Here is a 43,185-nt window from a genome sequence, read left to right as displayed (position 1 = left end):
CGGGATGATTGGGAGCTATCTTTTCCGATAAACTAACCGGAAAAAGTACATTTTGGTTGGATGTTAACTCTTTAAATACTATCTTAGCCATTGCTATAATGTTTGTTTTTTTGCAACGGTAAGATACTACTTTTTACCGAAATAAACAATAGCAAAAGGGGCTGTCACACTTTTTGGACAGCCCCTTGAAGCAAAAGTACTCGCAGACTCATTGAACATGAGTCTGCCAACTTTGTATCGCAAGATTAAGCAATACTCCGATCTGAGCATCCTTGAACTGACGCGCAACATACGACTGAAAAAAGCCGCCGAACTGCTTGCCAGCCAGCAATACTCCGTCCAGGAAGTCGCTGAAATGGTAGGATTCAACGATACAGCCACATTCCGCAAACGCTTTACCGAGCAATACGGGGTTACGCCTTCACAATACGGGATTCCAGCTTAACCGCTGGACATTCCGTCATTTGGGACAATTTGTCACACTGCATTCTTGCCCTGTTCTTGTTTTATAATAGGAATATAAGCGCCATGAAACTGAAAATTTCTCAAAAAAGGGTGCAAATAAATCAAAATGGCGACTTAGAGTTTTACCGATTATTTTTGATAGTCACGCCTCTAACCCCTCTTTACTTTTTCCACCATCTTTGCAGTGTCGAAAGACAAAAGCCCGAGACGATAAGATTGATAAAATGAGGATTGTATGATTCGTAATCGTATAATATAAGAATTAGCCGATGGGAAGGTGAACAACAAAAGCACAACAGTCGTTCCGAACAACTCAGTAAGCTATAGGGTAAGAAAAATAAACAATCATTATAATAAACGAATTTATTAACTTTTTAATTTTTAAGAATATGAAACTAAGAAATTTTATGTATGCGACTATGATCGCATGTGCGTTCGCTTCTTGTTCGAATGACGATGTGATTGAGAATGGTCCGGATGCTAAGGGAGATGCTTCTTTGACGATTGGTCTTGGTGTGAAGTCTACAAAGGCAGATATTGCGGCTGGTACTGAAACTGCCGTAAATGATATTAATATCTTTTTGCTTGAGCAGGAAACAAACACAGTTATTAGTCGTGTTTATCTTACTTCGGAAATTAAGTCGGAATATACTTACACTTTTGACAATCTGGAAGTAGGTCAGAAACTTTATTGTGTAGGTTTTGCTAATTTTAGTAAAGAAATGACAAGCGTGCCAACGAGTGAAGTAATTAATGTTTCTGGCAATATTGAGGGAACAAGCTTACCGATGCACGGTCTTTCTGGAGATGTAACAATTGCAGCAGGTGATAAGAATGAAACAACGTTGACTTTGGTTCGTGACTTGGCTCGTGTAGAGTTGGTTGATCTGACTTTGGATATGAGTCAACAGGGAGATGAAAATGCATTTACTGCCGGTACATTTAAATTTGATTTTATCTCAGCATCTGTAAACATGGCTCCCGAAAGTTCTACGGTTACTTTTGCGAAACGCGGTGAAAATTCTGAAAGATCTTATGCTGTAGGAGATAAATTTGTTGGTGGTTTAACTGGTTGGGAATGGAATTCTCTTAGTAATGATGAACAAAACAATAGTTATATAGTAGCTAATACTACTGAGGATTTTGCTACATATATTATGGGAACAACAACAAGTGCGGTGTCCGTAACAAAACCGAGTTCTATTGTATTCTATGTATTGCCTAATGAAGCAACTAAAGAAGGTGGGGAGTATTCGAATGACAATCCTACCGCTTTTACGCTTAACGGAACAATGGAAGTGGAAGGTGCTGTACGTGACGGTCAGACTATTAAGAATACATATAATAGTTTTTATAACATAGAGATTGGTAAAGATGGTGCGATTACTGGGCAAGACGCTGGTGCTGGTATTCTTCCTAATAAGAACTATAAGATTTCTTTAGCTGTTGCCGGTATTGGTGGTGGTATAGGTGGTCTGAGACCATCTTTGAAAGTCAAAACTGTGGTTGAGGATTGGGATGAAGTTACTCAGGTTACTCCTGTTAAATAACAACTCCCAAAATAACAAAAGAGTGCTTCCCTACCCGGAAGCACTTTTTTGCATTTATACAAGGAGGTTCCTGTTTTACTATAATTAAAGGCAGCTTTACATACTATAACAATAAGCACAGATGCTTTTTTTACAAACCATACTGTCGGAAATGGCAAGAGTAAGCACAATAGATGTGGAACACCCGGATGTTGGCGAAACGTACACCCGGATGTTTGAGGCTGAACATGGGGATGTAGGGATTGCCGACATCCCCATGTTAGCGACATTTGTCGCTTATTAGTGTGATTTTCAGCGGTCTATTGGCTGTTAAAGGCTGCCGGTTCGTGTGCTTTTCACCGGGTGTGACAGTTGTGATAGATGTGTGATAGATGAAATGCGGTTGCTGTCACTCGCTTAGTGGTTGGATATGAGGTGGCTAATACCTCGGAGTGATAGAGTGATAGAGAATTTCGGAAAATAAAACATTGTCGGTGTATATCGCAGGATAAGAGCTAAAACTATCACATTGGCAGTTTGATAGATTCGTCTATAAACAAAGAGAGAACTACCTATCTCTCCTGTTTTATTTATACCTATCTTTGTATTGTGATTATTTTATAAGGTAAAAAAACAAAATAATATTTATATCTATGAAACTGAAAAGTTGCTTTCTTTTAATGCTGATGGTCTGCGCATTCTTTTCATGCTCGGACAATGACGATCCGGTGAATCTGACGATTACGCCTGTCGTGCCGGATGCAACATTGTCATTGGCCGTTCAGACTGATAATAGGGTAAAGACGAAAGGCGGATTTATAGGCGACGACAATGCCGGAACAGAGCTCACTTGGGATTCTGAAGTGAATACGTTGACGGCGGTGATTTTTAATAATGGGGCATACTCTGAAAGTAATGTTCGTGTAGGTAGTATTGCAGCCATTTTCACACAGACCTATAAGAATCCTACAGATGAAACTGTAATTGAGGGAGAAGTGAAATCCGGAAACATTCATTTGTTGCTGATCGCAAACTTGGATCCCAGCGTATTGCAAAAACTGACAAATTCTGTCAATAGTTCGAATCCGCAAGATCGCTTGAAAGTGGAAAATGTGCTTAAACTTGCAACCCCTCTTTCATCGGAAACGAAGGATAATGGACTTACGATGAGTAGTGAAGTGCTGTCCCTTGAACTTGTCGCAGGTATAAATTTTGTGGGATTCGGTGAAAAAGGAAAAACAATAATTGATACTTCTTATGGGACCGGAACAGAAGTTTATGGTGAGAACCCCGTTGTTTTGACCCGTACGGTTGCCGCCATCAAACTAAAGGGCGTTTTATTGCCGGAGATACCGGACTCTGAAAACCCGGAATATAGAAATGTAAGTTTTACATTGGATTCAGTTTTTGTAGCCAATGTGAAGAGCACAGCCGGGATTGGAACTAACAGCGATGTTACAACAATCGAACAGTCACCATTGAAAAATGGAGCTTTAGATCCTACATATTATTTAGCTCCTATAAAATATGCTTCCCATACCGGTACTTATAAAACCGGAGAGGCTAAAGGTGATGACGATATGTTGCGTGTACTGGATCAGCCTCTGATGATTAGCGCTAAGCCAGGGACGAATGAACAAACTACAACGCTTGATTGGACAAACAATATTATTCCTCCCTGCTATGTCTACCCGAACCAAGATGGTGAAACAGATGTAACAGGAAAAAATAATTACACTTTATTAGTCTTGAGAGGTTCTTATACCTATAAGATCGGTGACAGCGCACCGGTTACCGAAAACAATCGTTACTATACGGTTATCATCAATGACAACAGCCAGGGCGGAACGATCTCCGGTGACGAAGGTAAGACGAATGTCCATATCCAGCGCAACACCAAATATAACGTGACCGTGCAGATATTGGGTTCCGGTTCGAATGATCCGTTTACCCCTGCCGCTTTCGCACATGTTGCAGCACAGGTTAAGGTGGCAGACTGGAATGTGATTGAAATTGACCAAGATGTCGATTGATATGAAATAGGGTAATAATCAGATATAAATATAGTATTATGAAACATATAGCATTTATAAAACAGTCTCTTTTACTGGTCGCAGGCGCACTTGCCGTTATGCTGACAAGTTGCATCAAGGACGATCTGGCCGAATGTAGCAAGTTGACCCTGAAGGTCGAAGGGCTTAATGGGGGAGAGATACTCGACATTACCCGGTTAGGGTTGGTGACGGATGCAACCTTGTATATTTTCGATGCAAATAAGAACTTCCTGGAAGCTCGCGAGCTAAGCAAAGATTTTATTCTGGCAAAAGAAGAAATCAAACTGGATAAATATCCGGACAATACGAAGTTGCACATCGTGGCATGGGGAAACCTCAAAGGGGGAAATCAAATAATCACCCAACCGAAAAATATGGATGAGCTGCAATTGCAATTGAAGAGTGCCGAAGGGTATGCTCAATCTCCTGACAGCCTCTATTTCGGGACAAAAGAAGTGACATCACTGGGTAGCGGTCTCGTTGGCGGCGATGGCGAAGTGGTAATCCGCCTCAAAACAGGAACCTATACGATTAAAACACTCGGCTTGCCTAACGCCTTGAAAGCCTATGGCCTGAAGAGCGCATCTGATTTTGATTTCTATATCGACCAGACTCTGGATACATACAATAATGCCGGTGTCCTCAGCGGCGATAGCGTGACGTATAACCCGGAAGGCGAATATGATGCTACGCGTGAATGGCTGACAAAGGGAGTTATCGATAACGAAAGTTTAGGCGGAAAGCAAAATTCGTTTGCCGGCGAAAACTTGGGTATAAAGATCACCAGCAATGACGGGACTGTCAATAGGACTCTATATGAAGATGTCGAAGGCAATCCTTTCGAAATACCGGAAGGCGGCCGCCTGGATGTGCAAATCCTGTTTGGCGAAGACGGTAATATTTCAGCCCGTATGCGTGTCACTCCGTGGGGTGTAGTGGAAGAGGATATAATATTTTAATCTCTAAAGAAGTATAGATATGAAAATAAGAAATATAATAGCAGTCGGTTTGTCGTTGTTCGCTTTGGCGAGCTGTTCGAAAGACAGCCAGCCGGTGAATGTGAAGGATATGAAGGATGCGAAACTGAATATCTCGATGAAAGCTTCTGCTCCGGGTACGAAAGCGGATGGAGATGATAATGCTCTTTCCGGCGAGACAAATATAAACAACGTAACAGTGCTTTCGTTTACTGCCGACGGTTCACAGATCTTGGTCGATCCATATTGGACGAGCGATATGTCTGCTTCCGGTGGAGAAGCGACCGTCCTGAATGTTCCGACAAAAGCGACGAATGCCATAATCGCCATTCTTGCCAATGTCCCGGCGAACGCTTTCAGCGGAGTGGCTTCTTATAGTGATTTCCAGGATCGTCTGGCACAACTGTCTGACCAGTCGCAGACGAACCTTGCCATGAGCGCGCAGGTGATTGTTGCCGACAACCGCTTGGAAGATGGCGACAACTATATCGGATATGCGACGCAGACGAATATCAACAATATCTCTTCCCCATTGGAACTGACCCGTCTGGCTGCCCGCATCGAACTGAAGAGCGCATCGACAAATTTCGATACGAACAGCAGGTTGAGAGGACGTACCGTCCGTATCAACAGCATCTATTTAGCCAACCAGAAAACCGCCTCCCGCTTTGCCAGCACGGCCTATTGGGGTGCAGTGATGGTCGATGGAAACCTGAGTAATAGTGCTGCTGTCACATTGGGACAGAACCTTCCGGTTTCCGGAACGCCTTTCCGCCAGTATGTAATGGAAAATACGGATAGCAGCAATCCGACACAGCTTGTCGTGAATGCCACGATCCTGGCAAATGCCAACTATCAGGCCGAGACAAAAGAGTTTGCCGCCACAATCAATGAGAACGGAGTCGTTTTAAAAGGCGAGTCACATAAGTACGTGAAACGTAATTACATCTACCGCCTGAACATCACTTTCGGCCCGAACAGTTTCGAAGGCATCGATATCGACGACCCGATACCTCCGGTTCCTCCGACACCTTCTACTGGAGATTTGAGCGTAAGCGTTGAAGTTGTAGGATGGGGTCCCGTAAATCAAACTTCAGTAGTCAAATAATATAAGGGTAAAATAAATAAAAGTATAAACGATTAAAAATATAAAGGGATGAATCTACGTAATATTTTATTAGCAGGTTTGGCAGTTTGCACGATGGCAAGCTGCTCAAAGGACGACGATGCGAACAACGGTCCGAAAGCACAAGTGGATGCCTATGTGTCATTTGGTGCAACTGCATTGATACAGACAAAAGCGGAGCCTGGTTCGGCAGCTGATAATTTGGATAATGAGAAATTAATTAAAACATTGGATGCTTATATCTTTAAGGATGATGGTACATTGGCAGGTTCTGCCCGTGAAACAGCCAAAGAAGGGGAGACGATCGATTGCATTAAGCATGTAATTGTAAAGGTTACTCCGGAATCTGATGAAACAGCACCTACAGCGGATAAGTTTATTGCGGTATTGGTTGCCAATGGAGCGCAACAAACTGTTTCGAGCCTTGATGATTTAAAAACGAAAGTTTTGACAGGATCAATTGAAACATATATACCTCAGGAAAGTGCATTGCCGATGGTTAGTTCGGAAATTCACTTTACAGGTTTGAAGCCTTTTGTAAAAGGAGAAGAAGAACATGTAGAGAATTGGGCTAATAATGGAGGTACTTCTTCCAGTCCGGTTACTGTTGCATATACAACTACAGTTGATGCTACTACTCCTACGGGTTATAACAAAGTGATTGTAACACGTATGGTTGCCCGTGTTCAGGTTGAAAAGCTGACAGTTGCTATAGGTGAGAATTATCCGGGAGCAACATTCGAACTGGATACTCTTTCTTTGGTAAATGTTCGTCCGACAGCAAAACTTGGTGGTGGATTCGGTGACTATGTGAAAGGTTATCAATCTCCTGGATATGAAAAGGATCAGGAATGGATTTTTCCGAATGCTGATGTTAAAGAGCAGTTGGCAAAAAAATATGAGTTTGACGCTGTTGCAAATGCAGAGTATGATTTTAACAGTAGTAGTTATAAAGACAGTAAATTTTATGCTTATGCGTTTTCTAATGTACCACAGACTTCGGATAATGGTGTGTATGAAACAGCTTTGTTAATTACAGGTAAGTTTAAGAGAAATTCTGCTGCTGAAGCAGTGACAAAGAATTTCCGAGTTATTTTGAAAGATAATGTTCCAGGTAGTGTTCCTGAAATATTGGCAAATCATATTTATAAACTGACTGTTAAAATAACGGGTGAAGGTTCAGGGAATGAGGATAAGATCGAATTGAACGCCCATGTTGCTGCAACAGTGATGGTTGATCCATGGAACGTGATCGAGCAGAACGAAGAAGATGCGAATTAATTAGCCTACAGGTTTAAAAAGGGAACAGGCAATCCATTCACACGGGTTGCCTGTTTTTTTTGTGTAGCAGATTGAAATAATATCATATTTGGAATATTAAGCACTTTATTATGAAACACTTTAAGGAATTAAGCGTTATATTTGTGAGCATAAAGAAAAAAGCGTATCTTTGTTCCCCAAATTGTAACAGATAAAAAATGACTGACTTTAAATTAAGTATAGAGACTAAAGAACTTCTGCATGAATCTACAGGGTTGGATTATAATGCATTGACCACAAGGCCTATCTCTGATATTATCGGATCCATATCAGCTATAAATAAGAAGAAGTTCAGTCATAAGGGAACAAAACATCTTTCTCCGAGAGGTTCTGTATATCTGTATTTAGGAAGGATTTTGAGTTTGGAGGATGTTAGACGGATCATTAGTAAATATCTGAAGTAGCTTTGATACCTGAAAATGAAATAGAACGCCAGAGAGAAGCACTGTATACATTATATAATAAAGAAATCAAACCGTTAGTAGCTGAAATAGAAGCTCGGTTTGAAGAATTTCCAGAACCCTTGTTGGCGGAAATTTTTTTCTTTAATGATTATATGGCGAATGGGTATCGTGAATCCATTACTGAAAAAGAATATGACGAATCGATAGAGTTGGCTTTGAAGCATCTGACACAGCTCAAATTATATTTGTATGTATATTTGAATGCAGCATTAGTTTTGGTGATAGAACTTTTTGAAGAACAAACCCTGAATGTAGATTTGAATGCTATCAATGACGGCTCTTTCTTCAAGGAATATACAAGGAAGAAGAAATCAGCAGAATCCAAATTGATGTTAGCAAAGGAGAGGGAGAGGTGGCTCTCTGCCACCGAGGCTTTGACTTTATATCAGGATGCTTATCAAGATTATATAAAGTTGGAGGATTTCCTCAATCTTAAAAGTTGCGAAGTGAATCGCGCCGTTTCCATGTATCATTTATCTTTCAAAAGTAAACTTTTTATTTGGATATTTCCTATATTGATATCCGCTGTTGTTTCCTTTTTTTATCCAAGCGAGGTTAAATCTTATCTTTTTTCAATTCTAAATAAATAGGGCTTATGTTGATTTTAGAAAAAAAAGATCGGGAGCGTGTGAAAGGTTTGTACCAAAGCTACAATGAGGTGGTCAAGCCGCTGCTAATCGAAGTCGAGGTGCGTTCGGGCAAAATAAGCCACGCTTTGCAAAATGAAATCAGGGCTTTTAACGATCATATAGCCCGTTGCCATTATGATTGTTCCATCGATTTAAATGATCCGGAGATGAAGCATAAAGAAATCGAGAGGCAGAAGAAAGAAATAGATAAAGCGGAGGGTCACATCCGGCGTCTGATTCTGGATTGTTTTAAGCAACTAAATGCTTCTTTGTCGGATACGGTGAAAAGATATGAAAAGAAAATGAAGTATATGGATCCATTAAAAATGGGTTCTGGTACGGAATGGACCTCTTACCGTGAATTGAAGAGGTATGCGGTAAAGGCAGTTTTTACAGCTAAAATAGAAGAGTCGAAGGACACGGAAAAATCAATGAAATTGTTTGAAGAAAGCTATTTACAATACCGGAAATTGGAAATCTTGTTTGACAGGCAGGCCGGGCATATTCGTAAAGAACGCTTTAAGGCAGCGCTTGTATTCGCAAGCCGTTGTGTTTTATGGCTCTTTTTGGTCATCATAGCCGCTATCTTGTCCGCTCTTATGGCTGACGGGCTACAGGCTCTGTTTTAATTTTCAGCCAATCTTCTGACATTTCTATTAATGCCCCACGATACTATTGCATAGCCAAACCTTTCATAAATGACGGTAATACTCTTAAAACCCCGAAATCTCCCCATTTTGCCCGCTTTTCTTTCAGAACTCCTTATCTTGTAGTTATTTCTATCGCATTTAAAGGGTACGCCTCTCAATCTTTCCTCTGGTATTTTTACCTATTAATCTTGAAAGTTTCGCCTATCGCCCCCTCTTGATATTCCCCCTACTTTTGCCCTTGTAAGTTAAATGGAAAAAATATTAGGGTTATGAAACTAAAGAATATACTATCGTTTTTTTGCTTCTTGGCAGCAATGGCATCCTGCTCGATGGACGACGAGACAGTGATGAATGACATCTCTAAAGAAATAAACAGTTCTACAGGTACTTCTAAGGAAGCGTTGGTTTCTTTCCAGTTGGATATGAATGGCTTAACAACAAAGTCCGTAACTAATGCAGGAACAGATAATACCGTAGATCAAGAAGTTAATAACATTGTCATCTTTTTATTAAATGGAGACAATGTTATTGATTATGCTTTATTGAACAAAGCTGATGGAGATTTCTTACAGTCTGGTAACGTTTGTACTCCTAAAGCCGATTTTGGTTTCCTTACAAAAAAAGTGAATACCTTAAAATTAATGGTTATTGCCAATTCTGGCATCACTGCTTCAACTGTATCTAATTACACTACAGGCGCACAGGTGAAAGCTGCTTCCGCTAATTTGGCTGATTGTACCAAGTTTGGTGAATCCAATATTACATGGCAGTATGCTGACGGATCTGAATATCCGGGTTATGAAAAGATTAACGGTACTGACGGTGTTTTGGCACAGCCTTCGTATCCAGTGAATGTAACAGTGAAACAGGCTTATGCACGTGTAGAACTTGCATCGTTCAATGTTAAGAAGCAGAGCGGTTCTGAAAGTGTAGACGTAACATTGGCAGGTGTGGAACTGTATAATATAAATACAAAAGGTCAGGCAAACGGAGCCGCTATCGGTCCGGTTCTTGCAGAACCATCTGATTGGAATTTCGGAAGTAGTTTTCCTACTTGTAATACTGGTGATATTGAATGTTCTTCAACAGATGGCAAAAATATTTTAGCTAATAATAATGTATTTTTCCGTACATTTGCATACGACTATTCAAATGTACAAGCAGACAAAGAAATGTATTTGGAAATTTCTTATAAGATTGGAGTACAATCTCAACTTCGTACAAAGAAGATCGTAATTGAAGGAAAAACCGATAACCTGAAAGCAGTAGAAGCTGGCTATATCTATCGGATTAACCTGACTGCATCAGTGAGACCTGAACAAGTAGATCTGGATGTGATCTTTTCTATCGACAAATGGATTGACGGAGGTGTATTAGTTGATGGTGATTTAACTGCGAATAGAAATTAATGTAAACGGGTAAAATTAATATATTATGAAGATAAGGAGTTTAATATGTTGTTTAGCTGCGATTGTAGGAATGGCAGCTTGTACCTCAGAAATGTCTGTCGATAATAAAGAACGTGTAGGTCTTTCAATCGCGTTGTCTGTCGGAGGTGAAGAAACGAAAGCTGTAGGTGAGATAGAGCCATATTATGAAGAAGTAAATGTTTTACGTTATCATGTAGCTATTTTTGAGGATGGTAAACGAATCGCACATGGCGAATATGGTGAAGGACAGTCGCAAGGTCTACAGAAAGTAGAAGGAACAGAAGGCATATCAACAGAGTATAAAGCTCATTTTGATAATATCCCGGAAGGTTCTATTTCTGTTTATGTGATTGCCAACTATCCCTCGACTTGGAATTTTAATGCTACCAAGTGGGATAACTTTTCAGGCTACCAGGCAGAGAGCGTCGTGACAGATCCTTTTCTTGCAGAACAGTTAGTAAAAGTCGGTTATAAAACTTTTATTGTAGGGAGAGAAACAACTGAACTGAGGTTGTCACTTGTTCAGCTATCAGCTGGTATTGATATGCTTCTTACACAATCGGGAGATGCTGGTTCGATGGAAGATGCAGATGAAACTAAGCATGAATATGTTTTTCAGGATGCATCGGCAGAGAAAGTGTATGATATAACCGATGAAAACGAAATTGAAGAAAGTATTGGTTTTGATGTAATAGAAAATACGATTAGTAAGTATTTGACTATTAAAGAGGCTAAGTATGCACGGGCATCTACTCTTATGAATTCCAATGGACAATGGAATGATGCAGGAAAAAAGTGGTTCAATAATGGAGCGACTGGTGGATCTGAAGGTGATAAAGTATATGAAAAACTTCACCCCGAGCGGGGAGTTCTTTATTTTCGTGCTAAGGTGAAAGAAGATGGTGCGAGAGATTATAATGATTATCTCACTGACTTCAAGATTGTAGCCTATGGGCGTGACGTCGATTGTGATGTTAAAGTTCCTGTAACAGGACTTCTGACAGGTGTGACAACGTTAACAGGGTTGAATAAAGAATCGGATATTGCAATATGGAGTAAAGAAGAACCGGAAAATACAAAATATCAGGCTCTTACGATGTCTTCCTTTAATACACGGTTTTATACTTACGAACCTGGTGAGAAAGATCTCATTTTGAGTGTAGTAGTAGGTACTGGGGAAAGTAAGAATGTGTATCGTAAGAAATACAGACAATACGGTTATAAGATTTATCGGGGGAGATGGATAAATGAACCCACTGATCATTATGCTTATGATTGGGCTGGACAACCCGAGACATTCCCGAAGGATGCGTGGCTTGAAGTTTCAAAAGGCGGTAGAGTTATTGATGGAGGGACGGGAACACCTATACGAACAGAAGCGGGAACCGGCGATCTTACTAATACAAAGACCTATTCATTGACAATTCCAGGATCAACAATAACGAAAGGCCATGTTTATCAGGTGAAAGGAACGTATAGCCCTTCTGTTGATGTAACTCCTGAAGTTGAATGGGAAGTGATAGATATGAAACAAGTGACTGTAAATCCAGATCCATTTGAATAAGCGTATAGAGATGTAATTGATTCAAGAATGAATGTGAATTAAAAAAATGAGAAATATGAAACGATATAATTTATATATTATCACCTTTATTTTGGGTTTGCTTCTTTTTAATGGATGCCAGGATGAGGATTTGATCAAGAAGAGTAATGTTAAGGTTGAAGAGGGAATACCTGTTGTAGCCAAGTTGTCTTTTTCATCGGAGAATAGAGATAATAAGGTGGTGACAAAAAGTGCGCTTCCTACAGCTACGGAGTATAAAGTACATGATTTGTATGTTTATGTCTTTAAGTTGGAAGGTAGTTCATACGTGAAAGAATTTGGTAGACAATTTAGTGAGGATGAGCTTAATATTACTTCACAGAAGGATGATACTGGTGGGACTACTGCTGGAACAGTTACGTTGGATATAACTTCCGGTGAGAAGAAGATTTTTGCGATTGCTAACGTGGGAGCTGAAAACCATTATCAGTTGACAAAAAAATTGGATGAGGTAACAACTTTGGATGAGTTGAATAGTTTAGCAGCAACATTAGCTGATGTGACGGTTCCTGTTGACCGTGGTAGCGGACGTTTCCTAATGAGTGGTTCTTTTGCTACAAATAAAAGTAATGCTACTGCTGCATTAACCGGTGGGGATATAGCAATCGATATGGATGGAAATTTGGTTTCAGATGGGAAAATTTATTTGATTCATCTTGACTCCCGTATGGATTTTAAAGTAAAGGCAGAACCTACTATCGGAAGGAAAGCGAATGGCGAAACAACCCAATCGATCACTTTTATACCGAAAGGATACCGTGTCGTGAATGTTCCTGTTTCTTCATTCCTGTTTGAAAAAACGTTTAATGCTTCAGAAGGAAGCACTCACGATGTGGTAGGCGATTCTCAAGATGCATCGGCAGCAGTTGGCTATAGTGATACAAAAGAAGATGGACAGTATGTGAATTTTGATGAGCTGACCATGGAGGAGAGCAATACTGTAGGTGGTAACTTCTCTTTTTATATGTTCGAGAATCGTAAACGTGCATTGAATAATATTACGGATTATGCTGAGAGAGAAAGACAGGAGAAAAATGCTTCTACTGGAAGAAATGAAGAGTATATAAATGCGCATAAGTATTCGACTTATGTTGAAATGACCGGCTCTTATTTCGAGAAGTACTTAGATGAGAACGGCGATCTTAAAGAAAAGACTGCAGAGGTTAAATATACGATTCATTTAGGGTTTGTAAATGGAGCAGCAGATTTCAGAAGCGAACGTAATACTCAATATACATATAATGTAAAGATTAAGGGTGTTGATAATATAGAATTGGAAGTGACTTCGTCTAATGATGAAGAATCAGGCGTAATAGAAAATCAACCGGGTGCAGAAGGTGATGTGGTAAAATCTAAACAGTTTTATTATGTGGATGCCCATTATGTAGTAGACCGGATTGTATTTAATAAAGATAATGTCTCTGATAATGCTTCTTTCCGGGTAAAAACACCGTTCGATAATGACGGACGTGGAGATGCAGCTAAGGATTATAAATGGGTTTGGTTTGTAAAGAATCAGAAGCAATATGTAGGAACGGGAGGTACAAAAAGATATATCTATTCAGGGTTGACTTATAGTGCTAATAGTAAACCGCAAGGATATTCCGCATATGCTGTAGCTGGATATAATTCTGGTTCAGTAAATGATCCTTATACACGGTCAAGTAAAGTTTCAAAAACTACTATTTCAAAAAGAACTTGGTACTACAAAAATGAAAGTGAAGAAACAATAAATGAATCTTATAGATGGCAGTATCCGTCATCTGGTTATGTTCCATTCCCTTCAAGCACTGCTGAAAGAATTAATATTAAAGAATTAATAACTCTGTTGAAAGAAAAGAAATCAGAACCAGTTAGTGAATATTCGTTATATGATTCTGATGGTAATGCTGCATTTACCGTATTTATAGATGAATACTATTATGATACGAATCCAATAAATAACAACAATGTTCATTGGAGTAAGTTTGCAAATGCTGATAACCGTGAAATGCATATTCTTTGTGATACGGAATATAGCTCCGATCATGAGAGTAGCTTGACGACATCTAATTTCCTGATCAGCCAGAAACCTATCAGAACATTTTATAATACTAATATGGCAACAGCTTGGGGGGTTGAATCGGTGAATGAACCTGTCTATAGTACAGCAAAAAGTGATGGACGTTTACCAATTGAAAGTGCAAGCAACATCAGTGATCGTTCCGGTTCTAATGGTCGGTATAATATGTTCAAGAATATCGGTTATACTTCCGGTTCTTCATGGTCTACTTATATAGATCCTGCTACAAATTATTTGAAAAAAGTAAATAATATAGCATTGTTGCAACAGGCTTGTCTTCAGAGAAACCGGGATTTAAATGGCGATGGCAAAATTACACATAATGAAGTGCGCTGGTATATGCCTGCAATCAATCAGATGACTGGTCTATTCCTTGGTAAAGATGCTCTTCCTTTGGAGGTACAGCTAATGAAGAATGGGGTTACTGTAACGAGAGATGAGGGCAAAACAGATAGTGGAAATTATCGTGATTTCCATTATACAAATAGCAATAATATCCAATTCTGGGCTGAAGAAGGTGCCGCAACAGGTTCCGAAAGTATGAATAATGGATATTGGGATTATCGCTGTGTGCGTAATTTGGGAGTTACATATAATAGTAATGATGCTCCTCAATTATCTAACGAGACTGCTGATTACGCAAGTCCTAAGTATCAAAGTGATGGATCGGTCTTGATAGATTTGTCAGCCGTTACTCCTAACGCCTTACGGGCAACTGATGATAAAGGCGAACCTCTCGCTATTACTGATGAGTTAAGTGAATATAACAGACCGTATAAGAGTTTCTATGTAGCAAGCGGTCTGACATCTTCAACTGTAAGTAAATCGGATGTTTATAAAAATTCTGTAAAAAATCCGTGTCCGAGTGGATGGCGTATGCCGAATATGAGAGAGTTGACATTGATAACAGCGTATAGTGGTTTCTCGTTCGGGGAAGCTATATTCTCTCAGACCATGTCTTCTTTAAGTTATAAAAAGTCAAAACAGAATGTTTACCATATAGTTGGAGGTGGAAATGTTTCTTTAGGAGATATAGGGAGTGCAGTTGTACGATGTGTAAAAGATAAAAAGTAATCTAACCTATCAAGGGACATTCAGTAAATGTCCTAAAAATAAAAGCAGGCATGTGTAAATGGTTGATGTCTTCCATTTCACATGCCATTTTTATTATAAATCTCCTCCTCAAAAGTTCAAATTAGATCTATATGGGTATGAAGTTCCGGAAGAAGCCAGTAAGCTTCTTACCAAGCGTGTGGCACGTTCCCGGCTGAGTTTGGGACGTAGGAGCTGTCGTTACTTCTCTTCCTTGGCCTGCCCTTGTGTATGTAGGAAGTGGCTATCGTTTAAGTGTCTTTCGTATGATAGCCAAACGACAATGATAATCAGCTGTATATTCAAGTTGTTCCTTATAGAAGGAATGCAGATCGTCCGTCTGATGAAGAAGTTTCTCCTGTAGGTTTATCAGTTGTCTTTTCAGCATTTTGGAACGGAATGCCTTACGCTTGCGTTTCTTGCTATGGGTCAGATAGGCATGGTTTACATCACCGAATTTGTTTCTCGGATGCTGGTACCAATTCTCTGACAATCCTTGTAGAGGTGCCTGTAAAGCCACTTCACGCTTTTCCACAATAGTTTCAGGTCTGTAAGATGGCAGATGTAGCTCTCGTAACAGGTGGCATCGGTCATACATATATGAAGATTTCCCAGATAGGGACGCTAAAGTCCACAGAGGAAGAGGCTTTGCCTCTAAATCTTTTAAACCGTCTGCTTCAACAGACGGCGAAAGAGAGGCTGAGGGGGCTTTGGGGATTGCTGATACTGATAGCTATACTTATATGAGAGACGGTATTGAAACGTATATCCGTATTCTTTTGAGGAATATTTGAATGCGAAAGGAGTCGTTCTGCCGGTATGGAAGTGGTTACTGATGAAATTATAGGTGTTTCTATCGTCCCGTCCCTTTTTCATCGGTATTTATATCACGGCATCTATTCTTGGTAGCTTTGCCCGTGAAACTTGAAACGTGCACCTATCGCGCGTGGTAAAGACTTATTATACTTTTGTATCGGAATAAACTGTTTTGTTTGCGATGTTGTTTAATATGGAATAGAAAAATAAAAGATAATTAAAAATGAAGTGTATGAAAAAAGTACTTTTCCTCTTTTTGCTTCTGGCTGGCATGACGAATGTCTACGGACAGAAGTTTGCGGTGAAGTCAAACTTGCTGTACGACGCGACTGCAACGATCAACTTGGGGGTTGAGATGGGATTGAGCAAGAAGTGGACACTGGACTTGTCCGGTAACTACAACGGATGGAAGTTTGGCGACGACATGCGATGGAAACACTGGATGGTCCAGCCGGAAGCACGTTATTGGCTGTGTGAGAAGTTTAACGGACATTTTCTGGGGGTTCATGCCCATTATGCCGATTATAATGTCGGCGGGATAAAGTTTCTGAGTAAAAATATGGAAAACTATCGTTACCAGGGAAATCTCTATGGAGCCGGCTTGTCCTATGGCTACCAGTGGCTGCTGAGCAACCGTTGGAGCATGGAGGCGGTGATCGGTATCGGATGGGCACATCTGGATTACGATAAATATCCGTGCGCTTCGTGCGGCACGATTCAGAAGAGCGAAACGAAAGACTATTTCGGGGTAACGAAAGCAGCTCTTTCTATTATTTACTTTATTAAATAATCGGAGCTATGAAGAAAACAATGAAATTATATATGGCAGCAGCTCTGTTGGCTGTCGTTTCGCCGGCAATCCTGGCTCAGGCCCCGGTAAAAGTGGTTTGTAACGAACTGAAACAGAAAGGGAACGAATTGGTGATCGATGCCGTGATCACGGTCGACGGCAACCAGATCAAATCCCGTGAGAATCTTTCCCTGACACCGGTCCTGGAATCGGCTTCGCAGAAAGAAGGTTTGCCTTCCATCCTGCTGAACGGCCGGATCAGCCAGAAGGTGTATGACCGCGAGATCGCGTTGAATAACTTGCAGGATGAACCCCGTTTTTTGGTCGTGCAGGCCGGAAAGAGTGAAAGCGTCATCAACTATAAGACGGTTATTCCTTTCGAATCATGGATGAAGGATGCCCGTTTCGTGCTGGTCCCGAACATGTGCGGCTGTGGAAAAGAGGAGCAGGGCGCACCGCTCGTGATAGCCGACAAGGTCCTGACCCGTCCCGACAAGCGGTATGAGGTGCAGCCTACGCTGGCTTATATCTCTCCGGAGGCGGAAACGGTTAAACATCGTGCCGAGGTGGGGACTGCTTATCTGGACTTCCAGGTGGGTAGATATGCGATCCTGCCGGACTTCCGTAACAATGCGGTGGAACTGGCCAAGATCGATAATACGATTAAGACGGTTACGGACGATAAGAATATTACTCCGAACGGTATTATCCTGAAAGGGTACGCTTCGCCGGAAGGTTCTTATAAATCTAATGCGTTGCTGGCTGAAAACCGTGTAAAGGCTTTGCGTGGCTATATTGAAAAGAAACATGATTTCAAATCCAGCTTCTTCAAACTGGAAACAGTGCCCGAAGATTGGGCCGGTTTCAAAGCTAAGGTAGAAGCCGACAAGCAGGTTCCTGACCGGGATGCTGTATTGGCTATTATCGATAGCGATAAAGATCCGGATAAGAAAGAGGCCGAGTTGAGAGCGTTGAATGGTGGAGCTGCCTACCGCTATGTATTGGCTGGCATTTTCCCGTCGTTGCGCCGTTCGGAATATCAGATTGATTATACGGTACGTGAGTTTACAGTGGAAGAGGGTCGCGAAATTATCAAGACGCGTCCGCAGCAGTTAAGCCTGAGCGAAATGTTTGCTGTAGCTAACAGTTATCAAATCGGAAGCAAAGAATATAATGATGTATTCGAAACAGCCGTTCGTCTGTATAGCGACGACCCGGTTGCCAACCTGAATGCTGCCAATATCGCCTTGTCGAAAAAGGATTTAGGTTCCGCCCGTAATTACCTGGCAAAGGCTGGCAATAGCCCTGAAGCGATCCATGCCCGCGGTGTATTGAACTTGATGGAAGGGAACTTGACCGAAGCAAGCAAGCTGCTGGAGCAGGCAAAAGCTGCCGGTGTGAAGGACGCTGCTGCCAATTTGGACGAATTACGCAAGAAAGAGGCCGATAATCAGCTATTTGATAGCTTTGAGTAGTATAATTGATACTTTTGCATGGTGACGATTATGCGATAAGCCTATATCTTTGTGATATAAATATTGCATATAATAAATTGAGAAATTAAAGAAAGTACGATTATGGAGCATATAGCGGATGTCGAAAAAGTTCTGATGAACGAGATAGACAACCAACATGGTGTCTACTTATATCTCGAAGGTGATGCATGGTGCGCGTATGAACGTTCTGCTTATTATTTGGCCAGATTGAATGTGCCGGTAGTATTACAGAAAGAAGTAATTCGCGAGGGGTACGATGTAGTTTTGTTAAAAGCTCTTTTTGCAGTGGACGACATGTGTTTGCCACTGGCTCCCAAAACGGAGTTGAAAAGGGTGGCAGATGATAAGTTGCAGTTCCACATCTATGACAGTATCGAAGGTTTTCCCGAATGGAAGGCTTCTCAGTTGAATAGATTGCCCGCATAAGCAGGTGGAATTGTATAAAAAATTGAGGAAGTCTATAAACAGCCGTGAGGCTTGAATACTAAGTTGTAAAATTGAGGGTGTATTTTGTCCCGAAGGCTGATCGAAAGATCCCCTTCGGGACTTTTTTATTCTAAGAAGATTTGAACCTGTAAATGATGATTTACCGGTGTGATCCCTGTTCCCGCGCTTGACGCGGGATCGCATTAGGACCGGCCATATAAACATCGATCGATAAGGTCTGTTTTTTTGCGATCCCGCGTCAAGCGCGGGAACAAGGCAGAACTACATTATTTAGAGGGTGCGGTAAACTATGATCCGGGCGTCCGGTGAGAGGGTGACGGTGAAGTTGTTGCCTGTCGCCTCGTTTAATGTGCCTTGCCACCAGGCGGTCAGTTGGCGATTGTGGATGGGCCAACGCAGTCCGGATATCGAGATCCTGCCGGAAGGGGCAAGGGAGAAAAGGGACACTTGGGTTCCGGGTTTGCTTGCCAGTGTCGTTGTTTGCCGGATAGGGGTGAAAATCCCATAGTCCGAGAGCATCTCTACCCGGCGGAACAGCGGGGCGTAGTCCATCAGCAGGGAGATATTGCCTAACGTATGGTCTTCGCGCAACCCGGTAGCCCCTAAGATCAGGACTTCCTGCTGCCCGGACCGGTGGGCGAAACGGACGGATTTCGTTAGGTCGTTTATTTCCTGGTCCTCCACGATATGGATGCGGTCGGCATAGCGCTCGCGGAAGCGGGACGGGATGCTGTCCAGGTCGCCGACGATGGCTGCCGGGGTGACGCCCGCTTTGTCCAATGCCTCGACAGCCCCGTCACAGGCGATGACAACAGAGGCTTCGTGCAAAAGACGAAGCGGTAAGGCTGTTTGAGGAAAGCTGCCGTTTGCCACGACTACGCAATTATAAGGCGTTATCATTTGTTCTTATTCCTTTCTTTTTCCATGTGTATAATCCTACTGCCGCCAGTATGGCGTAGCAAATATAGAGAAACATTGTGGGATAGAGCTCACGCAGGTAATAAAGATAGACGGACACGCAGTTGACGATGATCCAGAATATCCAGTGTTCGATGATCCGGCGGGCCAGCATCCAGGTGGCGACGATCCCGACGGCGGTGGTAAAAGCATCGCCTACCGGTATCGGCGAATCGGTGAAATCATGCAGGACGTAATAGAGCAGCGTGTACAAGGCGAGGATGGCGCAACTGATCCGGGCAAAAAGGCGGAACGTCATGTTGCGGTAGAGGATCACCTCTTGGGAGGAGGCGGCTTCTCCGGTTCCGGCCTTTTCGACCGTACGCCTGCGTGTCCACTGCCAGAAGCCGTATATGCTGATGGCTACATAATATATGTTCAATCCCATATCCGCATATATCTTCGAAAAGAAAAAGACAAAAACATAGACAAGGGAAGTGAGGAAACCTACCACCCACATGGCACGATGCTGCCTGATCTCCAAAAACAGATAAAGCAGCCCGGTCAATACTCCGAAATATTCCAATAGTTGCATTCCGGCAAGCCCCTCTTATATTCGGGGCAAAGAAACGAAAAAAACGGGTAATGACCAAATATTGAAATCTGGGCTTAAAGAAAGAAATAATGGTGAAATTCATCCTCTGTCATAATAATACAAGGAGTTTTTTTGCCTATGAATAACCTGTTGAAGTGGCTGCGAGCCTGATTTTTGACATTCTCTTTAAATATGAAAATGTATTCTGGATGAACGGCGCAATCGGATAAAAGATCTTTTGAATGAACGATCTTGTCGAGAATTTCTTGTTTACCGATATTCTTAGGGTTCTTATAGTTGAAACGCAATTCTACCAAAAGCATCTTTTTAGATGAAGCCTCGATGCCTATTGTTATATCCATAGTGGCTTGTGGGCTGTTTTTGTGTTGCTTTTTTTCTATTTTATCCAAGTTTATACATGTTTCATTTTGACAAAACAGATTTCCTTTGCCTCCTTCTTGTGTGAAGCAATCGGATATGAGTTGCAGGCAGTCTTTATGCTGGCAACTTAATCGGTGGGTTTCGGTTACTTCTTTAGAATATTTCATTATTTGCTTCTCCATATTGGTTGATCCTGTCGATGGCGATATTGAAAGAACCGAATATCTCATCGATTTCCGACCCTAATGCTTTATATATGTATGTCTCTTCTTCGGTTTTCTCGGCTAAATAGAAATTCATATTATCGGATATCTTTTCCTTTTCTGATATATATTTCAAAGCGCTGATCATGTCCGGGTTATGGCTGGCAATCAGGAATTTCACCCCCAGTTCTTTATTCAGTAAGGTGATGATACGTGCAAATTCAACAATCCATTGCGGATGCAGGTGGGCTTCCGGCTCATCGATGATCAATAATGTTTTGTTGTCGAGATATCCGTTTTTCAATAATATTTGCAGGATTGCGAACGATTTGATACCTGTCGCACAATCCAGCAGATTTATAATTAATCCGTCTTTACGCTGATAGACAAAACGATCGAAAATAGATTTTGTATCGAAAGAGGCTTCTCCTTCCAAGATGTTTTCGGAAAGAAGCCGATAGATGTTTTCTGAATTCAAGGACTTGTTTTCACCTCCTTGCCGGAGTGTCTCGTTCAGAAAATCCCAATGTGGTATATGGGTTGATGATAGTCCGATGGCCATCGGAGTATCGATATATAAAACTTTATCGATCGATCTGAAATGCAAAAGTCGCTGCCGTTGATAATTCGTGATGCCGACACCATATTCATATAAATTGAATTTATCAGTTATATCTTCATTGTTGAAGAAGGTTTTAATATATCCGGTAAATACTTCTGTATTCCTATTCCTGACACTTGCAGCGGCATAATTCTGTACCTTTATAATAGAATCCAGTATTTCATGGATAAGGCTGCTCCAGTCTTTGTCTTTAGCTTCGGGAATAGCAAAATTACTTGATAATATTGTTCTTAACCGGGTGAAAAAGGGATCATTTTTATCTGCTCCATCCATGTTGACAGCAGTATAATAATTAACTGTAAGCGTCTGTGCTATAGTTGATATAGCAGATATGATTTTGGGGATATTCGGAACTGTATATTGGTACTTCTCTGGCATGAAAGTATCGGAAGAAGGTACTAATGACGAAAGATCGTTTGAAATATCCGTGAATATTTCGAGTGTCTTTTTGTAAAAAGCGAGTAATGGCCTATAGATGATATCTTCGTACTGGTTGATCGTCTGAATGGAATGGTATGTAAGTTTGGCAATCGTGCTTTTCCCACATCCGTTTTCACCGGAAAGGACTGTGATTCCGTTCAATGCAATTTTAGCTTTCTGAATAGCTCTGTAATCCTTTATTTCTAATTCGATCAAATGCTCTGACATACGCTTATTATTGAGATATATGTACAAATGTACGCGATAATTCCCATAACATGCAGAAAAAATATATATTTATTTGAAAACTCACTGATTATTTGTATATTTGCGGGCGATTAAGCGAAGATGAGGAGGGGGCGGGCAGTCCCCTTCTTTTGTTCTTAACTGTATGTATATGATTGAAAAGGACGTGATAAGTCAGTTGGTAGAAGAGAAATTAGCTTCTTCCGGCAATTATTTAGTAGATGTAGTAATTAAACCAGGTAACCTGATTATTATAGAAATAGATAATGATGAGGGTGTTTGTATCGACGACTGCGCGGAGTTGAGCCGCTATGTGGAAGGTCACCTGGACCGGGATGCGGAAGACTTCGAGTTGGAAGTCGGTTCCGCAGGTATAACATCTCCGTTTAAAGTGCTTCGCCAGTATGTAAAAAATATAGGCAACGAAGTGGAAATGCTGCTTAAAAACGGCACGAAGCTGACCGGCGTGTTGAAGTCGGCTGACGAAAACGGGGTGGTAGTCACTGTTGAAAAACAAGTGAAGCCCGAAGGGGCCAAGCGTAAGGTGACTGTCCAGGAAGACCAGTCATATACATTCGATGAAATAAAATATACAAAATACCTAATAAGATTCAAGTAAAAAGATTATGGCCAAGAAAGAGGAAACAATCAGTATGATTGACACACTTGCTGAGTTCAAGGAGTTGAAAAATATAGATAAAGATACGATGATCAGCGTGTTGGAAGACTCATTCCGCAACGTGATCGCTAAAATGTTCGGTACGGATGAAAATTACGACGTAATTATCAACCCGGAAAAAGGTGACTTCGAAATTTGGAGAAACCGTACGGTTGTCGCCGATGACGAACTGGAAGATGGAAATCTTCAGCTGACACTGACCGAGGCCCGTAAGATCGATGCCGACTGTGAAGTGGGCGAAGAGGTGACCGACGAAGTGCATTTTGCCGATTTCGGACGTCGCGCCATCCTGAACCTGCGCCAGACGCTGGCTTCAAAGATACTTGAATTGCAGAAAGACAGCTTGTTTGCTAAATATAAGGATAAAATCGGCAACATCATCGCAGCCGATGTTTACCAGGTATGGAAGAAAGAGATCCTGTTGTTGGACGATGAGGGTAATGAGTTGCTGCTCCCGAAAACAGAACAGATCCCGACAGACTTTTATCGCAAAGGTGAAACCGTACGTGCCATCGTACAGCGGGTGGATAACTACAACAACAATCCGAAGATCATTCTTTCCCGTACTGACAAATTATTCCTGCAGCGTTTGTTCGAACTTGAAGTGCCGGAAATCAACGATGGTCTGATCACCATCAAGGCGATTGCCCGTATTCCGGGAGAGAGAGCAAAAGTGGCCGTTGAGTCGTACGATGACCGTATCGACCCGGTCGGCGCCTGCGTCGGAATGAAAGGTTCCCGTATTCACGGTATCGTTCGCGAGCTGAGAAACGAGAATATCGATGTCATTAATTATACATCCAATGTATCGCTGTTTATCCAGCGTGCATTAAGCCCGGCAAAAATTTCCTCTATACGAGTGAACGAAGAAGAACGTAAGGCAGAGGTTTATCTTCGTCCTGAAGAAGTTTCATTGGCTATCGGTAAAGGTGGTTTGAATATCAAGCTCGCCTGTATGCTGACCGAATATGCCATCGATGTCTTCCGCGATGTGGAAGGTGCAGATGAAGAGGACATCTATCTGGATGAATTCTCGGATGAAATTGACAGCTGGGTAATCGAAGCACTGAAGAATATCGGGTGCTACACGGCGAAGAGCGTATTGGCTATGAGCCGTGAAGAGATTATAGAACGTGCCGACCTCGAAGAACAGACTGTTGACGAGGTACTTGCTATCTTATCTGCCGAATTTGAAGAAGAACAGGATGAAACCCAGGAATAAGTATTACGACAAAGTTTGATATGCCCATAAAATTAATACAAGTACAAAGGAAATTAAATGTAGGAATCAACACGGTTGTTGAGTTTCTACGCAAGAAAGGGTTCGAGGTTGAGGATAACAATCCCAACACGCGAATCGGTGATGAACAGTATGCTTTGCTCGTAAAAGAGTTTGGAAAAGATTTACCGAACGGCGGACGTGAGCGTGAACGGGTTGTGCCCGAACGGCCTCACAGGGAAGCTTCTTCTGTGAAAGAAGAAAGGAACTCGGAAATAAAGACTGTAATACCGGAAGAATTCAAGCCCAAAATCGTGACGAAGGGCCGGATCGATCTGGACAGACCGCATAAAAAAGCGCAGGAGGTACAGCATCAGCCTGTTTCCGCTCCTGTGGAAAAGAAAGTGGAGAAGCCTGTGGAGGCGGTCTCTGCCACAAAAACTGCTGAAGCTCCGGTTCAGGAGGTGAAAGCCCCTGAAGCAAAAGTTCCCGAAGTGAAAGCGCCTGAAGTGAAGGCGCCTGAGGCAAAAATGCCTGAAGCGAAAGTTACGGAAGTGAAACAGCAGCCTGAGGAGATAAAAGAAGAAAAAGTTATAGTAGTGGAAAAGGAACCAGCAGAAGTGATTAAACCGGAGCCTGTACAGGAGCCGAAAGCTGCAAATGTAGAGTCAACGACCGCGAAATCCGAGGAACCGGCGGCATCTGCCGGCAACGGTTCTGATGAGGAATTATTCCGGTTGAATACTCCGAAGTTCGAGTCGAAAATCAAGGTAACAGGGAAGATAGACCTGAACGCGTTGAATCAGTCTACCCGTCCGAAGAAAAAGACGAAGGAAGAACGCAAGAAAGAGCGCGAAGACAAGCGCGAGAAGTTTGCCGGTAACAAACCGGGGCAACAGTCGGGTAACGGGCCTTTCAACAAGGGACCGAAAGATGCGACGGCAAGACCCGGCGCTCCTGTTAAACCGGGAGAAGGCGGTGCGGATGCGAAGAAAAAACGCAACCGTATCAAGAAAGACCGTGTAGACGTTAATAATACGCCGGGAACCAATGCACGCCCGTCACGTCCGAACGACGATCGCAAGCCGCGCCTGCGCAAGCCGGTGAAAGCCGAGATCAGCGAGGAAGATGTACAGAAGCAGGTAAAGGAAACCCTGGCCCGCCTGACCAACAAGGGCAACAAGAATAACAAGGGAGCCAAGTACCGTCGTGACAAACGTGATGCTTTCCAGAAGCGTGAACACGAACTGATGGAACAGGAAGAAATGGAAAGCAAGGTGTTGAAGCTGACGGAGTTCGTTACCGCCAACGACCTTGCCAACATGATGGATGTGCCTGTTACCAAGGTTATCGGAACTTGTATGAGCATCGGTATCATGGTTTCCATCAACCAGCGCCTGGATGCGGAAACTATTAATATTGTAGCTGAAGAATTCGGCTTCAAGACCGAATATGTCAGTGCCGAAGTGGTGGAAGCCATCAAGGCCGACGAAGAAGAAGACAACGAAGAAGACTGGGTGGCACGTCCCCCTATCGTAACTGTGATGGGACACGTCGACCACGGTAAGACTTCTTTGCTGGATAACATCCGTAATGCAAACGTAATTGCCGGTGAGGCCGGAGGTATCACGCAGCACATCGGCGCTTACAACGTGAAGTTGCAGAGCGGACGCCGTATCACCTTCTTGGATACGCCGGGTCACGAGGCCTTTACCGCCATGCGTGCCCGTGGAGCCAAGGTGACGGATATCGCAATTATCATTGTGGCTGCCGACGATAATGTCATGCCGCAAACCGTCGAGGCGATCAACCATGCTTCGGCTGCCGGCGTTCCTATCGTATTTGCCATCAATAAGATCGATAAGCCGCATGCCAACCCTGACAAGATCAAGGAGGAACTGGCTAACATGAATTACCTGGTTGAAGACTGGGGCGGTAAGTACCAGAGCCAGGAAATTTCAGCCAAGAAAGGCATGGGTGTAGAAGAACTGCTGGAAAAAGTATTGCTGGAAGCCGACTTGCTCGACTTGAAGGCTAATCCGAAAAGACGTGCCGTTGGTTCCATCATCGAGTCTTCACTCGACAAAGGACGTGGATATGTTTCTACCGTGCTGGTTGAAAACGGAACGCTGAAAGTCGGTGATATCGTATTGGCCGGAACCCATTTCGGTCGTGTAAAAGCGATGTTCAACGAACGTAACCAGCGTATCGAACAGGCCGGCCCTTCCGAACCGGCTCTGATCCTCGGTCTGAACGGCGCTCCGCAGGCCGGCGATACATTCAACGTGCTGGAAACAGACCAGGAAGCCCGCGAAATCGCCAACCGTCGCGAACAGTTGCAGCGCGAGTTAGGTCTGCGTACGCAGAAGATGCTGACCCTGGATGATATCGGCCGCCGTATCGCAGTCGGCAACTTCCAGGAACTGAACGTGATCGTGAAGGGTGACGTGGACGGTTCCGTAGAAGCGTTGTCCGACTCCCTGATCCGTCTGTCTACAGACGAAATCCAGGTGAACGTGATCCACAAGGCTGTCGGCCAGATCTCCGAATCGGATGTCGTACTGGCTGCCGCTTCTTCCGCTATCATCATCGGATTCCAGGTGCGTCCGGCATTGCCCGCACGCCGTCTGGCAGAGAAAGAAGGGGTTGAAATCCGTCTGTACTCGATCATCTACGATGCGATCGAAGAAGTGAAGAGCGCTATGGAAGGTATGCTTTCACCGGAAATCAAGGAAGAGATCACGGCCAACGTGGAAGTACAGCAGGTATTCAAGATCACGAAAGTGGGTACGATTGCCGGATGTATGGTACGTGAAGGCAAGATCAAACGCTCGAACAAAGTGCGCGTGATCCGTGACGGTATCGTGGTCCATTCCGGTGAACTGGAATCTTTGAAACGTTTCAAGGACGATGTGAAGGAAGTGGTTGCCGGATTGGATTGTGGTTTGAACATAGTGAACTACAATGATATCCAGGTAGGCGATATTATCGAGGCATACGAAGAAACGGAAATCAAGAAGACATTGTAAACATGAACTGGTTGGACATTACATTGCTATGTCTGGCAGGAATAGGATTTGTGAAAGGCCTGTTTGATGGAGTCATCAAACAGGTTGTTTCGCTTATAGCCCTCTTGGTCGGGATTTTTTTCTGTACGAAGGCGGCGCTCTGGCTGCGCGGATATATACTGGCATTGGGCTGGTTTCCCGAACAAGGGGTGACGGTGCTCAGCTACGTGGCAGGGTTCCTGTTGATCGTGGGTGTCATATTGCTGGCGGGTGAGATTCTGACCCGTGTCGTGGGAGCGACGCCGCTGAGCGTCCTGAACCATTTGGCGGGCGGTGTCTTGGGGCTTTGCTTTATGATGGCATTCGTCAGCCTCCTGCTGAACAGCCTGGAGATGATAGACCGCGGATCGGTCCTGATCCCGCGCGAGGCAAAGGTCGAATCCCGTTTTTATAATTCAGTCAAAGAAATAATCCCAACCATTTACTTCCAAAACTTGTTTTTTAAGGAGGAATAGGTTTCATAAATTGAACAATATATATATAATGTATAATGGAAGATTCAAACGACATACTAAATGAGGTGACGACCGGTGATTACAAATACGGATTCGTTACCGATATCGATACGGAGGTGATTCATCGCGGATTGGATGAAGAGACCGTCCGTATTATTTCTGCCAAGAAGAACGAACCGGAATGGCTGCTTGAGTTCCGCTTGAAAGCCTTCCGCCACTGGCAGACGCTGGAGATGCCGACCTGGCCTCACCTCACGATCCCGCCGATCGACTATCAGGATATCATCTACTACGCCGCCCCGAAGAAGAAGGAAGGCCCGAAGAGCTTGGACGAGGTCGATCCGGAACTGATGAAGACGTTCGATAAATTAGGCATTCCCCTTCACGAACGTGCGCAACTCAGCGGGATGGCGGTCGATGCCGTGATGGACAGCGTCTCCGTAAAGACGACATTCAAGGAAACGCTCGCCGAGAAAGGCATTATCTTCTGCTCTTTCAGCGAAGCCGTCCAGCATCATCCCGACCTGGTCCAGAAATATCTGGGAAGCGTGGTCGGTTATCGTGATAACTTCTTTGCGGCTTTGAACTCGGCGGTATTCTCGGACGGGTCGTTTGTTTATATCCCGAAAGGCGTGCGTTGCCCGATGGAGCTTTCCACTTATTTCCGTATCAATGCTGCCAATACCGGACAGTTCGAACGTACGCTGATCGTGGCGGACGACGAAGCCTACGTCAGCTACCTCGAAGGTTGTACCGCACCGATGCGCGACGAGAACCAGCTTCACGCTGCAATCGTCGAAATCGTGGCGCACGAACGTGCCGAAGTAAAATACTCCACTGTCCAGAACTGGTATCCGGGCGATAAGGAAGGAAAGGGAGGAATCTATAACTTCGTGACCAAGCGCGGACTGTGCAAGGGCGAAGGAAGCAAGATTTCCTGGACGCAGGTGGAGACCGGTTCCGCCATCACCTGGAAATATCCGAGCTGCATCTTGGCAGGCGATAATTCGGTAGGCGAGTTCTACTCGGTGGCTGTCACCAACAATTACCAGCAGGCAGATACCGGCACGAAGATGATCCATCTCGGACGGAACACCCGCAGCACGATCGTCTCGAAAGGCATCTCCGCCGGGCATAGCCAGAATAGCTATCGCGGATTGGTGAAAGTCTCGCCCCGTGCCGAAGGCGCCCGTAACCATAGCCAGTGCGACAGCCTGTTGCTCAGTTCGACTTGCGGCGCCCATACCTTCCCCTATGCCGATATCCAGAACGAAACGGCGGTAGTGGAACACGAAGCGACGACAAGCAAGATCAGTGAAGAGCAGTTGTTCTATTGCCGGCAGCGCGGTATCTCGGTGGAAGAAGCTGTCGGCCTGATCGTAAACGGATATGCCCGCGAGGTAATGAACAAGCTCCCGATGGAGTTTGCCGTCGAGGCACAGAAGCTGCTGACCATCTCCTTAGAGGGGAGCGTGGGGTAGAGCAGCCGGGAGTATGACGATGCCTCACCCTGATGAGGTAATCTGCATCATCCCGGTGAGGGAGTTAGCCTCATGCCGATGAGGTAGTCCGCTTCATCCGGATGAGGTGACACTAAGCACGGTAGGGGAGAGCAGCCCCACAGTAGTGGAAGAGAGTATGAAGTAGTACATGTAACAAGCAATAACCAGTAGAGATGTTAGAGATAAAGAACTTGCATGCCAATGTCAATGGCAAAGAGATATTGAAAGGGATCAACCTTTCTGTCAAGGCGGGTGAGGTACACGCCATCATGGGGCCGAACGGTTCCGGGAAAAGTACCTTGAGCAGTGTGTTGGTCGGTAATCCGGCATTCGAAGTAACGGAAGGGGAGGTGATCTTCAACGGTAAGAACCTGCTGGATCTCGAACCGGAAGACCGTAGCCGTGAAGGTATTTTCCTGAGTTTCCAGTATCCGGTGGAGATTCCGGGTGTCAGCATGGTGAACTTCATGCGTGCCGCTCTGAACGAACATCGTAAATATAAAGGGCTGGAACCTGTTTCGGCTACCGACTTCCTGAAGCTGATGCGCGAGAAGCGTGCGATCGTCGAACTGGACAATAAGCTGGCGAGCCGCAGCGTGAACGAAGGTTTCTCAGGCGGCGAGAAGAAACGGAACGAAATCTTCCAGATGGCGATGCTCGAACCGAAGCTGGCGATCCTCGACGAAACGGACAGCGGCCTGGATATCGACGCCCTCCGTATCGTGGCAAACGGTGTAAACCAACTCCGTACGCCTGAGAATGCGGCTATCGTTATCACGCACTACCAGCGTCTGCTGGATTATATCAAACCTGACGTAGTCCATGTCCTCTACAAGGGCCGCATCGTCAAGACCGCCGGTCCCGAACTGGCCCTCGAACTCGAAGAAAAAGGCTACGACTGGATCAAGAAAGAGATGGGAGAAGAATAAGAATAATTAGGCACGGATTACACGGATTTCACGGTTTAAGAAATAGATAGATGTTACACGAGAATTTGACAAAGGATATTATCAATGCTTTTTATGAGGTACATAAAGAGTTAGGATTTGGTTTTCTCGAACAGGTTTATCAAAATGCCTTATACAAGGAACTTGTGAAAAGAGGCTTTAACTGTGAGCTGCAAAAACCGGTAAATGTATATTACAAGGGAGAATTAGTTGGACATTATGTTGCAGATATGGTGGTGGATGGAACGATCATACTTGAGTTGAAAGCTGTTTCAACACTTCGCCCTGAACATGAGTGGCAATTGGTTAATTATTTAAAAGCGACAGGACTACAGGTCGGTTTGTTGCTTAACTTCGGTTTATCAGCAGAAGTTAAACGTAAGATATTTACCTCTTAAACCGCGAAATCCGTGTAATCCGTGCCCAAAAATTAGATAGTAATGAAAGCAGAACAACAATATATCGATCTTTTCACCCATTATGAGGATCTGATTTGCCGGCATGCGGCAAGCGTGATGAATGCACCGCGTGCGAAGGCTTTGGCTGATTTGGAGCGGCTGGGGTTTCCGCAGGTGAAGAGTGAAGATTATAAATATACGGATGTGGCGCAGGCTTTTGCCCCGGACTATGGGGTGAATATCAATCGCCTCGACATACCGGTCAACCCCTATGACGTGTTCCGTTGTGACGTTCCCAACCTGAGCACCTCGCTCTATTTTGTGGTGAACGACACTTTCTACGGCAAGATGTTGCCGAAAGCCTATCTTCCCGAAGGCGTTTATGCCGGAGGAATGCGTACTTTCATGGAGAAATATCCCGAAGTGGCCTCCCGTTATTACGGTAAGGCGGCCCCGACCGGCAAGGATGGTATCATCGCCTTGAACACGATGTTGGCTCAGGACGGTTTTGTGGTCTACGTGCCGGAAGGTGTCGTTGTGGAGCGTCCGATCCAGTTGGTGAATATTTTCCGCAGCGACGTGGACACGATGGCGAACCGCCGTATCCTGGTGATTATGGAGGCCCGTTCGGTAGCCAAGCTGCTGGTGTGCGACCATAGCATCGACGATGTCAAGTTCCTGGCTACGCAGGTTGTCGAGATCTTTGCAGGCGAAGGCGCCCTTTTTGATTATTACGACCTCGAAGAGAGCAGTGTGTCGACTACCCGTTTTGCCTCCGTGCATGTGAAACAAGAAGCCGGCAGCAATGTCCTGGTGAACGGTATCACGCTGAATAACGGCCTTACCCGCAACAACTATTATATCGAGTTGAACGGTGAACAGGCTGAAGCGACTTTGTGCGGTATGTCCATCTTAGACAAGGAACAGCAACTGGACACATACAGCCATATTACGCATGCCGTACCTCATTGCACCAGCAACGAGCTGTTCAAGAATGTCTTGGACGATCATGCCGTCGGTGCGTTCAGCGGCCGTATCTTAGTGAAGGAAGACGCACAGAAGACAGCAGCCTATCAGACGAACCGCAATCTTTGCGCTACCCGTGAAGCCCGCATGTACAGCAAGCCCCAGTTGGAAATCTATGCCGACGATGTGAAGTGTTCGCATGGCATGACCACCGGACAGTTGGACGAAAATGCCTTGTTCTACATGCAGAGCCGTGGCATCCCCCGCGACGAGGCACGTATGTTGCTGAGCGTAGCTTTCACGTCCGACGTGATCGACTATGTACGTCTGGATGCTTTGAAAGACCGCCTGCACAAATTAGTAGAAAAACGTTTCCGCGGAGAACTGGCGAGATGCGCCGGTTGCCGGATTTGTAAATAAGAATAACATATGCAATTGACTCATATCGCTATCTGGACGAACGAACTGGAACGTTCGCGTGATTTTTATATCAAGTATTTCAGCGGGAAAAGCAACGAGAAGTATGTGAACCCGAAGAAAGGCTTTGCCTCTTATTTCGTCACCTTCGAGGGAGGTGCTTCGCTTGAAATCATGCAGCGGACCGATATAACGAGGGAAACGGCAGACGTGTTCATCGGACTTGCCCATTTTGCCTTTTCTGCCGGATCGAAAGAGAAGGTGGATGCCATGATCGAACGGTTCCGTTCGGACGGTTACAAGATCGCAGGCGAGCCGCGTACCACAGGGGACGGCTACTATGAAGGCGCTGTCTTGGACCCGGATGGCAATATCGTCGAGGTGATCGCTTGACGGAAACTATGTATCGAAGGCTTGCTTAGAAGGCCTTCGATACATAGTCTTTTTTATTGCTTATCTGTCTTTTTTTTCAGCATCTTTGCTATCGAATCGTACATTGTCTCTTCTTTTTTCATATCCCAGTTCATCGGTTCTCTGACACGCAGATCGGCGTAAGCAGTCCCATCAAAAATAGTGATACTGTTTTTCATACCCTGCTCGGTTCCGTAATAGAGTATAAATGCCTTGTCCCATTTGCAGGAGAACTCAATCGCTTCCAACAGGAGGCTTTTATCGCCTTTGCAATGGAAAAGGAAACGGTCCGTGTCATGATTATCCAGGAATAAGAGTAATTTGAAGTTGCTGGGATATTTGCTGAAATGCTTTTTAACCCGCGCTTCTAATTGGGGGTTATTCAGGATGCGTTCGCCTTTTTCTATAGCATCTATCAGGATTTCTCTGTATCTGAAGTCCAGGATTCCGTCTAAAACGTCGATATAGTCGCGTTGGAAACTTTCTTGTTTGATTCCGAATAAATATTTGATCCAGCTGCGTTTCAAGTGCAGGGTTTTGTAGTATTGTCTTTTGATGCCTTTGCACCATACTTCGCCAAAGAATATCTTATCCGGAAATTCCTTTCTCATTGTAGACATCAGTTCATCCCAGAAATCGAATGAAGGGCCTACTGCATGGTCTATCCGTAAACCGTCGAAAGAATTGGCACACCAGAAGCGGGCAACATTAATCATGTATTTACGTGCTTCCCGATTATCCAGGTTTATCTTTGGCAGTTCTTTGTATTTAAGGAAGCAGGTGTACTCATTCTTCTTATTGAAATAAAACCAGTCACGATACTTGCTATCCTTGTTGTGCAGGGCATCCTGAAAGAATGGATGGTTGATGGAACAGTGATTGGGCACAAAGTCTACGAGGATCTTCATATTCCGTTTGTGTACAGACTCGATGAGTTCAGCCAGATCCTTCATTGTGCCGAACCTCGGGTCTATATTCATGAAATCGGTTGCATGATAGCCGTGATAATTGGCGGTGCAATAGATGGGAGACAGCCACAGGGTCGTTATACCCATGTCCTGCAAATAATCCAACCGATCGATTACTCCCCGGAGGTTTCCTCCCATGAAAATATTACCATTCTCTTTTGTTTCAGGAAAACCCGCGAACCTGTCAACGAATACCTGATATATGATTTCTTTATCTATCCAATCATTCTTCATAGGATCATTATCTTTGTTTTTAAACCATTTATATTTAACTCCGTAATATATATAAGTGCTAATAACCGCTACTAAAACAGTAATACTGAACCAAAGTGAACGGAATACCTGTGAGAGACCAATAACTGCAGTCAGTATTGTTAAGATCTTAATCGTATTGTTATTGTTGATCTCGTAACTGAAGTGCAATTTATCCGATTGCCTCTGATAGATCTCTTTTACATACTTGATCGTGTCGATGATACCGAATTGCCTGTATATACATTCTTCCATTCCTTTTATCTCACCCAGCATAAAAGAGGGGGAGTTCAGGATTCTTGTTAGTAACTCCAGATTATTCCTGGCTTCTATCAGTTGCCTGGACACTTTTATCGTTTGCTTTTCCTGTCTTATCTTCTGAATGATAGATCTGCTCCATAATACGGATTGCTTCACCAAAGATACAACGAAAGATAGTTCTTCTTCACTTTCCCCCATTGCATTTCTGTATTTATCAATATATACTTGTTTCGCTATTGATTTTAAGAATACGAAAATAGCGAGTGTATCGATTCCTGTCAGGCAGGGGACGGAGGTGATATAATCAGCATACTTATCATCTTTGTATTTGCTGAACCAGTTTTGCCCGAATTTAGAGTAAGCCTTTCCATCCTTCGAGTTTTTCAAATTGAAAAGCAAAGCGTTATGCTGCAGGAAAAAGGTGCAGGAGAATTTTCGTGTGAACCAATAATCCTGTAGCTTTTTTGTGGTAATGTGTTTGGGGACGGCCCTCCATCCTTCATCACTAAGCAACAGACCGTATGCCAGGTGGCTGTGGGTTTCAAGAAACTTCCCTGTATCATCAAAATCAAAATAGACAGGCTGGTTATAGCTACCTCTCAACTCTTTCAGTTCGATAAATGAATATCTGAACGCTGCGTTTTTGACATAGTCGGGAACTGAGCTGTGATAAGAGACGCCTAAGGCAACACAGAGTTTTCTCATATAGTCGGTAGCCCAGTTTTGCAGGCAACACTCTTTCTTTTCTGTTGATCCTTTGCGCAGCAGGTCAAGGGTCATCTTTCGTTTATAAAAGAGATGCTTGATAAAGATGATATATTCCGGATCGAGCGTATCATCGGGAGTAACATTGCTAAACAAGTTGCCTTTTATGTTTTTGGCATTTATCTCTATCACTACATAACTTATCTTTCCTTCGTTATCATGATTGATATAGAGAATTACGTTGAAATCAAACTCACAGAAGACGTCGTTATGCGAATATGATGCAGAATAATGGTCTAAGTAGAGTTGTGTCGAATCATTCTTCTGGCTGATGTCATCATGAAACTTAACAGCCGAAGAGACGCATTGACACAGGTGTTTCCTTTTATACAATAGCTGTTCTTTATTACAGAACCTGCAACTGAAATTTGTTTGTATAAAGGGGAAGTTGGCATTTTTAATATTCTGGACAAATTCGTTTTTGATTACCTCTGTTACTCTCATTTTCTCTTTGATTTTCTCATCTCCCGAAAAATTAGCATCAACTTCTTTCCGCTTTTCTTTTAGATTCTGAAAGAATTGGTCGCAGATATCAGACTCCTTTGTGAAGAAAGGTATTATAAAACAGAAGGAGCCGTCTTTTATGTAAAATTTATCGTCCATAGTTTGTGTTTTTTCATTTTTACAAAGATAAACATAATCTGAGATGACGAATGCTTACGGACTATAAATCTCTTCAATTTAATAGAAGAATAGACTATGTTTTAATTCACGTAGGATAAGAATGCCAGCAGCGGTATGTAGTCCTTCAGGTTGGCGTGTAGCTTTTTCAGGGACTGGGAGATATGGTATTCCACGCCTTTGGTGGTCATGCCGAGCGTTTCCGCTATTTCTTTGTGGGGTTTGTTTTCGTAGCGGCTCATGATGAAGATGCGGCGCGTCTGTTCGGGCAGGGTGGCCAGGGTCTTGTTCACGATTTCCTGCGCCTCGGCTGTAAACAGTTCTTCCGGGTTGCAGGCTTCGAGGGTGGAGATGCGGGTGTTCAGTTCCCATTCGGCATGGTTCTTCAGGTGTTCGCTGGCATCTTCCCTGACTTGTATATGTTGCAGGTAGTTGATGCATTTGTGTTTGATGATCGTGAGGATATAGGCCGGAACATTGGAATCAGCCTTCAGCGTATTCCGGTTTTCCCAGTATTGCATCAGGGCTTCTATGGTGAAATCTTCGGCTACGGCCATATCTCTCACATACATATTAGCAAAGCGGATGAACCGTCCTTGGTAATCTGCAAATAATTGATTGAAAGCCTTTAAATCCGCTGAATATTCCATATACTCTCTGTCGATTAGCGTGTAAATATAGTGAAATTTGCAGGAAAACCTATGTTTATTTCAGGTAGATTGCCTTTCCGGTTTTTGCTGATTCTTGTTTTTTGCTTTTTTTTGCTTTTGTGGAAAATAATCGTTATCTTTGATTCAATGTATTTAATATTTTAAATATGATATATGATAAAAGTAGAGATCTCTTTATCATTTGAGTGATAATTATCTTATATAAGAATAATGAAATACAGCCTAAATTAAATCTAAATAATAAGAAAGAAGGTGGAATATGTATGGGATGTTTTTTTAGTGTCGGATTTGAGTTTGATTTTTTTGAGTATAATAATGATAATTAAAAAACATTGAGTTATGAATAAGCTATTATTAATATTGGGGACTGTTATAATAGTAGTTTCAACATTCTTGAGTATTCAGAGTTGTGATTCGGATGATACTATGGATCCCTTTACTGTTGTTGCAGAATCTAATGAATTTATAGATTTTTCAGAGAGTACAAATGTGCTATTTGAAAGTTTCTTGGGGTATACGAATTCTTTAACAGAAGAAGAATTTGACAATCTTATGCTACATATAGATGATGAAGAATACATAGCAGATCTTATGGAAAGAGCAAATATTGAACAGGAAATTGAAGACGTAAAGAAAAAACATATCAAATTGCTTCGAAATAAAGAGTATATGGATTTAGAGATTGATCAGCAGATCAATTTGTTTAAACATGATTCAGAGAAAAGACTAAAGATTCTTTTAGAAACAAAAGCCGGAGCGACAACAGCAGATGAATGTATACAAAGAAAGTTAGACGATTATGCTTGGGCACAAACTACAGCACAATTGGCCGTTATAGGTTGTACCTGTATGGCTGAAGTAGTTGTGGCTGCTTGTGTGTGTTATTCAATTGCAATGGTTAATTATGCGAATGACATAAGGCTTGCTGAGCGTGCTTATGAAGATTGTATGCAAACTGTAAAACCATAAAGCTATGAAAGTTAAAAGGATTAAAGAATTATTGTTAGTGCCTTTCATTTTGATCTATTTTGTATTGTTCGTATTCAATCTTGTATACGATATAAATCTTGTTTACAGTGTTTATACTGTATTTTTGTGGTTCTTATTCTTGATTTATGCAGTTATTCAAAAACGAGAAAGGGGTGGCAATGATTATTTTACGATTTTGGTGTTTGTAGTTACATTAATTCTTCTTATTGTAAATATAATAAGGAGAATCTGAGTATTAAGAATACGAAGATATATGAAAGGTAGTGTACTTGGTTCTTTTTTAGGTACACTACCTTTGTTTGTTATAAATCTTTACCCAGTGAAGGCGGAAGCGATCCGGCGGAAGAAGCCCATTCCTTGTTGGGAGTGTCGCCCATGACAAACGAGAGTTTGCCTCCGTTCATAATGTCTGTGTGGAGGATGTAGCTCTTGTCGTACGGTTGGCCGTTGAGGGTAGCGGACTGGATGTAGATATTCTTGTCCGATGCCCCTTTGGCTTCGATCGTAAACTGTTTGCCGTTTTCGAGGGTGATAACACTCTCTTCGAATGACGGGCTGCCGATCACGTAGTAGGGCATGCCCGGACAGACCGGATAGAAGCCGACCATGCTGAAGACCAGCCAGGATGACATCTGCCCGGCATCGTCGTTGCCGGAAAGCCCGTCGGGGGTCGTGAAGTATTCGCGGTTGATGATCTCATGAATCCATTTCTGCGTCTTCCAGGGTTCGCCGGCATAAGCAAAAAGGTAAGCGATATGGTGTCCCGGTTCGTTGCCGTGCCAGTAGTAATCCCCTTCGAAGAATGTATCCAGACGTTCGGTGAAGCGTTCTTTTCCGCCTATATGTTCGATCAGCCCGGCTACGTCTTGAGGAACGTACCAAGTATAGTGGTAGGGTGTGCCTTCGCAAATGAAGAATGTGAGCGAGAACGGGTCGAACGGTTCGATCCAGCTTCCGTCGGCATGGCGTCCACGGGCATAGCCGGTTTCGGGGTCGATTACGTTCCGGTAGTTTCCCGCCCGTTTGACGAGCGCATTATAATCGTCTGTCTTGCCTAATTTCTTGGCAACCTCGGCAAGGACGAAATCGTCATAGGCATATTCCAGCGTGCGGGAGACCTGTTCACGGCGGTGGAATGCTTCCATTACGGGATCTTCCAACGGCACATAATTGTATTTCAGGTAGGATTCCATTGCCCGGCGGCCTTTCCCGTCCCGGTAGCTGTTGGAATCAGGATTGGCCTCGAAAGCATTTTTGCGCATCAGCGTGTAAGCCTCTTCATAGTCGAAGCCCGGAGCATCTTTGACGATGGCGTCTCCGATCATGGCGATGCAATGGTCACCGATCATGGCGGCCGTGTAGCTGTTCCAGGACGGGAAGATGGGCAACCAGCCTCCCTGCTGTCCTTTTAACACGAGCGAATGCGCCATGTCCCCGTTGCGGGAAGGGTTGAGGATGGAGAACAGAGGATGAACGGCCCGGTAAGTATCCCATTGCGAGAAGTCGCAATAGTAGGTCCCGTGGTTCATCTTCATAATCTGTCCGCCGCCATCGAACTTCGGATAGGAGCCGTCCACGTCGCTGAACGTGCGGGGCAGGAAATGCGCGTTGTAGAGAGCCGAATAGAATTTGACCTTTTCTTCTTCGTTGTTCCCTTTTACTGCGATCTGGCCCAATGCCTGGTTCCAGGTGTCGGATGAAGCCTGCCGTACCTCGTCGAAGTTCCATCCCGGAATTTCGGCGGCCAGGTTCTTGCGGGCATTGTCGATGCTCGTAAAGGAAGTGGCAACCTTGACCAGTGTCTTCCCCGGCTTATCGGAGGCCAGCTTTACCCAGGCTCCGACGTTATGTTTTTGTCCTTTAGCCGATTTCAGGCCGGGCGTGACCGTGGTGCTGTCCCAAACGCCATAGTCGGCAATTTCTTCATTCAGCTGGATCACGAAATGTCCGCTGAATCCGGCTTCCTTGCCATAACCCTGGTAAATGCGGTGCACGGGGTTATAGCCGGTAATTTCTTTCTTTTCCGGATCGATCTTGACGAAGGCGACACCTTCGTCGCTGTTGGGCTCGATCACAATATAGCGGTCGCCATCCTGCTCGAAGCTGAATTGCATGATGCCGGCACGGGAGAGTCCGGTCAGTTCGGCATGGATGCCGTAGTCGTTCAGATCGACTGAATAATAGGAGGGAGTCGCTATCTCCCGGGCGTGATCGAAAGAGGAGGCGCGTTTGACCGGGTCTGTTTCGAGCTTATTGCTGAGCGGCATGATCGTGACACTTCCATAGTCTTGCGTGCAGGAGCCGTTCATCCAGTGGCTGGCCCGGAATCCCTGGATCGCGTCCTGGAAATAATAGTAGGGGGGATGGCATTTCTGCTCGGTCGCCTGTGTCTGTGCCACCCAGTTGGTCATACCGTGGGGAACACCGACAGCCGGCATGATTTGTCCGCGCTCTTCCGTCGAGTTCTTATCTTTTCCCTGTACGATGCGGATATCCGTACCGATCAGCGGGTTGACGTACCTCTCGAAGTTCTCTTCCTGTTGGTTGCATGAGAAGAAACATAATGTGCTTAATAATAGTGTCCAGGTCTTCATCTTGTTCGGATTATTGATTGTGCAAAGATAGTGAAAATGGGAAAGGGGCCGGTCTGTTTCCTACATACGTATGTAGGCTGCAGGTACACATATATGTAGGCAGCGGGTACATATATGTGTAGGCAGCGGGTACATATATATGTAGGCAACGGGTACATATATATGTCGTTTATGGCGACATACGTATGTCGTGGCGGGTGATATACGTATGTCGCCGAACCCCCTGTCAGTTCCGTGGTTCGATCTTGTAATCGTTCTGCGTCAGCTTCGGATTGACATCGATCTGTTTCTGCGGAATCGGGCAGATCAGGTTTGTCTCGTTCAGAGAGAATCCTTTGCTTTTCATTACTTCGACTGCACGTCCGGTACGGATCAGGTCGAACCAGCGATGGTTTTCGAAAGCCAGTTCCACGCGGCGTTCCTGTTCTACCAGCAGGGCGAACTGGGCCTTGTCAGTTGTCTGCAGGTCGACCGGGCTGGTCTCTGTCGTCTGATAACCGAAACCGCGGCGGCGTGTCATATTCAGATACTTGCAGGCTTCTGCCGTCTTTCCGTTCTGGTTCAGGGCTTCTGCATACATCAGGATCACGTCGGCATAGCGGATCACCGGATAGTTGTTGCTGGCATCGTTGCCCTGGTACGGAACGTCCATGAACTTGCATACATAACGGGATTCCACCCACTCGTTATTCTTACGGTTGTCGTAATAACCTAAAGACATGGAGAAGTCACGGCGCAGGTCGCCTTCTTCATAGGCATTGTAGATGTCCATTTCCGGAACGTTGTTTCCGCCTGTTCCGCCCACGGCTACAACATTCGTCCCTGAGTTTTCAGGTGCGAAGTTATTGGCATAGTTAGAACCTTCGTTATAACCGCCTTTCAGGAACTGGATTTCGAAGATACCTTCCTTGCTGTTGTGGTTAACGGGGCTGAATACATCTTTGTAGCCGTCGATGTTCAGGCTGCCCGGCGTGTTTTCCAACAGGCTGTACCGTCCGCTGTTGATAATTTCGGCCAGGATAGTTTCTGCCTCTGCATATTTGTGCAAAGTCATGTAGACGTCTGCCAGCAACGCTTTGGCTGCTCCCTGGGTGGCACGTCCGTCTTCGGCTGTCGGATAGGAGACGGGAAGACCTTGTGCCTCTTTCAGGTCGGTGATGATCTGGTTGTAAACATTTTCTTTCGGTTCACGCAGGATTTCGTAAGATTCCGAGATGCTGATTTCTTTCAGAACCAAAGGAACATCGCCGTAGACGCGAACCAGGTTGAAATACATCAGGGCGCGGATGAACTTGCATTCCAGTTTGTACCGGTTTGCCAGTCCGGCATCGATATTGATGCCGTCGATACGTCCTAAGACCGTATTGGTACGGTTGATTGTTTTATAGGCTGCTTTCCAGAAATTGGCGATCATGCTGTTCTGCGTGTCGATGTAGAACTGGTCGAACTCATTCTGGGTAGTCACCGAACCGGACAACTGGTTACGGGTATTGTCGGAAGGTATTTCCCCGAATACATACCAGTTGCCGTAGATGTCATTCTCCTGTAAAGAAGAGTATGCGCCGTTCACTGCCGAGGTAATGTCGTCGGCTGTCTTGTAGAAATCGTTTTCACTTAAATCCGTTTGCGGATTCTGTTCCAAGAAGTCGCTACAGGATGAGAAGCTGAATCCTAAAAGAGCTATTGCGATCAGATTATATTTTAGTTTCATAATTCGTCTGCTATTTAAAAGGTTACGTTAATACCGAAAGTACAGGTGCGATACAGCGGGTACATACCGTAGTCGGTACCGGGAGCTGTCACGTTGTCTTCCTTGAAACTTGTTTCCGGGTTGTAGCCGCTATAACTTGTGATCGTCAGCAGGTTTTGTGTGGAAACATATACGCGTGCACGTTGGATGCTGCATTTCTTGGTGAATGCTTCGGGTAGCGTATAACCGACAGTCAGGTTGTTTACACGGAGGAAAGAAGCGTCTTCCACCCAGCGTGAGGAAATGGCATTGTTCTGTCCGGTCGGCTGCGAGTTAGCTCTCGGAATCCATCCGCTACCCGGATTTGCTTCCGACTGCCAGCGTCCCATCATCTCTTTCAACTGGTTCTGGTTACCTTCGCCCTGTGTATAGAAACGTCTTCCCAGGTGCAGAACTTCATTTCCGACAACACCCTGCAGGGAGATGCTGGCATCGAAGTTCTTGAATGTGAAGGAGTGTGTCATACCCCAGGTGAAGTCAGGCATGTTGTTACCGATGATCGTACGGTCGTCAGCGTCGATCTTATTATCTCCGTTGACGTCTTCAAACATTACGTCACCTACTTGCGTATCAGCCAGGTGAGGATATGAATCCAGTTCTTCTTTCGTTTTGAAGATACCTAACATCTTATATCCGTAGAAAGCGCCGATCGGTTCGCCTACCATCGTGATATGGGTCGTTCCGGCGCCGCCGTCGCTAAAGATCGGGTCGCCTGTCGGTCCTAACGCCAATACTTCGTTGCGGTTGACAGAGATATTTCCGGTTGCATCCCAGGTAAAGTCTTTGTTTCTGAACGGAGTGCCGTTGATTGTGATTTCGAGACCTTTGTTGCTCATCTGACCGATATTCTGCATCGCTTTGTCAAATCCTGTGATTGTCGGAATGTCGACGTTCATCAACAGGTCGGTAGTCTTGCGGTAGTACAGGTCCAGAGACAAGGACAGACGGCTGTCCAAAACGGAGATTTCGAAGCCTAAGTCCGTCTGACGTGTCTTTTCCCAAGTCAGGTCTGCGTTGGAGAAGCTCTTTTGGGCAGCACCGTTTACGATATTACCCGTACCTGTTCCCAATACATAGTTGGCATTTTCCATGATACCGATCGCTGCATAATCACCGATATTGTTGTTACCCGTGATACCGTAGCTTGCACGGATCTTCATGTCTGACAACCATTTCAGATCTTTCAGGAAGTCTTCCTGGGAGAGGCGCCATGCTACCGATCCGGAAGGGAAGTAACCGTAGCGGTTGTTCTTGCCGAAGCGGGAAGAACCGTCCGCACGGATGGATGCGGTCAGGTAGTACTTATTGTTATAACGATAGTTTACACGTGCCAGGTAAGAGAGCAACGTCCAGGTATTCCGCTCCGACTTGCTGCTTTTTACGGTCGCATTATTGAGCGTCTGTATCTTGTCGTTCGGGAAATCGGAACCCGTAGCCTCCGTGTAGCGGTAGATGTTCTTCTGTGTAGTGAAACCGGCGACAGCGTCGAGTTCATGTTTATCCCACGATCCGAAATAGGTAACAGTGTTTTCGTTCAGCCAGTTAATAATCTCGGTGGACTTTTCTGTCGCTTTTCTTTCCGTTGAAGGAAGAGGGGCCACGTTACCGTTGTTAGGAATGGTTGCCGGACGGAAGTATTCGCCTCTGTATTCGCGGATGTCGGCACCGATTGTGGATTTCAGTTTCAGGTTTTTCAACAAGGAAAGCTCGATGTAACCGTTGCTGAACAGACGGAGGTCTGTGTCGTAATTATGGATATTCGTACACGCCACTGCATTCGGCACACCGGTCAACCCGTCGCTGGCGACGGCGTACATGGACTGTGAAGCCCATGTACCGTCTTCATTGTATACAGGTACTACCGGGGCTGTTGCCAAGGCTGCGTTGATAACACCGTCACTTGCCCAGTGGCCCTGCGTCGTCTTGTTCGAGTTCAT

Annotated in this window: 34 protein-coding genes and 1 pseudogene (1 of these 35 cut by a window edge); 25 read left to right on the top strand and 10 right to left on the bottom strand. The window is 44.2% G+C overall.

Annotated elements, in window-relative coordinates; translation table 11 throughout:
- Window positions 1-187: 187 nt before the first annotated feature.
- The 12 genes and pseudogenes from H8S65_RS10995 to H8S65_RS10945 all read left to right on the top strand — a co-directional run.
- Window positions 188-445, top strand: a pseudogene (locus tag H8S65_RS10995) (helix-turn-helix transcriptional regulator); the annotation flags it as partial.
- A gap of 409 nt (window positions 446-854) precedes the next feature.
- A complete protein-coding gene (locus tag H8S65_RS10990; RefSeq protein ID WP_186930026.1) occupies window positions 855-2,015 on the top strand; it encodes a hypothetical protein in 1,161 nt (386 codons plus the stop codon).
- Window positions 2,016-2,166: 151 nt separating this feature from the next.
- Window positions 2,167-2,298 carry a hypothetical protein gene (locus H8S65_RS21040; protein ID WP_255489172.1) on the top strand — a complete coding sequence of 44 codons (132 nt, stop codon included), beginning with the start codon at window positions 2,167-2,169 and terminating at the stop codon, window positions 2,296-2,298.
- A 349-nt stretch (window positions 2,299-2,647) separates the two neighbouring features.
- On the top strand, window positions 2,648-4,027 hold the full coding sequence (locus H8S65_RS10985; RefSeq protein WP_186930025.1) for a fimbrial protein: 1,380 nt from the start codon (window positions 2,648-2,650) through the stop codon (window positions 4,025-4,027).
- Window positions 4,028-4,065: 38 nt separating this feature from the next.
- Complete coding sequence (locus H8S65_RS10980; RefSeq protein ID WP_186930024.1) at window positions 4,066-5,007, top strand: FimB/Mfa2 family fimbrial subunit; 942 nt, start codon at window positions 4,066-4,068, stop codon at window positions 5,005-5,007.
- Window positions 5,008-5,026: 19 nt separating this feature from the next.
- Window positions 5,027-6,133, top strand: a complete 1,107-nt coding sequence (locus H8S65_RS10975) for a fimbrial protein (protein ID WP_186930023.1) — start codon at window positions 5,027-5,029, stop codon at window positions 6,131-6,133.
- Window positions 6,134-6,181: 48 nt separating this feature from the next.
- Entirely contained in the window at window positions 6,182-7,432 is a 1,251-nt protein-coding gene (locus H8S65_RS10970) for a fimbrial protein (protein WP_186930022.1), read from the top strand.
- A 445-nt stretch (window positions 7,433-7,877) separates the two neighbouring features.
- On the top strand, window positions 7,878-8,525 hold the full coding sequence (locus H8S65_RS10965; RefSeq protein WP_186930021.1) for a hypothetical protein: 648 nt from the start codon (window positions 7,878-7,880) through the stop codon (window positions 8,523-8,525).
- Window positions 8,526-8,530: 5 nt separating this feature from the next.
- A complete protein-coding gene (locus tag H8S65_RS10960; protein ID WP_186930020.1) occupies window positions 8,531-9,193 on the top strand; it encodes a hypothetical protein in 663 nt (220 codons plus the stop codon).
- A gap of 290 nt (window positions 9,194-9,483) precedes the next feature.
- Window positions 9,484-10,623 carry a hypothetical protein gene (locus H8S65_RS10955; protein WP_186930019.1) on the top strand — a complete coding sequence of 380 codons (1,140 nt, stop codon included), beginning with the start codon at window positions 9,484-9,486 and terminating at the stop codon, window positions 10,621-10,623.
- A gap of 25 nt (window positions 10,624-10,648) precedes the next feature.
- Window positions 10,649-12,208, top strand: a complete 1,560-nt coding sequence (locus H8S65_RS10950) for a hypothetical protein (RefSeq protein ID WP_186930018.1) — start codon at window positions 10,649-10,651, stop codon at window positions 12,206-12,208.
- 55 nt (window positions 12,209-12,263) lie between these two features.
- Window positions 12,264-15,383: a DUF4906 domain-containing protein gene (locus H8S65_RS10945; protein ID WP_186930017.1), complete on the top strand. Its 3,120-nt coding sequence runs from the start codon at window positions 12,264-12,266 to the stop codon at window positions 15,381-15,383.
- Between the two features lie 262 nt (window positions 15,384-15,645).
- On the opposite strand, the gene H8S65_RS10940 is transcribed toward H8S65_RS10945, so the two are convergent.
- Complete coding sequence (locus H8S65_RS10940) at window positions 15,646-15,936, bottom strand: hypothetical protein (RefSeq protein ID WP_186930016.1); 291 nt, start codon at window positions 15,934-15,936, stop codon at window positions 15,646-15,648.
- 513 nt (window positions 15,937-16,449) lie between these two features.
- Here H8S65_RS10940 and H8S65_RS10935 point away from each other — a divergent pair.
- From H8S65_RS10935 to H8S65_RS10925, 3 genes are all read left to right on the top strand, one after another.
- Window positions 16,450-17,007 carry a DUF3575 domain-containing protein gene (locus tag H8S65_RS10935; RefSeq protein ID WP_186930015.1) on the top strand — a complete coding sequence of 186 codons (558 nt, stop codon included), beginning with the start codon at window positions 16,450-16,452 and terminating at the stop codon, window positions 17,005-17,007.
- Between the two features lie 8 nt (window positions 17,008-17,015).
- Window positions 17,016-18,482, top strand: a complete 1,467-nt coding sequence (locus H8S65_RS10930) for a DUF3868 domain-containing protein (RefSeq protein ID WP_186930014.1) — start codon at window positions 17,016-17,018, stop codon at window positions 18,480-18,482.
- Between the two features lie 102 nt (window positions 18,483-18,584).
- Window positions 18,585-18,929 (top strand): hypothetical protein, encoded by a 345-nt coding sequence (locus H8S65_RS10925; protein WP_186930013.1) that lies wholly within the window; start codon window positions 18,585-18,587, stop codon window positions 18,927-18,929.
- Window positions 18,930-19,220: 291 nt separating this feature from the next.
- Here H8S65_RS10925 and H8S65_RS10920 read toward each other — a convergent pair whose 3' ends face one another.
- The 4 genes from H8S65_RS10920 to H8S65_RS10905 form a co-directional block, all read right to left on the bottom strand.
- Complete coding sequence (locus H8S65_RS10920) at window positions 19,221-19,850, bottom strand: thiamine diphosphokinase (RefSeq protein ID WP_186930012.1); 630 nt, start codon at window positions 19,848-19,850, stop codon at window positions 19,221-19,223.
- Window positions 19,834-20,442, bottom strand: a complete 609-nt coding sequence (gene pnuC / locus H8S65_RS10915) for a nicotinamide riboside transporter PnuC (protein ID WP_186930011.1) — start codon at window positions 20,440-20,442, stop codon at window positions 19,834-19,836. The genes H8S65_RS10920 and pnuC overlap by 17 nt, the downstream gene beginning before the upstream one ends.
- A 74-nt stretch (window positions 20,443-20,516) precedes the next feature.
- Window positions 20,517-21,005 (bottom strand): hypothetical protein, encoded by a 489-nt coding sequence (locus H8S65_RS10910; protein WP_186930010.1) that lies wholly within the window; start codon window positions 21,003-21,005, stop codon window positions 20,517-20,519.
- On the bottom strand, window positions 20,977-22,296 hold the full coding sequence (locus H8S65_RS10905) for an AAA family ATPase (protein ID WP_186930009.1): 1,320 nt from the start codon (window positions 22,294-22,296) through the stop codon (window positions 20,977-20,979). The genes H8S65_RS10910 and H8S65_RS10905 overlap by 29 nt, the downstream gene beginning before the upstream one ends.
- 169 nt (window positions 22,297-22,465) lie before the next feature.
- On the opposite strand from H8S65_RS10905, the gene rimP reads away from it, so the two are divergent.
- The 9 genes from rimP (at window position 22,466) to H8S65_RS10860 (ending at window position 32,358) form a co-directional block, all read left to right on the top strand.
- The gene (gene rimP, locus H8S65_RS10900) at window positions 22,466-22,933 is read left to right on the top strand and encodes a ribosome assembly cofactor RimP (RefSeq protein WP_186930008.1); all 468 of its coding nucleotides are present in this window, start codon (window positions 22,466-22,468) and stop codon (window positions 22,931-22,933) included.
- A 7-nt stretch (window positions 22,934-22,940) separates the two neighbouring features.
- Window positions 22,941-24,215 (top strand): transcription termination factor NusA, encoded by a 1,275-nt coding sequence (nusA, locus tag H8S65_RS10895; RefSeq protein WP_186930007.1) that lies wholly within the window; start codon window positions 22,941-22,943, stop codon window positions 24,213-24,215.
- Window positions 24,216-24,235: 20 nt separating this feature from the next.
- Window positions 24,236-27,241 carry a translation initiation factor IF-2 gene (gene infB, locus H8S65_RS10890; protein WP_186930006.1) on the top strand — a complete coding sequence of 1,002 codons (3,006 nt, stop codon included), beginning with the start codon at window positions 24,236-24,238 and terminating at the stop codon, window positions 27,239-27,241.
- Window positions 27,242-27,243: 2 nt separating this feature from the next.
- Window positions 27,244-27,735: a CvpA family protein gene (locus tag H8S65_RS10885; RefSeq protein ID WP_186930005.1), complete on the top strand. Its 492-nt coding sequence runs from the start codon at window positions 27,244-27,246 to the stop codon at window positions 27,733-27,735.
- 35 nt (window positions 27,736-27,770) lie between these two features.
- The gene (sufB, locus tag H8S65_RS10880; RefSeq protein ID WP_186930004.1) at window positions 27,771-29,216 is read left to right on the top strand and encodes a Fe-S cluster assembly protein SufB; all 1,446 of its coding nucleotides are present in this window, start codon (window positions 27,771-27,773) and stop codon (window positions 29,214-29,216) included.
- A 194-nt stretch (window positions 29,217-29,410) separates the two neighbouring features.
- Entirely contained in the window at window positions 29,411-30,166 is a 756-nt protein-coding gene (gene sufC / locus H8S65_RS10875; protein WP_005650619.1) for a Fe-S cluster assembly ATPase SufC, read from the top strand.
- 50 nt (window positions 30,167-30,216) lie between these two features.
- On the top strand, window positions 30,217-30,582 hold the full coding sequence (locus H8S65_RS10870) for a GxxExxY protein (RefSeq protein WP_186930003.1): 366 nt from the start codon (window positions 30,217-30,219) through the stop codon (window positions 30,580-30,582).
- 42 nt (window positions 30,583-30,624) lie between these two features.
- Window positions 30,625-31,968: a Fe-S cluster assembly protein SufD gene (gene sufD / locus H8S65_RS10865; protein WP_186930002.1), complete on the top strand. Its 1,344-nt coding sequence runs from the start codon at window positions 30,625-30,627 to the stop codon at window positions 31,966-31,968.
- Window positions 31,969-31,977: 9 nt separating this feature from the next.
- Window positions 31,978-32,358 (top strand): VOC family protein, encoded by a 381-nt coding sequence (locus H8S65_RS10860; protein ID WP_186930001.1) that lies wholly within the window; start codon window positions 31,978-31,980, stop codon window positions 32,356-32,358.
- Window positions 32,359-32,411: 53 nt separating this feature from the next.
- Here the strand turns inward: H8S65_RS10860 and H8S65_RS10855 are convergent, their stop codons facing one another.
- Window positions 32,412-35,225 (bottom strand): alpha-amylase family glycosyl hydrolase, encoded by a 2,814-nt coding sequence (locus H8S65_RS10855; RefSeq protein ID WP_186930000.1) that lies wholly within the window; start codon window positions 35,223-35,225, stop codon window positions 32,412-32,414.
- A 101-nt stretch (window positions 35,226-35,326) separates the two neighbouring features.
- The gene (locus H8S65_RS10850; RefSeq protein ID WP_186929999.1) at window positions 35,327-35,893 is read right to left on the bottom strand and encodes an RNA polymerase sigma-70 factor; all 567 of its coding nucleotides are present in this window, start codon (window positions 35,891-35,893) and stop codon (window positions 35,327-35,329) included.
- Window positions 35,894-36,253: 360 nt separating this feature from the next.
- Here H8S65_RS10850 and H8S65_RS10845 point away from each other — a divergent pair, with 360 nt between their 5' ends.
- Window positions 36,254-36,883 carry a hypothetical protein gene (locus tag H8S65_RS10845; protein WP_186929998.1) on the top strand — a complete coding sequence of 210 codons (630 nt, stop codon included), beginning with the start codon at window positions 36,254-36,256 and terminating at the stop codon, window positions 36,881-36,883.
- A 323-nt stretch (window positions 36,884-37,206) separates the two neighbouring features.
- On the opposite strand, the gene H8S65_RS10840 is transcribed toward H8S65_RS10845, so the two are convergent.
- The 3 genes from H8S65_RS10840 to H8S65_RS10830 form a co-directional block, all read right to left on the bottom strand.
- Window positions 37,207-39,498 carry a GH92 family glycosyl hydrolase gene (locus H8S65_RS10840; protein ID WP_186929997.1) on the bottom strand — a complete coding sequence of 764 codons (2,292 nt, stop codon included), beginning with the start codon at window positions 39,496-39,498 and terminating at the stop codon, window positions 37,207-37,209.
- A gap of 226 nt (window positions 39,499-39,724) precedes the next feature.
- Window positions 39,725-41,209, bottom strand: a complete 1,485-nt coding sequence (locus tag H8S65_RS10835; RefSeq protein WP_186929996.1) for a RagB/SusD family nutrient uptake outer membrane protein — start codon at window positions 41,207-41,209, stop codon at window positions 39,725-39,727.
- A 14-nt stretch (window positions 41,210-41,223) separates the two neighbouring features.
- Window positions 41,224-43,185 carry the 3' portion of a SusC/RagA family TonB-linked outer membrane protein gene (locus tag H8S65_RS10830; protein ID WP_186929995.1) on the bottom strand. The gene runs 1,239 nt beyond the window's last position, so 1,962 of the gene's 3,201 nt are visible here — the last part of the coding sequence; the start codon falls outside the window, past its right edge; the stop codon is at window positions 41,224-41,226.

Origin of the sequence: Parabacteroides hominis, assembly GCF_014287585.1 — a bacterium.
In the GTDB taxonomy this organism is placed as follows: Bacteria; Bacteroidota; Bacteroidia; order Bacteroidales; family Tannerellaceae; genus Parabacteroides; species Parabacteroides hominis.
This window is presented reverse-complemented; position numbering and strand designations above follow the sequence as displayed.

Bases quoted from the DNA above. Each gene is read 5' to 3' on its own strand.
- H8S65_RS10905 (WP_186930009.1), bottom strand. From the start codon at position 22,296: ATGTCAGAGCATTTGATCGAATTAGAAATAAAGGATTACAGAGCTATT.
- H8S65_RS10885 (WP_186930005.1), top strand. From the start codon at position 27,244: ATGAACTGGTTGGACATTACATTGCTATGTCTGGCAGGAATAGGATTT.
- sufD (WP_186930002.1), top strand. From the start codon at position 30,625: ATGAAAGCAGAACAACAATATATCGATCTTTTCACCCATTATGAGGAT.
- H8S65_RS10950 (WP_186930018.1), top strand. From the start codon at position 10,649: ATGAAGATAAGGAGTTTAATATGTTGTTTAGCTGCGATTGTAGGAATG.
- H8S65_RS10870 (WP_186930003.1), top strand. From the start codon at position 30,217: ATGTTACACGAGAATTTGACAAAGGATATTATCAATGCTTTTTATGAG.
- pnuC (WP_186930011.1), bottom strand. From the start codon at position 20,442: ATGCAACTATTGGAATATTTCGGAGTATTGACCGGGCTGCTTTATCTG.
- H8S65_RS10925 (WP_186930013.1), top strand. From the start codon at position 18,585: ATGGAGCATATAGCGGATGTCGAAAAAGTTCTGATGAACGAGATAGAC.
- H8S65_RS10975 (WP_186930023.1), top strand. From the start codon at position 5,027: ATGAAAATAAGAAATATAATAGCAGTCGGTTTGTCGTTGTTCGCTTTG.
- H8S65_RS10945 (WP_186930017.1), top strand. From the start codon at position 12,264: ATGAAACGATATAATTTATATATTATCACCTTTATTTTGGGTTTGCTT.
- sufB (WP_186930004.1), top strand. From the start codon at position 27,771: ATGGAAGATTCAAACGACATACTAAATGAGGTGACGACCGGTGATTAC.
- H8S65_RS10855 (WP_186930000.1), bottom strand. From the start codon at position 35,225: ATGGACGATAAATTTTACATAAAAGACGGCTCCTTCTGTTTTATAATA.
- H8S65_RS10850 (WP_186929999.1), bottom strand. From the start codon at position 35,893: ATGGAATATTCAGCGGATTTAAAGGCTTTCAATCAATTATTTGCAGAT.
- infB (WP_186930006.1), top strand. From the start codon at position 24,236: ATGCCCATAAAATTAATACAAGTACAAAGGAAATTAAATGTAGGAATC.
- rimP (WP_186930008.1), top strand. From the start codon at position 22,466: ATGATTGAAAAGGACGTGATAAGTCAGTTGGTAGAAGAGAAATTAGCT.
- H8S65_RS10910 (WP_186930010.1), bottom strand. From the start codon at position 21,005: ATGGAGAAGCAAATAATGAAATATTCTAAAGAAGTAACCGAAACCCAC.
- H8S65_RS10845 (WP_186929998.1), top strand. From the start codon at position 36,254: ATGAATAAGCTATTATTAATATTGGGGACTGTTATAATAGTAGTTTCA.
- H8S65_RS10985 (WP_186930025.1), top strand. From the start codon at position 2,648: ATGAAACTGAAAAGTTGCTTTCTTTTAATGCTGATGGTCTGCGCATTC.
- H8S65_RS10955 (WP_186930019.1), top strand. From the start codon at position 9,484: ATGAAACTAAAGAATATACTATCGTTTTTTTGCTTCTTGGCAGCAATG.
- H8S65_RS10980 (WP_186930024.1), top strand. From the start codon at position 4,066: ATGAAACATATAGCATTTATAAAACAGTCTCTTTTACTGGTCGCAGGC.
- H8S65_RS21040 (WP_255489172.1), top strand. From the start codon at position 2,167: ATGGCAAGAGTAAGCACAATAGATGTGGAACACCCGGATGTTGGCGAA.
- H8S65_RS10935 (WP_186930015.1), top strand. From the start codon at position 16,450: ATGAAAAAAGTACTTTTCCTCTTTTTGCTTCTGGCTGGCATGACGAAT.
- H8S65_RS10860 (WP_186930001.1), top strand. From the start codon at position 31,978: ATGCAATTGACTCATATCGCTATCTGGACGAACGAACTGGAACGTTCG.
- H8S65_RS10990 (WP_186930026.1), top strand. From the start codon at position 855: ATGAAACTAAGAAATTTTATGTATGCGACTATGATCGCATGTGCGTTC.
- H8S65_RS10960 (WP_186930020.1), top strand. From the start codon at position 8,531: ATGTTGATTTTAGAAAAAAAAGATCGGGAGCGTGTGAAAGGTTTGTAC.
- H8S65_RS10920 (WP_186930012.1), bottom strand. From the start codon at position 19,850: ATGATAACGCCTTATAATTGCGTAGTCGTGGCAAACGGCAGCTTTCCT.
- H8S65_RS10840 (WP_186929997.1), bottom strand. From the start codon at position 39,498: ATGAAGACCTGGACACTATTATTAAGCACATTATGTTTCTTCTCATGC.
- sufC (WP_005650619.1), top strand. From the start codon at position 29,411: ATGTTAGAGATAAAGAACTTGCATGCCAATGTCAATGGCAAAGAGATA.
- nusA (WP_186930007.1), top strand. From the start codon at position 22,941: ATGGCCAAGAAAGAGGAAACAATCAGTATGATTGACACACTTGCTGAG.
- H8S65_RS10930 (WP_186930014.1), top strand. From the start codon at position 17,016: ATGAAGAAAACAATGAAATTATATATGGCAGCAGCTCTGTTGGCTGTC.
- H8S65_RS10970 (WP_186930022.1), top strand. From the start codon at position 6,182: ATGAATCTACGTAATATTTTATTAGCAGGTTTGGCAGTTTGCACGATG.
- H8S65_RS10835 (WP_186929996.1), bottom strand. From the start codon at position 41,209: ATGAAACTAAAATATAATCTGATCGCAATAGCTCTTTTAGGATTCAGC.